The following is a 54,979-nucleotide window of genomic DNA, read 5'->3' on the forward strand; positions in this document are numbered from 1 at the left end:
CGGCGGGGTGGACACGGTCGTCGCGGACGTCGTGGACACGACCGGTGCGGTCGACGAGGTGCTGGGTACCGACGGTGAGGTCGAGGACCTGGTCGGCGGACTGATCGGTGAGGACGGGCTGGTCGACGACATCGTCGGTCCGGACGAGCCGGAGGAGGGCGTCACGGACGGCCTGCTCGACGAGCTCCGCAACGACCTCAACGAGACGGTCACGGACCTGCTGGAGCTCGATCTCGTCGGCGTGGTGGACGACGTCCTCGCCGAGGACGGCATCGTCGACGACGTCCTCGAGAACGGGACGACGGACACGGATCCGGACACGGATCCGGGCACGGATCCGGGCACGGACCCGGGCACGGACCCGGGCACGGATCCGGGGACTGACCCGGGGACCGATCCGGGCACGGATCCGGGGACTGACCCGGGGACCGATCCGGGCACGGACCCCGGTACTGACCCGGGGACCGATCCGGGCACGGACCCCGGTACTGACCCGGGCACCGACCCGGGCACCAACCCGGGTGACGGCACCGGCACGGACTCCGGCTCCTCGCCGGGCACCGGGTCGTTCGGCGGCGTGACCGGCACCGTCTCGGGCGGGGGCCCGGGCACGGTGACGGTCGCCGCCGAGGGGACGACGGGAGCGGAGGCGCTGGCGACGACCGGCGCGAGCTCCGGTCAGCTCGCCGCCCTGGCCGTGCTGCTCATGGTGGCGGGCACCGTGCTCGCCGCTCGACGTCGCCGGCTGCCGGTCGGCTGACACCACGCACCACTGAGCCGGTGCGGTCGTGGGACGTCGCAGGGGGGCGACCCACGACCGCACCGGCTGTGCGCCCAGGTCATGCCGCAGGCCCGGGAGGTGTGCGTCAGGCCAGCTCGCGCAACGTGTCGGCGAGGCGGTCGAACGCCCCGGGCACCGGCGCGTAGTAGGACCACCGGCCGCGCTGCGTGCGGCTGAGGAGCCCGGCATCGACCAGGATCTTCAGGTGGTGGCTGACCGTCGGCTGGCTCAGTCCGACGGGTTCGGTGAGGTCGCAGACGCAGGCCTCGCCCTCGGCGGCCGCGGTGACGGTGGACAGCAGCAGCACACGCGTCGGGTCGCCCAGCGCCTTGAAGACACGAGCGACGCGCTGCGCCTCCTCGGTGTCGACGGCGGCGCGCGGGGGCGTGCAGCAGGTCGGGGACGCGAGGGGCAGCGCGGTGGTCATGCCCCTATGTTGCCACGCATCGAAGTTTGTGGATACGTTGTGGTCGACACATTGAAGTTCTTCGATGAGGGAGCGTGGCATGGAGACGACGACGCAGCACCCGGTCGTGGTGATCGGCGCGGGGCCCGTGGGGCTCGCCGCGGCGGCACACCTGCTGGAGCGTGGGCTCGAACCGCTGGTGCTCGAGGCCGGCGCGGGACCGGGGGCCGCCGTCGGCGACTGGGGCCACGTGCGCCTCTTCTCGCCGTGGCGCTACTGCATCGACGCGGCCGCACGTCGGCTGCTCGAGGCGGGCGGGTCGTGGCGCGAGCCGGACCCGGACTCGCTGCCCACGGGCGCCGACCTGGTGGGCGACTACCTCGCCCCCCTCGCCGCGACCCCCGCCCTGGCCGATCGTGTCCGCTACGGAACCCGCGTCACCGCCGTCGCCCGCCAGGGCGCCGACCGCACGCGCTCGCTCGGACGGGAACGCCGGCCCTGGTTGGTCCGCACGGAGGCCGACGGCGTCACGCAGGACGTGCTGGCTGCCGCCGTCGTCGACGCCTCGGGCACCTACGGGCAGCCGAACCCCCTGGGCGGCAGCGGGCTGCCGGCCGTGGGGGAGCAGGAGGCGGAACCGTTCCTCGCCAGGCCGCTGCCGGACGTGCTGGGCCGCCACCGCGACCGCTTCGCCGGCCGCCGGACCCTCGTGGTCGGGATGGGGCACTCCGCGGCGAACACGCTGCTCGCGCTGACCCGCCTGGCCGAGGAGGTCCCCGGCACCGAGGTCGTCTGGGCCATCCGTGGCGGGTCACCGCGCCGGCTCTTCGGCGGTGGCACCGACGACGAGCTGCCCGCCCGCGGGCTCCTGGGCACCCGGCTGCGCGAGGCCGTCGAGGCCGGCCGGCTCGAGCTGTGGACGCGAACCACGATCGAACGGCTCGCCGCGGCCGACGGACAGGTCGTGGTCTCCGGCGTCGGGCGGGCCCCGGGCGCCCGGGAGGAAGGCGCGTTCGAGTGGCGCGTCGGCGTGATCTCGGCGGCCACGGGGTTCCGCCCCGACCTCGACATGCTCCGCGAGGTCCGTCTCGACCTGGACGACGTCGTCGAGGCCCCGGCGCGGCTGGCACCGCTCATCGACCCGAACCTGCACTCCTGCGGCACCGTGTCACCGCACGGCGAGAGCGTCCTGGCCCACCCCGACGAGGGGTTCTACCTCGTGGGCATGAAGTCGTACGGCCGGGCGCCCACCTTCCTGCTCGCCACGGGCCACGAGCAGGTGCGCTCCGTGGCCGCAGCCCTGGCCGGCGACCGCGCCGCGGCGGACGCCGTGGAGCTGGAGCTGCCCGAGACCGGCGTCTGCTCGTCAGACCTGGCAGCCGACGAGGAGCTCACCGGCGGTGCGTGCTGCGGGACGGCTCCGGCGGAATCGGCGGCCGCCGCCGGGCCCCAGCTCGTCGAGCTCACGGCGGGGCCCCGCTGAGCCACGCCCCGCGGGTGCTCGCGAGTGCGCAGCACCCGTGGGAGTCTGAGGTCATGACCGGCGACCGGGCGCGCAGGCTCCTGCCGACGGCGGCGCTCGCCGTCGTCGTCCTCGTCGCCCTCACGGCGTGCGCGGCCGGGCCCAACCCCACCCTCGACACCGCGTCGACCGTGCTCGGCGAACCGGCCGGCTTCTGGCTCGGCCTCTGGCAGGGGATGATCCTGCCGGTCACGTTCGTGGTCTCGCTGTTCACCGACACGGTCTCGGTGTACGAGGTCCACAACAACGGCAACTGGTACGACGTCGGCTACGTGCTCGGCATCTCGTTCGTCTTCGGCGGCCCGCTCGGCGCGAGCCGAGCGCGTCGCTGACTACATCGCCGGGCGCGCTACTACCTCGGCAGGGGCGGTACTACCTCGGCGGGCGGAGGCGGAGTCGGAGCTCCCGCAGCGCGATCCCGACGGCGAACACCGCGAGGCCGGCCAGCACGGCCGACGGAGGCAGCGTCACCACCAGCACCACGCACGCCACGAGGCCCAGCACCTGCAGCCACCGCGGGTAGAGCCGGTCGCTCCCTGTCTGGGTGAAGGCCGCCGCGTTGGCGACGGCGTAGTACAGCAGCACGCCGACGCTCGAGAACCCGATCGCGCCCCGCAGGTCCACCGTGAGCACGAGCACCACCACGACGGCGGCCAGGGTCACCTCGGCCCGGTGCGGCACCCGGAAGCGCGGGTGCACGGCCGACAGCCACCGTGGCAGGTCGCCCTCCCGCGCCATCGCGAGCGTCGTCCGGCCGATCCCCGCCACCAGGGCCAGCAGCGCACCGAGCGACGCCGCCGCCGCCCCGACGCGCACCACGACCCCCGCCCAGGACGAGTCCTCGACCGCGACCGCCAGCGGCGCCGTCGTGCCGGCGATCCCGTCGAGGCCCAGCGCGGCCAGCAGTGTCAGGGCCACCACGGTGTACACGACGACGGCGCCGCCGAGCGCCAGCAGGATCGCCCGCGGGATGGTCCGGCGCGGGTCGCGCACCTCCTCGCCCATCGTGGCGATCCGCGCGTAGCCGGCGAACGCGAAGAACAGCAGCCCGGCGCCCTGGAGCACCCCGTACGCCACGGCCCAGCCGCCGGCCGTGCCGTCCGCCGCGGCGCCGCCGTCGGGCGGTACCGCGGCGAAGGGCGCGGGAGCCCCGCTCCACACGACGGCCGTCCAGGTGGCCAGCGCCAGCAGCACCAGTGCGACGATCCATCGCGTCAGGCGGGCCGTGCGGGTGACGCCGCGGTAGTTCACCGCGGCCAGCGCGACGACGGCGGCCGCCGCCACGGGACGTTCCCAGCCGGGCGGGGCGGCATAGGCGGCGAAGGTCAGCGCCATCGCGGCGCAGCTCGCCGTCTTGCCCACCACGAACCCCCAGCCGGCGAGGTAGCCCCACCGGTCGCCGAGGCGCTCGCGGCCGTAGACGTACGTGCCGCCGGCCACCGGGTACTGCGCGGCGAGCTGTGCGGACGACGTCGCGTTGGCGTAGGCGACGACGGCGGCGATCGCCAGGGCGCCGAGCAGCGCCCAGCCGGTGCCGGCGGGCAGCACGGCAGCGGCAGCGGGGCCGAACGCGGCGAAGACGCCGGCGCCGATCATCGAGCCGAGGCCGATGGCCACGGCGTCGCGGGTGCCGAGCCGGCGGGCGAGCTGGGTCACGGGTGGAGGGTCCTCTCCAGGACGTGCGCGGGGGCCTTCCCCGTGGTCATCCTGCCGGTGGGTGGGGTGTGCGGGCGAACTGCTGGTAGTTCTTGTTGCCGCCGGACAAGTTGGCCACGTCGGTGAAGCCGAGGTTGCGCAGCACGTTCTGCCCGGCGTTGCCGGTGACGCCCTTGTTGCAGTACGTCACGGTGGGCAGCGTGGGGTCGAGCTCGCCGGCGCGCGCCCGCAGCTCGGCCAGCGGGATGTGCACCGAGCCCTCGACGAACCCCTTGGCGCGGTCCTTGGCGGAGCGGACGTCGACCACCTGGATCTTCTCGCCGGCGGCGCGTCGGCGGTCCAGCTCGGCGGGGGAGAGGAGCGGGGCGGATCCCCGCACGGCGTTGTCGAGCGCCATGCCCGTGTAGTGCACCGGGTCCTTCGTGGTGGCGTACGTCGGGGCGTAGGCGAGGTCGAGGTGGAACAGGTCGTCCACCGTCGCGCCGTACGTGATCGCGGTGGCGAGCACGTCGATGCGCTTGTCGACGCCGGAGGGTCCGATCGCCTGTGCGCCGAGCAGCCGTCCGGTGGCGCGGTCCGCGACGGCCTTGATCAGCATCTCGCGCCCGCCGAGGTACGGCGGACGGTCGGGCTTGATGTTGTGCACGACGACGACGTCGTGCCCGGCGGCGCGGGCCCGGTCCTCGGTGAGCCCGGTCTGGGCGACCGCCTGGTCGAACACCCGCACGATGGACGTGCCGAGGATGCCGCGGTGCGCCAGCGAGCCACCGGTGAGCGCGTCGCCGGCGACGCGGCCCATCTTGTTGGCGGTCGAGCCGAGCGGCACCCAGGTGGGCTCGCCGGTGATCACGTCGAAGCCCTCGGCGACGTCCCCGACGGCCCAGACGCGCGGCACGCCGGTGCGGCCCTGCCGGTCGACGGCGACGGCCCCGGTGGGTCCCACGGTGGCGCCGGCGGCGCGGGGCAGGTCGAGGTTCGGGCGTACTCCGACGGCGACGAGCACCAGGTCGGCAGGGAGGGTGCGCTCGCCGTCGGCGTCCTGCACGACGACGGCGCTCACGTCGCCGGACGGGTCCGCCTCGCCAGCGTCGGCCATGGCGCCCGGTGTCCCGGCGCCCTCGACACGGACCAGGCGCGTGCGGGTGAGCAGCTCCACGCCGTGGGCGCGCAGCTCGGCGTCGACGCGGGCGGACATGTCGCCGTCCATGCGTGGCATGGCGTGCTCCTGGGCCTCGACCACCGTGACGTCGAGGCCGCGGCCGACGAGCTGCTCGGCGGTCTCCAGGCCGATGTACCCGGCCCCCACCACGACGACGCGGGTGACGTCGCGGTCGGTGAGCCAGGCGTGGACGCCGCGCGCGTCACGCGGGTTGCGCAACGTGAACACACCGGGTCGGTCGACGCCGGGGACGGGCGGGACGACGGGGGAGACCCCGGTGGCGAGCACGAGCTCGTCGTAGGTGTCGGTGAAGGTCTCGCCGGTCGCCAGCTCGCGCACGCGGACGGTCCGGGCGTAAGGGTCGACCCCGGTGACCTCGTGGCCCGTGCGGACGTCGGCGCCGTAGCGCTGTGCGAACCAGGCGGCGTCGCGCGGGGTCAGGTCGTCGATGCTCTCCACCTCGCCGCCGAGGTAGTAGGGCAGGCCGCACCCGGAGTACGAGATGTCGGTGTCGCGCTCGTAGATCGTGATCTGCGCGTCCTCGGTGTTGCGGCGGGCCTTGGCCGCGGCGGACGTCCCGGCGGCGACGGAACCCACGACGACGATCTTCATCAGGCGACCGCCTCGACGTCGAGGGACGCGAGCAGGCCGCGGACGCGCCGCTCGATCTCGTCGCGGATGGGGCGCACCGCCTCGATGCCCTGGCCGGCCGGGTCGTCGAGCTGCCAGTCCTCGTACCGCTTGCCGGGGTAGATCGGGCAGGCGTCACCGCAGCCCATGGTGATGACCACGTCGGACGCCTCGACGGCCTCGGTGGTGAGGACCTTGGGCTGCTCGGCGCGGATGTCGATGCCGCGCTCGAGCATCGCCTCGACGGCGACCGGGTTGATGGTGTCCTTCGGCGCGGAGCCGGCCGAACGGACCTCGACGGCACCGCCGCCGAGCTCGCGCAGGAACCCGGCGGCCATCTGCGAGCGCCCGGCGTTGTGGACGCAGACGAACAGGGCGGAGGGTGTGGTGGGCATGGTGTGCTCCTCGGCGGCGGGGCGGGGTCGGTCAGCAGACAGGGGCGGTCAGCGGGGCAGGGTCAGGTCGGGCAGCAGGTCGGTGAGCAGGGCGCGGACGCGCACGTCGAGCTCGTCGCGGATGGCGCGCACCCCGGACGGCGAGGCGAGGGCGGGGTCGCCCACCACCCAGTCCTCGTACCGCTTGCCGGGCAGGACGGGGCAGGTGTCCCCGCACCCCATCGTGACGACGACGTCCGCGGCCCGTAGCGCGTCGTCGGTCAGGGGCTTCGGGTACGCGACCGCGGCGGCGGCGTCGGCAGCGTCGGCGGGGTCGGGCTCGAGCCCGAGCTCGGCGAGGAACGGGGCGACCGCCGCGTGCACCCCGCCCGTGGGGACCGACCCGGCGGACCGGACGACGACGCGGTCACCGGCGTAGTGCCGGAGCAGGGCGGCGGCGAGCTGGGAGCGGCCGGCGTTGGCGACGCAGACGAAGAGCACCTGCGGCGGTCTCGCCGCCGCCGAGGTGCCGCCGTCGGCGCGGTCCGCCGCCCGCGTCGTGGCGGCGTCGACGAGCCGCTGCCGGGCGAAGTGCTCGGTCAGCGGCACGAGGTGGGCGGTCATCCCGCCGCGCCGGGCGAGCGCCGTGTACGACTCGCGCACCACCCGCAGCGCGTCGGCGGGGTCCGTTCCCGGGCCCCGCTCGGCGAGCGACCCGGCGAGCCGGACGAGCTCGGGCTCGACGTCGGACAGGCCGGTCAGCTCCCGCGGGCGATCGGCCCGCTGGTGCTCGAGCGCGGCCGGCGCGAACCGGTCCAGGAGCGTCGTCACGGCGCCCCGGTAGTCGGGTGCGATCCGGTACCAGACCCAGGTGCCGCGCCGCTGGGACGCGAGGACGCCGACGTCGCGCAGCACCTTGAGGTGGTGGCTCACGGTGGGCTGGGAGACGTCGGCGAGCTCGGCGAGGTCGCACACGCACGCCTCGCCGTCGGCCGTGGTGGCGATGGCGGACAGCATGCGCAGCCGCAGCGGGTCGGCGAGCGCCTTGAGCGTCGTGGCGACGACGTCCGCGGCGTCGGCGCCGATGGCGTGGTCGGCCGCGGTGAGCCGGGGTGCACAGACGGCGTCGTCGGTCGCCGGGGTGAGGGTGGTCATGGCTGGGCCTCCACGGATGCTGGCTGCGGTGCGGCGCTCGCCCGTGGGTCGACGCCGAACCAGCGGCGCCCGGCCCACAGGCTGACGTAGACGAGGCCCACGAGCACGGGGACCTCGATGAGCGGCCCGACGACGCCGGCGAGTGCCTCGCCGGAGGTGGCGCCGAAGGTCGCGACGGCGACGGCGATGGCGAGCTCGAAGTTGTTGCCGGCCGCGGTGAAGGCGAGGGTGGTCGTGCGGGCGTACCCCAGGCCGAGCGCCTTGCCGGTGACCATGCCGATGCCCCACATGAGGCCGAAGTAGACGAGCAGCGGCAGCGCGATCCGGGCGACGTCGGCCGGGTGGGAGGAGACCTGCTCGCCCTGCAGGGCGAAGAGCAGGACGATCGTGAACAGCAGGCCGTACAGGGCCCACGGGCCGACGCGCGGCACGAAGCTCGCCTCGTACCAGTCCCGGCCGCGCGTGCGCTCGCCGATCGCGCGCGAGGCGAACCCGGCGGCGAGCGGGATGCCGAGGAAGACGAGCACGTTGAGCGCGATCTGGCCGATCGAGACGTCGAGGCCGGCGGTGTCGAGGCCGAGCCAGCCCGGCAGCACCGTGAGGTAGAAGTAGCCGAGCAGGGAGAACATCACGACCTGGAACACGGAGTTGATCGCCACGAGCACGGCGGCGGCCTCCCGGTCGCCGCAGGCGAGGTCGTTCCAGATGACCACCATGGCGATGCAGCGGGCCAGCCCGACGATGATGAGTCCGGTGCGGTAGGCCGGCAGGTCGGGCAGGAAGATCCACGCCAGGGCGAACATGAGCCCGGGGCCGACGACCCAGTTCAGCACCAGCGAGCTGACCAGCAGCCGCTTGTCGCCCGTGACGGCGGCCATCCGGTCGTAGCGGACCTTGGCCAGCACCGGGTACATCATGACCAGCAGGCCCAGCGCGATGGGCAGCGAGATGCCACCCACCTCGAGCGCGGCGAGCAGGTCGCCGAGGGCCGGGACGAAGCGTCCGAGGAGGAGACCGGCCACCATCGCCAGCCCGATCCAGGCGGGCAACCAGCGGTCGAGGGTGGACAGGCGGGGGCTGACGGGCGCCTCGGCGGTCGTCGTCATCGTGCTCCAGACGTGGTTGTTTCGAAGAGCTTCAATATAGACGGATCTCGATACAGAGGTCCAGCCGCCGGAGGTCTTGTGGACCGACTGAACACCTGTTTAGTCTGTTGAACATGAGTTCAGCCGAGGCCGGTCCGGTGCCGGAGGGGACGTCGCCCACGGGGCGGCCGCCGTCCGACGGCTCGACGCGCGACCGCATCCGCGACGCCGCCGTGCTGCGCTTCGCGCGGTCCGGGTTCGGCACCTCCGTGCGCACCATCGCCGCCGACGCCGGCGTGAGCCCCGCGCTGGTCATCCACCACTTCGGGTCCAAGGACGCGCTGCACCGCGCCTGCGACGACTTCGTGCTGCGCTGGATCGTCGCGGCCAAGCGGCAGAACATGGGCAGGGCCGCGGGCGGTCAGCTCCTGCAGGTCATGGCCGAGGTCGACGAGTTCGCCCCGCTCCTGGGCTACGCCGTCCGGTCGCTGCAGGCAGGCGGCGAGGTCGCCCGGGCGTTCGTGCAGCACATGATCGACGACGCCCAGGTCTACACGCGCGAGGCGGTGGCCGACGGGATCGTCAAGCCGAGCCTCGACGAGGACGCCCGGGTGCGGTACCTCGTGCTGTCGTCCCTCGGCACCCTGCTGCTCTCCCTGACCCTCGACCCGCCGGACGACCCGGAGGACTTCGGGGCGAACGTCCGCGCCTTCATGACCGAGCAGTACCTGCCGATGATCGAGCTGTTCACCCAGGGCTTCCTCACCAGCCGCCGCATGCTCGACGACTACCTGCTCTACGTCGGGGACCCGCCGGCCGGAACCGGGACCGACCCCGAACCCGACCACGAGCACGTCCCCGAGACCACGAGCGAGGAACGATGAACAGCACCACCACGGGCACCACGGCGCCCGCGATCGAGATCCACGACCTGCACAAGTCCTTCGGCGCGGTCCGGGCCCTGGACGGCCTCGACCTCACCGTCACCCACGGCCAGGTCGCCGGCTTCCTCGGCCCGAACGGCGCCGGGAAGTCCACCGCCATCCGCGTCCTGCTGGGGCTGCTGCGCAAGGACTCCGGGCAGGTCCGCCTGCTCGGCGGCGACCCCTGGTCCGACGCCGTCGCGCTGCACCGGCGGCTGGCCTACGTCCCCGGCGACGTCAGCCTGTGGCCGAACCTGTCGGGCGGCGAGTCCATCGACTACCTGGCTCGCCTGCGCGGCAAGGTCGACAAGAAGCGCAAGGACGAGCTGCTGGAGCGGTTCGGCCTCGACCCCACCAAGAAGACCCGCACCTACTCCAAGGGCAACCGGCAGAAGGTCGCCCTCGTGTCGGCCTTCATGTCCGACGTCGACCTGCTCGTCCTCGACGAGCCGACGTCCGGCCTGGACCCGCTGATGGAGGCCGTCTTCATGGAGTACGTCCGCGAGGCCAAGGACCGCGGCACGTCGGTGCTCCTGTCGAGCCACATCCTGTCCGAGGTCGAGAAGGTGTGCGACACCGTGACGATCATCCGCCAGGGCCGGGCCGTCGAGTCCGGCACGCTGGAGGAGCTGCGCCACCTGACGCGTTCGAGCGTCACCACCGTGGTGGCGGGCGACCCGGCGGCGCTGTCCGCCCTGCCCGGGGTGCACGACGTCGCCACGGTGGGCACCGACGAGGGCACGCGCGTCACGTTCGACGTGGACAACGCGCAGATCGGCGGCGTCCTGACCGCGCTGAGCACCCTGGACGTGCGCAGCTTCACCGCTGCCCCGCCGTCGCTCGAGGAGCTGTTCCTGCGGCACTACGGCGAGGACGTCTCCGATGCCGCGGCCGGCTCCGACGCCGGGTCCGACGACGGTACCCACGTCCGCCCGGACGACCGGCCCGGCAAGCACTCCCGGGCCGGCAGCAAGGCGGGTGCGCGATGACCGCGACCCTCGAGCGCACCGCACCCGCGGCGTCGTCCGCCGCCGGCCGGGGCGGGTCCACCCTGACCGGGACCGGCAGCCTGGTCCGCTTCATCCTGCGCCGGGACCGGGTACGGCTGGCCGTGTGGACCGGCTCGCTGGTGCTGTTCTACGCGTACTTCACCGCGGCGCTCGGCATCATGGGCGAGACGGAGGGCGCCCTCCAGGCGCGCGGGGCCCTCATGGAGACGCCGTCGGGCATCGTCATGGGCGGTCCCGGCTACGGCGTCGAGAACTACACCGTCGGCGCGGCCATGGCGAACGAGGGCACGGTCTGGGTCGTCCTCGCGCTCGCGCTGATGAGCATCCTGCACGTGGTGCGGCACACCCGCGCCGAGGAGGAGTCCAGCCGCTCGGAGCTGGTGCGCGCCGCACCGGTCGGCCGGCACGCCCCTGCGGTCGCGGCGGTTGCCACGCTCGTCCTCGTCAACGCCGTCATCGCCGTCGTCTCGGCGCTCGCGATGACCGGTGTCGGCGGCGCGGAGGAGATGCCCCTGGTCGACTCGCTCGGCATGACGGTGGGCTCGGGGCTGAGTGCCATGGTCTTCGGCGCGATCGCCCTCGTGTTCTGCCAGCTCGTCGAGCACGGCCGGGGCGCGACCGGCCGCAGCGTGGCCGTGTTCGGTCTCGCGTTCGCGATCGAGGTCGCCGGCAACCTGCGCGAGGTGCCGGGCGGCAGCACGCTGTCCTGGTTCTCCCCGATCGCGTGGGCGCAGCAGACCCGTGCGTTCGTCGACCTGCGCTGGTGGCCGATGGCGCTGAGCGTCGTCGCAATCGTCGTGCTGCTCGTCGCTGCTTCGATGCTCGCGTCCCGGCGGGACTTCGGCGGCGGCATGATCGCGACGCGGGCCGGTCGGCCCGACGCCCGCGAGTCGTTGCGGGGCCCGCTCGCCCTCGCCTGGATCCAGCAGCGGGGAGCCCTGCGCTGGTCCGCCCTGGGTCTGGGTGCGATGTGGTTGGCATCCGGCACGCTCATCCCCGAGATCGGCACCATGCTCGGCGACCTCGTCGCCGACAACCCGGCGATGCAGGCGTTCTTCGGCGGGGACACGTCGCAGCTCGAGGCGGCGTTCCTCGGCGCGATCATGCTCTACGGTGCCCTGTGCGCCGCCGCGTACGCCATCGTCATGGGGCTGCGCCCCAAGGCGGAGGAGACGACGGCGCGGGCCGAGGTCGTCCTGTCCACCCCGGTCTCCCGCGGGCGCTGGCTCGGCGCGCAGCTCCTCGTCGCGGGTGCCGGCACCGTCGTGCTGCTGGCGGTGGGCGTGTACGCCCTGTGGGCCGGTGCGGCCTCCGTCGGCGTGACCGAGCCCGGGCTGGGCACCTACACGGAGGTGCTGGTCAGCTATGTGCCCGCCGTACTGATCTACCTGGGACTGACGGCCGCGCTGTTCGCCTGGATCCCGAGGGCCACCGCCGCCGGGTGGGCACTGCTGGCGTACACGTTCGTCATCGGCATGTTCGGCGGGCTCATCGAGGACCTGCCCGAGGCTGCCCGCTGGATCTCGCCGTTCCACTGGGTGCCGGAGCCGTTCGTCGCGGACTTCGACGCCGGGTCCTTCGCCGGTCTCACCGCGGTCGCCGCGGGGCTGCTCGTCCTGGCGTTCGTCGGCTTCCGCCGTCGGGACCTGCAGTCCACCTGATCCCGTCGACCGGTCGGAGCGGGGCGCGGGGGAACCGGCGCCCCGCTCCGGCCGGTCAGCGGGCGGTGTGCATCGCACCACTGGGCGGTCTGCTGCGCCGGAACGGGTACTACCGTGGTTCGCCGTGACCACACCTGATCGGGCGACCGGCCCTCACCTGGACGTCCCGGACGAATCGCTCGCGCACGGGCTGCGTCCGCGGCACCTGACGATGATGGGCCTGGGTTCCGCGATCGGCGCCGGGCTGTTCCTCGGCTCGGGCGAGGCGATCGCCACCGCCGGACCGGCCGTGCTCATCAGCTATGCCATCGCCGGAGCCATCGTCGTGGCCGTCATGCGGATGCTGGCCGAGATGGCGTCCGCGCTGCCCGCCTCCGGCTCCTTCTCCGTGTACGCCGAGGTCGCGCTCGGACGCTGGGCCGGGTTCCTGCTCGGCTGGCTGTACTGGTTCACGCTGATCATGGTGCTCGGCGTGGAGGTCACCGGCGTGGCGGAGATCGTCGCCGGCTGGTGGCCGGCCGTGCCGCAGTGGGTGGTCGCCGGCGTCGTCGTCGTGGTGCTCGGCGGCATCAACCTGATCGGCGTGCGGCAGTTCGGCGAGGCCGAGTTCTGGTTCGCGCTGATCAAGGTGGGCGCCATCGTGGCGTTCCTCGCCGTGGGCGCGCTCATCGTGCTCGGGGTCATCCCGGTCACGGGCAGCGTGCTCGGGCAGTGGGCCGAGCACGGCGGGTTCGCCCCGGCGGGCGTCGGCGGCATCGCGGCCGGGCTGCTGGCCGTGGCCTTCGCGTTCGGCGGTATCGAGATCGTGGCCATCGCCGCGGCCGAGGCGCGCGACCCCCGGGACGCCGTCGCGCGCGCCACCCGCACGATCCTGTGGCGCATCATGCTCTTCTACATCGGCTCCGTCGCGATCATCGTGGCGCTCCTGCCGTGGGACGACGCGACCGCGCTCACGTCGCCGTTCGTCGGGGTCCTCGAGCTGGCAGGGTTCGACGGCGCGGCGCGGCTCATGGAGGTCGTCGTCGTGCTGGCGCTGCTCAGCGCGTTCAACGCCCAGGTGTACGGCACGTCGCGGATGCTCTACTCGCTCGGCGAGCGGGGTGACGCTCCCGCGGCGGCCACCCGGGTCTCGCGCCGGGAGGTGCCGTGGGTGGCCGTCCTGGTGTCCGTGTTCTTCGGCGTCGTCGCGGTGCTGCTGAACTGGCTGCTGCCGGAGGCGCTGCTCTCCGTGCTGCTCAACGCCGTCGGCTCCGCGCTCTTCGTCGTCTGGCTGCTCATCACCATCTCGCAGCTTCGTCTCCGGCCGCGCCTGGAGGCCGAGGCGGAACGCTCCGGCGAGCCGATGCGGCTGCGGATGTGGGGCTACCCCTGGCTGACCTGGGTGACCCTCGCGGCCCTCGTGGGGCTCGCCGCGCTGATGCTCACCGACGACGCCGCACGATCGCAGCTGGCCGCCACCGCCGGGCTGGTGGTCGTCATCCTCGGTGCGTACCTCGTGCGCCGTGCTCGCGGCCGGCGCCAGGTCTCGTCGCCGGAGGTGGGAGCATGAGCGCCATGGGAGAGCTCCTCGCCGTCTGCCGCGTCCACCAGCTGCTGCCCGATCCGGGGACCGTCGGGGTCACCGCCATCGACAAGCGGCCCGTCCAGGACCGGGTGCGCGCCGGTCGGTACGGGCTCTACGGTGACGTCCAGGCGGACCGCGCCGACCACGGGGGCCCGGACCAGGCCGTCTACGCCTACGCGGCCGAGGACGCCGCGTTCTGGGAGCCGGAGCTCGAGCGCGAGATCCCGCCGGGCCTGTTCGGCGAGAACCTGCGGACCCGCGCCGTCGACGTCTCCGGGGCGCTGATCGGCGAGCGCTGGCGGATCGGGACGGCGCTGCTCGAGGTGACCCAGCCGCGCACGCCGTGCGCCACGTTCGCGCGCCGCCTCGGTTCGCCCCCGCGATGGGTGCGGCGCTTCACCGAGGCGAACCGCACCGGGGCCTACCTGCGGGTCGTGGAGCCGGGAGAGCTGGGCGCGGGCGACGCGGTCGAGATCGTCTCCCGGCCCACCCACGGCGTCTCCGTGGCGGACTGGTACGGCACCTGGAGCGCCGGTGCTCCGGCGTTCGCGGCGGCGGCCGAGCTGGCCGGGGCGCTGCGGACGTCTGCCGAGGCCGGCGAGGTGCGGCTGAGCGACGAGATGGATGCACGCGTCACCAAGGCTCTGTCGCGCTGAGGCTCTGTCGCGCTGAGGCGGTCGGGCTCCCCGGTCCGCTGCGGCTGTCAGGGCTGTCAGGGCGCGACCGCCTCGTAGTACAGCTCGTTCCCGTCAGCGACGCGGAGGTAGCCGGTGCGCAGCGAGGTCTCGACAGGCATCTGGCGAGGATATCCAGTCGCCGGTGAGGTGACCGGTCACCGGTGGCCGGGCGCTGCTTCCTGTCGTCGCAGGTCAGGCACCCGGTCTCGCCCTGAGACCTCTTGCGCTCCCTGTCGACCTTCGCTAGGGTCGAACACATGTTCGAAGACGACGCTTCCCACCCGGCGCGGCACGCCGTCGGGGCTCGTCGTGCGCGAACCCCAGGTCCCGGTGCGGTCGGTGCCCCGACCGCACCGGGACCGACTCTTCCTGATGCGCGGCCGACCGTCGGGGACGCAGCGTTCGTGGACGACGGCGGCACGGGTCTCGAACGTGAGCTGGCCGACCTGCTGGCGGTCCGCATCGGAGCGGCGCACCCCTACACCGCGCTCGAGCTGTCGCCCGCCCTCGGCCCCGGCGCCGACGGTGGGGTGCGCGTCCACGGTCATGCTGCCGCCAACCGGGCGCTCACCCACGACCGCGGCCTGACGGCCGGGGGCTCGGCGATCGATGCCTTGCTCGGGGACGCTCCGGGGCCGTCCCTGGCGGCGAAGCTGGCGGGTGCGGAGCCCGCGGACCTCGACGACACGTCCCTCGTCGAACTGTTGGCCGCCTGGGAGCGGCTGGCGGCCTGGGCGCAGGCAGGTTCCGCCGCGGCGCTCGGCGAGCTGCTGCACCGGACGCGAGGCTCCTCCCGGCACGAGTTCGTCGTCGACGAGGTCTCGGCCAGCCTGGGGCTGAGCCGGCACGCCGCGGCGCAGCACGTCGCGGTGGCCCACGGGGCGCACGCGATACCCGAGGTCGCGGACGCGATGTCGGCGGGAGCGGTCGACCGGCGCAAGGCCGAGGCGCTGGTCTCGACCGGCCGGCTCGACGACGCCCGCCGGCGCGAGGTCGTCCGCGAGCTCCGGCCCGACCTCGAGCACCTCACGGTCCGGCAGATCCGCGACCGGCTGCGGCGGGCCGAGATCGCTGCGGACCCGGCCGGTGCCGCTGAGCGTCACACGGAGGCGCGGCGCACCCGCTCGGTGGTGCTGGAGCCGGTCGACGACGCGATGGCCTACCTGACCGCCTACCTCCCCGCCGACGACGCCGCGCGGGCCTTCGCGGCGATCGACGGGACGGGGGTCGCGATGCACAGGACCCCGGGAGAGGTGCGACGGCTCGACGAGTGCCGGGCCGATGCGCTGGTCGCCCTCGTCACGGGAGCCGTCGAACCTGCCGCCGCGGGCGTCTCGTCCGGCACCCGGCCGTCCGGCACCCAGCCCTCCGGCACCCACCCCTCCAGCACCCAGGCGTCCGGCGTGCAGGTCACCATCGCGGCCTCGACGCTGCTCGGCACCGACGATCTCCCGGCGATCCTGGCGGGCTACGGCCCCATCCCGGCCCCGATGGCGCGGACGATCGCCACCGACCCCGACGCGACGTGGCAGCGGATCCTCACCGACCCGGTCTCCGGGGTGCTGACCGACCGCTCACCGCGCTCGTACCGACCGAGCCCTGCGCTGCGCGCCGCCGTGGTGGCCCGCGACGCCACGTGCACGTTCCCCGGCTGCTTCGTGCCGGCGTCGCGCGGCGACCTGGACCACATCGAGCCGTTCGAGCGGGGGCACGACGGTCCGCAGACCCACGGCGACAACCTCCACCCGCTGTGCCGCGCGCACCACCGGGCCAAGACGACCGGCGGCTGGTCGGTGGCGCGGGACCCCGTCACGGGGGCGAGTACCTGGACGTCACCCACGCAGCACCGGTATGTGCGCGCGCCGTACCGGGCGGACCCGGCGCGCTCCCGGCCGCGTCCGCGGACCGGCGATGCCCCGCCGCCCTTCTGAGCGTGCCAGGATGGACCGATGGAGTCGCACACGCCCGTCACGGCCGACCACGTCGTGACCTGCGACGACGCCGGTCGCAGGATCGGTACCGTCGCTCGCGCCGAGGTACACACCACCGACACACCGCTGCATCTCGCCTTCTCCTGCTACCTGCTCGACGCCGAGGACCGGCTGCTCGTCACCCGACGTGCCCTGGTGAAGCGCACGTGGCCGGGGGTGTGGACCAACTCGTTCTGCGGGCACCTGCGGTGGACGGAGAGCACCGAGCAGTCCGTGGTCCGGCACGCGGCGCACGAGCTCGGTGCCGAGGTGGCGGGCATTGAACCGGTCCTCCCGGGCTTCCGCTACCGCGCCGTGGACGCCTCGGGGATCGTCGAGAACGAGATCTGCCCCGTCTACGTCGCGCGGGTGGTCGGGGGAGTGACGCCCAACCCTGACGAGGTGTCGGAGCATGTGTGGGCTCCCGCGGACCAGGTGCGTGCCGCCGTCGAGGCGACGCCGTGGGCGTTCAGCCCGTGGATGGTGCGCCAGCTCGCCGACGCGGCCGCCCTCCCCGCGGCAGACCGGTCCGCCGGCGCGCAGGAGCTCGCCCACGTCCTCGGCCTCGCCTGACGGCTGGCTAGCGGACCCGGCGGCGCGGCTCGCGCGGCGGCCACTCGCCGTCGTCGGAACCGTCGTCGGCCGCGAAGAGCAGCTCCTGCAGCCGGCGGTGCACGTCCTCGACGTCGGGGACGTCGTGCAGCACCATGCCCTGCTTCTCGGTGGCGTCGGAGACCACGAGGGTCCCGCACCCGAACATGCGGTCGACGATCCCCTTCTCCATGGAGACGTCGTTGATCCGGTAGAGCGGGATGTCGCGTCCCACGCGAGTCACCAGCCCGGAGCGCATGGCGATCCGCTGGTTCGTCACCGAGAAGGACGTGGTGCGCCACTTCAGCCACGGCAGGAACACCCAGACCACCGCGACGAGGGCGAGCACCCCCAGCCCGACCCATCGGCCGACGCCCTCGGGCGCCAGCGTCACGACGGCGACGGCGCCGACCAGCACCCCGACCAGCAGCGCCGCAGGCCATACCAGAGCCTTCGGGTGCTCCCGCAGCTCCATGACGACGTGCTCGCCGTCGATGAGGTTCTTCTCGCTCAGCGCCATGGCGTCATCCTGCCACCAGGTTCCACGCCTCGATCGACTCCAGGCCGTGCGAGGTGCCGAGCGCGCAGATCGCCGCGGTGCCGAGCTCGAGCCGGGCCCCGAACGCCGGGTCGACGTCCAGCCACGCCGTGGCGAGGACGCGCAGCAGGTGGCCGTGCGCGACGACGAGCACCGTGCCGCCGTCGTCGAGCGTGGGACGCGCCCGGGCGACGAACCGGTCGGCGCGCGCGCGGACCTCGGCGAGCTCTTCGCCGCCCGGCGTGCCGCCGTCGGGCGCGCTGCCGGCCGGGCCGGCCGGCAGGACGCCCACCCCCTCGCGGAAGATGTCGAACTCGCGGCCGATGACCTCCGAGATCTCGGCGCTGGTGCGGCCCTCGACGGGTCCGTAGTCCCACTCGGCGAGGTCCGGGTCGACGACGGCGTCGGCGAACCCCGCGAGCTCGGCCGTGCGGCGGGCGCGCAGGAGCGGCGAGGTGTACACCACCGCGGGGTCGAGGTCTCTCAGACGGTGCCGGGCGCCCCGGGCCTCCCGCTCCCCGGCGGCCGTGAGCGGCAGGTCGGTGCGGCCGGTGTGCTTCCCGGCGGCCGACCAGGTGGTCTCGCCGTGCCGGAGCAGGACGAGGCGGGCGGTGTCGGAGGGTGGCAGGTCCATCGTCCGATCGTCGCGCACTTCCGACCGGATCGCGGAGGGGGTCGCGCCGGAACGTCCGGATCTGGCATTCTTCACACGCTCGACACATTCTCGAACCTCGACGCTCGGAGTCCTGCGTGCTCGTCTTCGTCCTCATCGGTGCCGCCGGACTCGTGCTGCTCCTGCTCTCCCTGGTCGTCGGGGAGCTCCTCGACCTCGGCGACGGCGCGCTGTCCGGCACCTCGCTCGGCGTCGGGGCCGTGGTGTTCGGCGCCGTGGGAGCGATCGTCACCGTCAACGAGCTGTCCGTGTGGGTGGCCTACGCCGCGTCCGCCGTCGTCGGCCTGCTCGCCGCCGGCGTCGCGCAGCTCATGATCCGCCGGCTCAGCGCCACCGAGGACAACGCGAACGTCTCGCTCGTCGGGGTGCAGGGGACGGCCGTCACGGACATCACCCAGGCAGCGGGCGAGGTCTCCCTCGACGCCGTGAGCGAGCTCGAGCGCCGCCTCGCGTGGTCGCTGGAGCCGATCGCGGAGGGCACGCGCATCGTGGTGCTCGAGCACCAGCCCAACAGCGTGCGCGTCGGGCCCTACCGGCCCGAGGCGTAGTCCCCGCACCCCCCTCCCGGAAGGAGCCGCGCTCAGGCGCGCACCATGACCGACTCGTCCAGCTTCGTGACCACCCTCGCGGTGGTCGCCATCGTCATCGCGTTCCTCGCGGTGGGGATCTTCGTCGCCCAGCGCATCCGCCGGGTGCCGCCCAACCAGGCGCTCGTCATCGTCGGCCGGGGAGCCGGGCGCAAGGAGGTCAGCGGGCAGAAGGTCGTCATCGGCGGCCGGACCTTCGTGTGGCCCATCCTGCAGCAGGGCTTCGCGATCTCCCTGGAGCAGCGCCAGATCGGCATGACCGTCGAGGGTGTCGACGCGAACCGCATCAAGATCGCCATCAAGGCGTCGATCAACTTCAAGGTGCGCGGTGACGAGGAGGGTGTGCGCCGGGCGGCGCAGCGCTTCCTGTCCCAGCAGGAGCTCCTGACCGAGATCATCGCGGAGTCCCTCGAGGGCTCGCTGCGCTCCATCGTCGGCGACATGTCGATCGAGGAGATCATCTCCGACCGCAAGGGCCTGTCCGACCGCGTGGTCGAGTCGACGAAGAAGGACCTCGCCGAGCAGGGCCTGCAGGTCGACATCCTCAACATCTCCGACATCTCCACGCCGGGGTCCGACTACCTGGCCAACCTGGGCCGCGCCGAGTCGGCACGCGCCCGTCAGGTCGCCGAGGTGTCCGAGGCCGAGGCGCAGCGTGCCTCGGAGTTCGCCGTCATCGAGGCCGCCGAGCAGATCGCCGAGCGTCAGAAGGCGCTCGACCTCAAGAAGGCCGCGATCAAGGCGGAGACGGACCGTGCGCAGGCCGAGGCGGACGCCTCCGGCCAGCTCGCGCGCGCCGAGCAGGACCGGCTCGTGGCGCAGCAGGAGCGCGAGGCGCTGTCGGAGAAGGCCCGCGTGGAGCAGGAGCGCCTCGACATCGAGGTCCGCAAGCCGTCCGAGGCCAAGGCGTACGCCGAGGTCCAGGAGGCCAACGCGCGGCGCGACTCGGAGAACGCCGCCACGGAGGCGGAAGCCTTCAAGCGCAAGACGATCGCCGAGGCCAACAAGACGGCGGCCATCCAGGACGCCGAGGCCGCCGCCGAGACGGTCCGCCGGTCCGGCGAGGCGGAGCGTGACCGCCAGGTGGCGCTCGCCGCCGGTATCCGGGCCGAGGGCGAGGCCCGTGCCGCCGCCATCGAGGCCGAGGGGCGCGCCGAGGCGGCTGCCACGGACGCCAAGGCCATCGCGCTGGAGAAGTACGGCGAGGCGGCGCTCGTCCAGGAGCTCATCGAGCGCCTGCCGGAGATCGTGCGCGCCGCGGCCGAGCCGATCGGCAGCATCCAGGGCATGACCGTCATCTCGACCGACGGTGCGTCCGCGATCACCAAGAACGTCAGCAGCGTCCTCGGTGAGGGCCAGGCCGTCGTCAAGGAGCTCACGGGCGTGGACATCAACCAGCTGATCGCCGGCATCGCGAGCAAGAACGGCGCGGCACAGGCCGTGGCGACCAACGGCACGGCGAACTGACCGCTGCCGCGTACGAGGCCCGCACGACCCGACCGGGTCGTGCGGGCCTTCCGCGTCCGTCAGTCGAAGAGCGTGTCCAGCTCCCAGCCGGGGCCGGAGGTCGGAGAGGTACGGGAGCGGTCGCCGTCCCCGGAACGCGCGCCGACGGGCTCGGGATCCCGCGCCGACTGCTCGGCGGCGGTGCGTCCCGACGGCTCGTCCCGCCCCGCGCCGGCGTCCGCCGCGTCCAGCAGGAGGCCGTCGACCGCCCCGCGCCCGGCGGCCCAGTCCTCGGCGGCGAGCCGCGCGAGCTGCTGGGCCCGTTCCGTGAACGGGCTGTCGACGTGGCCCCGCACCCAGCGGAACCGGACGGGGCCCGAGCGGTCGGTGATCGCCTGGTCGAGGGCCTGCACCAGCTCGAGGTGCTGCACCGGGCCGCCGGACGCCGTCCGCCAGCCGTGGGCCTTCCACCCCTCGAGCCACTCCGACGCGCAACGGATCGCGTACTGCGAGGCGGACTCCACGAACAGCGGTTCCTCGCCCGGGTGGGCCTCGACGGCGCGTCGCAGCGCGGTGAGGTCGGCGACCTGGGGAGTGCCGTCGACGGCGCCGCCGGAGTCGAAGCGGCCTGAGCCGTGAGCGACCCACGCCCAGCCGATCGCCCCGCCCGTGTCGGTCAGGCTGGAGCCGTCGGTGCTGACAATGATCACGCCGTTGTCCCTCGGTGTTCCTCGGTTTCCCACGGAGTATGCCGCCTCGTCGGGCGACGGGGAACATTCTGCCCTGCCCCGGTGACATCCGGGTGAATCCCCAGCATACGGATCACCGAAACCGCGCGTCCGAGCCCCCGGAAGGCCGCTGGTCGGGCCCCGGAACCGCGGGCCGCCGTCGGCGGGGATCATGGTGACCCATGGACGACGTCACGCCTGCCCCCGACCGCACCCCGGCCGACGTCCGGCGGTGGCGCCGGTACCTGGCCGCCGAGCGGGCCGAGGCCGCCGTCTACCGCGACCTCGCCTCCCGCCGTCGCGGCGAGGAGCGCGAGATCCTGCTCGCGCTGGCCGCCGCCGAGAAGCGGCACGAGCAGCACTGGATCGACCTGCTCGGCGACGACGTCGGCATGCCGCTCCAGGGCGACCTGCGCACCCGGTTCCTCGCCTTTCTCGCGCGGAGGTTCGGCGGCGTCTTCGTGCTGGCGCTCGCCCAGCGGGCCGAGGCCCGGTCGACGTACGAGCTCGACGAGCACGCCACCGCGCAGATGGCCGCCGACGAGCAGATCCACGAGGAGGTGGTGCGCAGCCTCGCCACGCGCGGCCGCAACCGTCTCTCCGGCACGTTCCGCGCCGCCGTCTTCGGCGCGAACGACGGGCTCGTGTCCAACCTCGCGCTGGTGCTCGGCATCGGGGCGTCCGGCGTCGCCACGGGGACCATCCTCGTCACGGGCGTCGCCGGCCTGCTCGCCGGCGCGCTGTCGATGGGTGCGGGGGAGTACGTCTCGGTGCGCTCGCAGCGCGAGCTGCTCGAGGCGTCGACGCCCGACCCGGAGGCGACCAGGGCGCTGCCGCACCTCGACGTCGACGCCAACGAGCTCGCTCTCGTCTACCGGGCCCGCGGGCTGGAGGCCGAGGCGGCGCAGACCCGTGCGGACGCCGTGCTCGCCCGGCTCGCCGCGACCGGTGCCGTGGAGGGCCTCGGGGACGACGGCGGGGAACCGGCCGACGGCGACGACGTGCACGAGACGCACGGCACGGCCTGGGGTGCCGCGATCTCCAGCTTCTGCTTCTTCGCCTCCGGGGCGGTCGTCCCGGTGCTGCCGTACCTCGTCGGGATGGAGGGGCTCGGGGCCGTCGTCGCGGCGTGCGTCCTGGTCGGCGTGTGCCTGGCCGTCACGGGTGCCGTGACGGGACTGCTGTCGGGCACCTCCCCGGTGACCCGGGCGCTGCGTCAGCTCGCCATCGGGTTCGGCGCGGCGGGCGTCACGTACGTGCTGGGACTCGCCTTCGGGACCACGGTGGCCTGAGCGCGCTGCGCCGACGCTCGCCGACGCTCGCCGACGCTCGCCGACGCTCGCTGGCGCTCGCTGGCGCGCGCCGGACGGCACGGCCAGGATGGACGGATGAACGACACGCGACCCACGGTGAACGTCCGCTCCGATCCCGCCCGCAACGCCTACCTCGCCCTGCTCGACGACGGCACGGAGGCCGGTGGCGCCTACTTCCGCCGGCACGACGGCATCGTCACGTTCACCCACACCGAGGTCTCGCCGGAGCTCGAGGGGCAGGGCGTGGGCTCGGCGCTCGCGCGCGGCGCCCTGGACGACGTCCGCTCGCTCGGCGAGAAGATCGTCCCCCGGTGCCCGTTCATCAAGGCGTACGTGGACGAGCACCCGGAGTACCAGGACCTGCTCGCCTGACGCCGGACCGCCCGGTCCGGCGTCAGGCGTACCTCAGGAGAGGGCGTCGCCCACGACCTGCTTCGCCTCGGCCTGGACCTCGGCGAGGTGCTCGGCGGAGACGAACGACTCGGCGTAGATCTTGTAGACGTCCTCCGTGCCGGAGGGGCGGGCCGCGAACCAGGCGTCCGCCGTGGTGACCTTGAGCCCGCCGATCTTCGCGCCGTTGCCCGGCGCCTCCGTGAGCTTCGCGGTGATCTCGGAGCCCGCGAGCGTCGTCGACGCCACCTGGTCCGGGGACAGGGCCGCCAGCCGGGCCTTCTCGTCACGGGACGCCGGGGCGTCGACCCGGGCGTACCAGGACTCGCCGTGCTCGGCCACGAGCTCGGCGTGGTGCTGCGACGGGGACTTCCCGGTCGTGGCGATGATCTCCGCGCCGAGCAGCGCGAGGAGCAGACCGTCCTTGTCGGTGGACCAGACGCGACCGTCGCGGCGCAGGAACGACGCCCCGGCCGACTCCTCGCCGCCGAACCCGATCTCGCCGGTCAGCAGGCCGGGCACGAACCACTTGAAGCCGACCGGCACCTCCGTCAGCCGGCGGCCCAGCCCCGCGGCCACGCGGTCGATGAGCGCGGAGGAGACCAGGGTCTTGCCGATCGCGGCGTCGGCCGGCCAGTCGGGCCGGGCGCCGCCGTACAGGTACTGGATCGCCACGGCCAGGTAGTGGTTCGGGTTCATCAGGCCGGCGTCCGGCGTGACGATCCCGTGGCGGTCGGCGTCCGCGTCGTTGCCGGTCGCGATGTCGTACGGCGCCGCACCTCCGCCGTCGGGCGTCATGGTCGCCACGAGCGACGCCATGGCGTGCGGGGACGAGCAGTCCATGCGGATCTTGCCGTCCCAGTCCAGGGTCATGAAGGCCCAGCGCGGGTCGACGCGCGGGTTCACGACGGTGAGGTCGAGCCCGTAGCGTTCGCCGATCGCCCCCCAGTACTCGACCGACGCCCCGCCGAGCGGGTCGGCGCCGATGCGCACGCCCGAGGAGCGGATCGCGTCCAGGTCGAGCATGTTCGCGAGGTCGTCGACGTACGTCGACAGGTAGTCGTGCCGGTGCGTCGTGGCCGCGGCCAGCGCGGTCTCCAGCGAGACCCGGTGGATCCGCGACAGTCCGCCGGCGCGCAGCAGCTCGTTGGCGCGGTCCGCGATCCAGCCCGTCGCGTCGGAGTCCGCGGGGCCGCCGTGCGGCGGGTTGTACTTGAAGCCGCCGTCCCGCGGCGGGTTGTGCGACGGGGTCACGACGATCCCGTCCGCGGCGCCCGGCCCGGAGGTCCGCAGGCCCTCGTCGGACGCCGCCCCGTTGTGGATGAGGATCGACTGCGAGACCGCAGGCGTCGGGGTGAACGAGTCGCGGGCGTCGATCATGACGGTCACGCCCGCGCCGGCGAGCACCTCGAGGGCGGTCTGCCAGGCGGGCAGCGACAGCGCGTGGGTGTCGCGGCCGAGGAACAGCGGGCCGTCCGTGCCCTGGGAGGCCCGGTACTCCACGATCGCCTGCGTGATCGCGGCGATGTGCGCCTCGTTGAAGGCGGTGTCCAGGCTGGAGCCGCGGTGGCCCGAGGTGCCGAACGCGACCTGCTGCGCCGGGTCCTCCACGTCGGGCCTGCGGTCGTAGTACGCGCCGACCACCTGGTCGACGTCGATGAGGTCCTGGTCCTGGGCCGGCTGCCCTGCGCGCTCGTGCATGCCTCGATACTGCCAGCCGCGAGGGGGTGTGTCTCCCCCTCGTGTGCCGGTACGGTCGAACGGTGAACCTCGCCGCGCGCCTCCTGCACACCCGCGCGCTGGTCCGCGCGCCGATCTGGCTGTATCGCGCCGGGCTCGGCTTCCTCCTGGGGGACCGGCTCCTGCTGATGCAGCACCGGGGGCGGGTCAGCGGGCAGGCGCGGTCGGTGGTGCTCGAGGTCGCGGACCGCCCCGCGCCGGACCGGCTCGTCGTCGTCTCCGGGATGGGACCGACGGCCCAGTGGTACCGCAACGTCCTGGCCGAGCCGCGAGTGCTCGTCTCCGTCGGGACGCGCCGCGACGTCCGGGCGCTGGCGCACGCCCTGTCCCCGGCCGAGGCTGCCGCCACCCTCGAGGCGTACGCGCGGGACCGGCCCCGGCCGTGGGCCGCGCTGCGGCCCGTCCTGACCGAGTGGGCCTTGCCGCTGGCCGCGGCGACGGGCGAGGACCGCTGGGAGCGCGTCGTGCCCGTGATCGAGCTACGGCTGCTCGACTGAGGTGGCGCGCTCGGCGCCCTGGTCGGCCTCCTCGACCGGTCGGCGCAGCACCCGGGCGACGACCACCACGACCACCAGCGCGACCACCGCGACGAGCAGCCCGACGGCGGTGCCCGCCCCGAGCGCGACCGCCACGTAGCCGACGAGCGCGGCGAGACCCGCCGCACCGGCGTAGGGCAGCTGGGTCAGCACGTGCGTGATGACGTCGGACCCGGCGCCGGTGGACGACAGGATCGTGGTGTCCGAGATCGGTGACGCGTGGTCGCCGAGGACCGCGCCCGCCAGGACGGCGCCGAGGGCGGGCAGGAGCAGATCGGTCTCCCCGATGGTGTTCATGATGCCGCCGACCAGGGGCAGCAGGAGCGCGAACGACCCCCACGACGTGCCGGTGGAGAACGCCATCGCGGCCGCGAGGACGAAGATCACGGGCACGAGCCAGGAGGCCGAGAGGTCGGCGTCCTCGACGAGTCCGCCGAGGTAGGCGCCGGTGCCGAGCTGATCGATCAGGCCCGTGAGCATCCACGCCAGCACGAGGATGCTCACGGCCGGCCACATCGCCTTGACGCCCTCGACCCATCCGCGGCCGAAGTGCTTGCCGGAGAAGCGCGGGTTGGGCGCCGTGTAGCGGAGGTAGTAGTAGACCGCCGCGACGAGCCCCAGGGTCCCGCCCACCACGAGCGCCGCGCTGGTGTCGGTCTCGGCGAGGATGTCGACCACCGCCCAGGAGCCGGCCGCCGCGTAGCCCGTCCAGACGATGCCGGCGAACACGCCCAGCACCAGCAGCACGAACGGGACGAAGAGCGCCCGCCGGGCGCCGGGCTCGTGGACCGGCAGGTCTTCCGAGAGCTGGCCGGGCACCGTGGCGTCGTCGGCGAAGGTGCGGCCGTCGGCGACGGCCCGCCTTTCCTCCTGGCGCATCGGGCCGACGTCGAGCCGCAGGGCGACCGTGAGCCACACGAGGAGGACGGCGACGATCCCGTAGTAGTTCGCCGCCGCGGCGCCGAGGAACGCCTGCACGCTGGACATGGACAGGGCCGACGCCGCGATGATCGGAGCGAGCAGCCCCATGATGTAGGCGCCCCAGCTCGAGAACGGCGCAAGGACGGCGACCGGTGCGGACGTCGAGTCGATGATGTAGGCGAGCTTCGCGCGGGACACGCGGTGCCGGTCCGTGACCGGCCTCGCGACCTGCCCGACGGCCAGGGCGTTGAAGTAGTCGTCGATGAAGACGACGATCCCCATCACGGCGGGCAGGACCTGCGCCCCGCGGCGGGTCCGGATCCGTTCCACGGCCCAGTCGGCGAACGCCTTGGTCCCGCCCGACATCATGATGAACGCCGCGATGACGCCCAGCATCAGCGTGAAGACGAGGATGTAGACGTACCAGGTGTTCACGGCGCCGTCGGCCCAGAAGATCGCCGCGAACGACTCCCAGACCAGCCGCAGGGTCTCCAGGGGGTCCAGGTCGGCGACGAGGAGCGCCGCCGCCAGGATCCCCGCACCCAGGCTGACGAGCACCCGCTTGGTGATCACCACCAGCACGATGGCGATCACCGGGGGCAGCAGCGTCAGGATCGGGTAGCTCTCGAGCATGGGTGACCGTCAGCCGGCGTCGAACCGGCGCTCTCCCGCTTGCTCGCTCGTCTCGTAGCGTGCGTCCTCCGCCGGGGGCGCGTCGGCGAACCTCGGGTCGGTCACCGTCGGGTCGCGCCGGACCAGCTCGAGGGCGAACGCGCTCGCCGGGACGCGCGGGTCCCGCTCGGGTGCCTGGGTCGTCATCGTGTCTCCTCTCGTCGGTGCCACCGTGATGACACCGTAGGCGCGCCGCCGCAGGCCCGCAGCGTCGACGCGCGCGACGGCGTGACTCGCCGTACGGTGATGTGCGCGAGCAACAGTTCTCGCCACGACCGGCACGGAGGCCTGCCATGACTCAGACCCGACGCAGGGCCGCCACGATGTTCCTGGCCGCCGTGACCACCCTGGGCCTCGCGCTGACCGGAGCGGTCGCCGCGGCCCCCGCCCAGGCCGCGGCCCCCGTCGCCGCGCCGCTGAAGGACAAGACGTACGCCCTCTCCTCCTACTACGGGCCCCGTTGCATGCCCGTGCGCGGATCCTCGACGTACCACCTCGGGCAGGACTTCGGGGCGTCGTCGGGCAGCGACGTGCGCGCCGTCGCCGACGGCACCGTGTCGCGTGCCGGGACCGTCAGCGGGTTCGGCCAGTGGGTCGTCGTCGACCACGTGGTCGACGGCGTGCGGTTCTCCTCGCTGTACGCCCACGTGATCGACGGCGACCAGCGCGTCAGGAAGGGCCAGAAGGTCCGCAAGGGGCAGCACATCGCCGACGTCGGGTCCACCGGGACGTCGACGTCACCCCACCTGCACCTCGAGATCTGGCGTGGCGGCTACCCGAACGGCAAGGCCGTCGACCCGCTGCGGTTCCTGAAGAAGCGGGGGATCGACCTCACCCAGCGCTCGACGCGCAACTACGCACGGACCGTGGCGACGTCGTGCCGGTACTTCACGGCGGCGAAGGTCCGCCTGCGCAGCGGCCCGGGGACCGGCTACGGCGTCCTGCGCACCCTGCAGCCGAACGTGGTGCTCACGGCCAAGCCGGGCGACGGCTCCGGCGAGTGGCGCAAGGTCACCCGGTCCGGGAGGACGGGCTGGGTGCACCGGGACTACGTGTCGCCGAGCTACACCTCGCAGGGCACCCGCTACACGCTGACGTCCCTCAACATGCGGGCCAGGCCGAACACGTCGTCCACGGTGCGCCGCACGATCCCGGCGGACACGAGCCTCACCATGCTCCGCGACGTGAAGGGCGACTGGCAGCGCGTGCGCTACGGCAGCACGAACGGGTGGGTCTCCGCGCAGTACCTCTCGGACACCCGGGACGGTGCCCGCGTGGTGCCGAAGAAGTCCGGCAACACGCACTCCTGGGTGGACGTGAAGAAGCTCTACCTACGCAAAGGGCCTTCCACCTCGACGTCCAAGGTCATGACGCTGCGTCGGGACCAGCGCGTCCGGCACCTCGGCAAGATGCGCAACGGCTGGCTCGAGGTCAAGCACGGCGGCAAGCGGGGATACGTCGCCTCGCGGTACCTGACCTCGAACAAGCCGTAGCCGCGGCCGCGGTCAGCCGGCGGTCGCCGGGACGTCCAGGCCGTTGAGCTGTGCGATCGTCTCGGCGTACCGGCCGTCGACCTCGGCCCGCCGCAGGGGCTGCACGGCGTCGACGAGGATCTCGTGCGCGTCCGGATCGGCCGCGAGCAGCGCCATGACCTCGTCGGCGAACGCGTCGAGCGGCATCGCACCCGGGTGCTCCTCGAGGATGGGTGTCAGGCTCGTGGACACGGCCGGCGGGACGATCTCGACCAGCTGGACCCCCACCGGCTCCAGCTGGAGCCGCAGCCCCTCCGACAGGCTGTGGATCGCGGCTTTCGTCGCGTTGTAGACGGGCGTCGCGGCGAGCGGCACGTGCGCCAGGCCGGACGACACGGTGACGAACGCGGCGCCGTCGCGGCCCTGCAGGTGCTCGGTGAAGGCCGCGAGCAGCCGCAGCGGGCCGAGGAGGTTCGTGGTGACGACCTGCTCGGCCGTGGCGAGCACGGCTGCCGAGCGCCAGTCCTCCAGCGGCATGATGCCCGCCATCGCGACGACGACGTCCAGGTCCGGGTGCTTCGCGAGGACCTCGCGGGACGCGACCTCGACGCTCGCCGGGTCGGCGGTGTCGATCTCCACGGTGTCGATGCCGGGATGGTCCGCCGCGATCGTCGCGAGCCGCTCGGTGCGGCGCCCACCCACGATCACGGTGCTGCCGGCCGCGTGCAGGCGCTGCGCGAGAGCGAGGCCGATACCGCTCGTGGCGCCGGGGATGAAGACGGTGCTGTGCGTGATGTCCATGGACCCACCGTGCGCGCGGCGGTCCGGCGGCGGGAGAGGACCCCTCATCGGGGGACCGGCGATCCCTGGTGGGGCACTGGCGCACGGGGGCGCCGCCGTCGGACCATGGGGGACATGGACCGCGCCGCGCTCGCCGCCTTCCTCCGCCGCCGCCGCGATGCCGTGCAGCCCGCGGACGTCGGGCTCGCGCCCGGTGCCCGACGACGGACCGCCGGCCTGCGCCGCGAGGAGGTCGCCGCGCTCGCCGCCATGTCCGTCGACTACTACACGCGCCTGGAGCAGCAGCGCGGCCCCCAGCCGAGCGAGCAGATGCTCGCGGCGATCGCCCGGGCGCTGCGCCTGACCGACGACGAGACGGACTACCTGTTCCGCACGGCCGGGCGCGGCACGCCCGACCGCATCGTCTGCCACCCCCACGTGGCGCCCGCCCTGCAGCGGGTGTTCGACCGGCTCCAGGACACGCCGGCGGTGATCATGTCCTGCGTCGGCGAGGCGCTGGTCGCCAACGACCTCGCCGTCGCCCTGTTCGGCGACCACTCGCAGGCCCGCGGCTGGGAGCGCAGCGAGTTCTACCGGTGGTTCACCGACCCCACGAGCCGGGAGATCTACCCGGTCGCGGACCGGGACCGCCACGGCCGGGCCGTCGTCGCGAACCTGCGGGCCGCCGTCGGGCTGGTCGGCGCGGACTCGCCCGCCGGGGAGCTCGTCCGCACCCTGCAGGCGGCCAGCCCCGAGTTCGTCGAGCTCTGGGAGCGGCACGAGGTCGCGCGGCGGTACGAGGACCACAAGGTGCTCGTGCACCCCGAGGTCGGACCGATCGAGCTGGACTGCCAGGTGCTGTTCACGCAGGACCAGACCCAGTCGCTGCTGGTCCTCACCGCTGCGCCGCGGTCGGCCGACGCCGAGAAGCTCGCGCTGCTCTCCGTCGTCGGGCAGCAGGAGATGACGCGGTCGCGCTGACCGCGGCCGCCCCGCGTCAGGCCAGGTGGTCCTCGACCAGCCGCGCCGCGATGCCGGTGTACGTGGCCGGGGTGAGCTCGGCGAGGCGGGACGCGACGTCGTCGGGCAGCCCGAGGGTGCCGACGAACTCACGCATGCGGGCGGCGTCGACGCGCTGTCCGCGGGTGAGCTCCTTGAGCCGCTCGTAGGGGTTCTCCATGCCCTCGACCCCCGCGACGGACGCGGCGCGCATCGCGGACTGGACCGGCTCGCCGAGCACCTCCCAGTTGTGGTCGAGGTCGTCGGCCATGAGGTCGGCGTTCACGGCGAGGGCCTTCAGGCCGCGGCGCACGTTGTCGATCGCGAGCAGCGAGTGGCCGAACGCCGGGCCGATGTTGCGCTGCGTGGTGGAGTCCGTGAGGTCGCGCTGCAGGCGGCTCGTGACCAGCGTGGCCGAGAGCGTGTCCAGCAGGGAGCAGGAGATCTCGAGGTTGGCCTCGGCGTTCTCGAACCGGATCGGGTTGACCTTGTGCGGCATCGTCGAGGAACCGGTGGCGCCCGCGACGGGGATCTGCGTGAAGAACCCGAGCGAGATGTACGTCCACACGTCGGTCGCGAGGTTGTGCAGGATCCGGTTGAACCGCGCCATGTCGGCGTAGACCTCGGCCTGCCAGTCGTGCGACTCGATCTGGGTGGTCAACGGGTTCCAGGTCAGGCCCAGGTGCTCGACGAACGCCTGCGAGACGGCCGGCCAGTCGGCGCCCGGCACCGCGACGGTGTGGGCGCCGTAGGTCCCCGTGGCGCCGTTGAGCTTGCCGAGGAACTCGGCACCGGCGATGCGACGGAGCTGGCGGCGGAGGCGGTGGGCGAGCACCGCGATCTCCTTGCCCATCGTCGTCGGGGTCGCGGGCTGGCCGTGGGTGCGGCTCAGCATCGGCACGTCCGCGTGCTCGCGGGCCATGTCGGCGAGCTGGTCGGCCAGGGCCTCCGCCGCGGGGAGCCACACGTCGACGACGGCGCCGCGCACCATCAGCGCGTAGCTGAGGTTGTTGATGTCCTCGGACGTGCAGGCGAAGTGCACGAGCTCGCTCGCCGCCGGCAGGCTCGTCGCGCCGAGCTCGTCGGGGGCGGCGGCGATCCGGCGCTTGATGAAGTACTCGACCGCCTTGACGTCGTGCACGGTCTCGCGCTCGATCGCGCCGAGCTCCGCGATCTCCTCCGCGCCGAACGTCGCCTGGATGCGGCGCAGGTAGGCGGTCTCGGCGTCGGTGAGCGCGGGCGCGCCGGGGACCACGGCTCCGGGGGCGCCGGCGGTCCCGTTGCACAGCGTGATCAGCCACTCGACCTCGACGTGGATGCGTGCGCGGTTCAGCGCGGCCTCGCTCAGGTGGTCCACCAGCGGCGCCACCGCACCGCGGTAGCGGCCGTCGAGCGGTCCCAGCGCGATCGGCGGGGTGACGTCGGCGAGGTCGACACGGGCGGGCTGGTCAGGCTGCGGCGCGGTGGAGGTCACGCCCGGCATTCTCCCACGGGCCGGTCACCCACGGTCGCGCCGAGGGGGTCGAGGCCACCCGGGGAGGTCGTTCTCCACAGGTCGACGGGGCTGCCCGACGGCGGCACCGGCGGCCTGCCTAGCGTCCCGGCCATGCTGATGCCGACCTCCGACGTCGCCGTGGCGGCCGCCCGGCTGCGGGACGCCCGCGCCGCGCTCGACGACTCCGCCGACCTGCTGCGCCGCGCCGCCGACCTCGACTGGGACTCGGCGGCCGGTGCCGGCTGCCGCACCGCCGTCGGCGACCTGCTCGCGACGATCGCGGCCGACGCCGGCACGGTCGACCTGGCCGTACGGGTCACCGCCGGCGTCGGGTCGCCGTGAGCCGGGACCCCCGCGACACGCTCGTCGTCGGCGGCGGGCGACCCGTCGCGCACGTCGACGCCGCGGGGATCCGTGCCGCGGCGCTGCGCCTCGCGGACGCCGCGGAGGACCTGCGCGTCGCCACCGCCGCGTGCGCGGCCGCACGGACCGCGCTGGACCGGGACCTGTGGAGCCCGCCACCCCTCGGCGAGGCCGACCCGACGCGGACCGGCCGGGTCCGCTGGGCGCGAGCGCTCGCCGACGACGCCGCGGTCGCGCTCGCCGCCAGGGCGGAGACCTGCGCGGAGCTGCAGCACCGGTTGCTGCTCGCCGCGGGGCTCTACGAGCACGCCGAGTCCACGGCGGAGCGGGCCCTCGGTGCCGTGGTGACGGTGGGTTCCGGTGCCGCCGGAGCCGTCATCACCGGGTGGGTGAACGACCCCCTGACAGGGCTCCCGCTGCGCTGGAGCGGCGTGCTCGGTCTGGGCCTGCTCGCTGCGCTGTCCGACGACCCCGACGCCCCGCGCGAACCGCCGGTCGCCGTCGCGCCCGACGCCGAGCCCTCCGGCGACGGAGGGCTCGGCGGGTCGGTCCTGCGGGGCACGGCCCCGTTCGTCGACGAGGCCCTCCGGGGCGCTGGCTTCGGGGTCGCGCTCGCCGCGCCGGTCGCCGCGCACGGAGACCTCTCCGTGACCGGCGGTGCACGCGTGCTGTCCACCGCCGTGCGCAGCGCGCTGCCCGACGTCGAGGTGAGGGTGGAGCCGCTGGACGCGGGGCGCTTCACCGGGGGAGTGCCGGCGTGGCAGGGGACGGCTGCCGGCAGCGTCGCCGAGGCGCTGGCCCGCACCGCCGACCTCTACCCCCGCGGCAGCAGCATCCCCGGGCGTCCGGCGCCCGGCCCGCCACCCGGCACGATCGGGGTGGAGCGCGTGGTCCACGACGACGGCACCGTGAGCTGGACGGTCCTGGTCCCGGGGACCCAGGAGCTGTTGTCGGCCGAGAACCCGTTCGACGGCGCCACCGATCTCGACCTCATGGCGGGCCGTGCGGCCGACGTCATGGTGGCCGTCGAGGCGGCGCTCGGGCACGCCGGGGCCGCCCGGGACGAGCCCGTGGTGCTGGTGGGGCACTCGCTCGGCGGGATCGCCGCGACCTCGCTGGCGGCGTCGCCGTCGTTCCGTGCGCAGCACCGCGTCGGCGGCGTCGTGACCGCCGGGGCGCCCACCGCGACGTTCCGCACGCCCCCGGGCGTCCCCGCGCTGCACCTGGAGAACACCCAGGAGCTCGTCTCGCCCCTCGACGGGCGCTCCACCGCGGAGAACCCGGCGACGCCCGACCGGGTCACGGTGGGCCGGGACCTGGCCGCCTCCGACGACCCCCGGGACCGGGCGGCGTCGGGCAGCGTCGCGCAGGCGCACAGCGTGCCCACGCACCTGCGCACGCTGGAGCACGCACAGGCCGTGGGCAACGTGCAGGTGGCCGGGGTGGTGGGGCCGATCGAGGAGCTGCTGGCGGGGACCGGCGCGGGGACGACCTTCTACACCGTCCGGCGTGCGTCCCCGGGCCGGTGACCCGCTCAGTCCCGCTTGTCGCCGGGGACGACCCAGCCGATGACCGTCTGCAGGACAGCGAGGATCAGGGCGATCCACAGGTACCACCAGAAGCCGCCCGTGACCTCCAGCCCCCAGTCGCCGATCTGGTCGGTGAGCCAGGAGGTGATCCACAGCATCAGCGCGTTGATCAGCAGGTAGAACAACCCGAGCGTGAGGATCAGCAGGGGCAGCGAGATGAGGGACACGATCGGCTTCACGATCATGCTGACCAGCGAGAAGATCGTCGCCACACCCACGATGACGAGAATGCGCCCGAGGGCGTCGTCCCCGCCGTAGATCTCGAGGTTGTCGAAGATCAGGTCGCAGATCCACAGCGCCAACGAGGTGACGACGATCCGTGCGATGAGGTTCATGGCGGCATCGTGGCACGATGGCGCCCGTGGACACACCCCCCGACACACCGGTCACCGTCCCGCTGCGCGCCGCCGTCGCGGCCCTGCCCGCCTACGTCCCGGGCGCACGGCCGAGCGGCCGGGCGTACAAGCTCTCGTCGAACGAGAACCCGTACCCGCCGCTGCCGTCGGTGCTCGCCGCGATCCAGACGGCGGCCGCCGAGGTCAACCGCTACCCCGACATGTACGCCACCGAGCTCGTCGAGACGATCGCCGGGTACGTGGGCGTCGGTGCGGACCAGGTGGTGGTGGGCAACGGGTCCGTCGCGGTGCTGCAGCACGTGCTCGAGGCCGTCGTCGAGCCGGGGGACGAGGTCGTCTTCCCGTGGCGCTCCTTCGAGGCCTACCCGATCATCACCGCCGTGGCCGGGGGCACCGCCGTGACGGTCCCCGTGACCTCGGCGGGGCGCCTCGACCTGCCCGCCATGGCGGCCGCCGTCACCGAGCGAACCCGCGCCGTGCTGGTCTGCACGCCCAACAACCCGACCGGGCCCGTGGTGCACGCCGACGAGCTGGAGACGTTCCTCGCGACCGTCCGCCGCGACGTGCTCGTCGTCGTCGACGAGGCGTACCTCGAGTTCGTGCGCGATCCCGGGTCGCCGGACGGTCTCGACGTGCTGCGGCGCCACCCGAACGTCGTCGTCCTCCGCACCCTGTCCAAGGCGTACGGGCTCGCCGGCCTCCGGGTGGGCTACGCCTTGGCCGCGCCGCGGCTGGCCGCCGGGATCCGGGCCACGTCCACGCCGTTCGGGGTGAACCACCTCGCCCAGCGGGCCGGCATCGCCGCGCTGCAGCCACCCGCCCAGGTGGAGATGATCGAGCACGTCGAGGCGATCGTCGCCGAGCGCACCCGCGTGGCGGACGCGCTGCGCGAGCAGGGCTGGGACGTGCCCGAGACGCACGCGAACTTCGTCTGGCTCGGCCTGGGGGAGCGGACGGCGGAGCTGGCGGCGCAGGCCGCGGCGGCGGGCGTGCTCGTGCGGCCGTTCGCCGGGGACGGCATGCGGGTCAGCATCGGCGAGGTCGCGGCGAACGACGCGTTCCTGGCGCTGGCCGCCGGCTGGCGCTGAGGCGTCAGCGCGGCAGGTTGCGCAGGTTCGAGCGGGCCATCGACATGACCTCGCCCATCCCGCCGCCGAGGATCTCCTTGGTCATGGCGGTGGCGAACCCGCGGATCTGCCCGGACGTGATCGACGGCGGGATCGACAGCGCGTTCGGGTCGGTCATGACCTCCACGAGCGCCGGTCCAGGGGCGTCCATGTGCTCGGCGAGCACCTTGCGCAGGTCCTTCGGCTTCTCGACGCGCTGCGACGGGATCCCGACGGCGGCGGCGATCGCCGCGTAGTCCACCTCCGGGGAGTCGGTGCCGTGCGAGGGCAGCCCCTCCACGAGCATCTCCAGCTTCACCATGCCGAGGGACGAGTTGTTGAAGACGACGATCTTGACCGGCAGGTCGTAGGCGCGGACCGTGATCAGCTCGCCGAGCAGCATGGAGAGCCCGCCGTCCCCGGCCAGCGCCACCACCTGGCGGTCGGGCTGGGCGAAGGACGCCCCGATCGCGTGTGGCAGGGCGTTGGCCATCGAGCCGTGGATGAACGAGCCGATGACGCGCCGTCGTCCGTTCGGCGTGAGGTACCGCGCCGCCCAGACGTTGTTCATGCCGGTGTCCACGGTGAACACGGCGTCGTCCGCCGCCGTCTCGTCGAGCTGGACGGCCGCGTACTCGGGATGGATCGGCGTGTGCTTCTCCACCTTGCGGGTGTACGCGCCCACCACCTTGGTCATGGTCTCGGCGTGCTTGTCCACCATGCGGCGCAGGAACTTGCGGTTCGACTTGCGCTGCACGAGCGGGTTGAGCAGCCGGAGCGTCTCGGCGACGTCGCCGTGCACCGGCAGGTCCAGGCGGGTGCGCCGGCCGAGGTGGGAGGCGTCGATGTCGATCTGGGCCGTGGGGACGTCCGCGGGCAGGAACGACTGGTAGGGGAAGTCGGTGCCCACCAGGACCAGCAGGTCCGCCCCGAACACCGCCTGGTGGCACGAGCCGTACCCGAGGAGGCCGGACATGCCGACGTCGTGCGGGTTGTCGTACTGGATGATCTCCTTGCCGCGCAGCGAGTGACCGACCGGCGCGGCGGCGAGGTCGGCGAGCTCGAGCACCTCGTCGCGGGCGTCCCGGGCACCCGCGCCCACGAACAGCGTGACCTTCTCGGCGTCGTTGATCGCCCGCGCCAGCGCGGCCACGTCCGCCTCGTTCGGCAGCACGCGGGCCGGGCACGCGCCGGGGATGAGGATCGGCGCGTCGTCGTCGGCCACCTGCTGGTCCGCGACGTCGCCGGGCAGGGTGAGGACGGCGACGCCCGGCTCGGCCAGCGCGTGCTGGATCGCCGAGCGGGTGACGCGGGGCAGCTGGGCGGCCGTGGAGATCATCTCGGAGAACACGGACGCCTCGTTGAACAAGCGGTCGGGATGCGTCTCCTGGAAGAACTGCGTGCCGATCTCGGCGCTCGGGATGTGCGACGCGATGGCCAGCACCGGCAGCTTCGAACGGTTCGCGTCGTACAGGCCGTTGATGAGGTGCAGGTTGCCGGGGCCGCACGACCCGGCGCACACGGCGAGCTTCCCCGTCACCTCGGCCTCGGCGGCCGCGGCAAACGCGGCCGCCTCCTCGTGGCGCACGTGCACCCACTCGATGCCGTCCGTGCGGCGCACGGCGTCGACGACAGGGTTCAGCGAGTCCCCGACGATGCCGAAGATGCGCTCGACGCCGGCGGCGACGAGCTGGTCGACGAGGTGTTCGGCGACGGAGCGGGCCATGGCGGAGACCTCCAGGGAGCGGGTGCCGGTCCCTTGCGATGCTGCCTCAGGTGGGCCCTCGCTGCGCGGGGAAGAGCGGTGGCGCTCGGCACAGCACGGTGCCGCCCGGAGGCGGGCGTCGATCGGGATGTGTCAGGAGCGCGGGAACGGTGACACCACAGCGCGCTCGGCTCACGCCTGGCGTGAGAATCACGCAATGCGTGATCCACGCGTGCGCAGCATTCCCGGATCCTGCGATGCGGGCGACCCGCGAAAGGGCCTCGTGCGCCCCGGGGCTGAGGTCGTGAGATAGGCGGACACGATCCCCACCACGCCGGTGTGCTGCTGCCCGACGCACTGCGCTGGCTCTGGCGTGCACGGCAGCCCGCTCCTACCGTCGGACCATGAGCGAAGCGATGATCGACGAGCTCCTGGCGATCGACGACCGGCTCGCCCTCGGCGCGGGCGCCGACTACGCCGAGGTGCTGCACGAGGACGCCGTCGTCGTGGTCCCCGGCGCGGTGCTGGACAAGGCCGGCTGCGTGGCGGCGATGGACGCCTCGCCCGGCTGGGACGAGGTCGACCTGGGCGACGCCCGCCTGGTGCGCGGCGGGGACACCGCCACCGTCGTGTACCGGTTCACCGGGCGGCGCGGCGACGACACCTACGCCGCGACCTTGGCCAGCACCTACGTCCGGTCGGACGGCCGCTGGCAGCTGCTGCTGCACCAGCACACGCCGGACTGACGGTGCCCCGTCCCGGCGTCCTCAGCCGCGCAGCGCGTCGACGACGGGCGTCTCGCCGCTGCGGAACCGGACGAACCGGCCGACGGTCGTCGGCTCGCGCAAGGATTCCGCCACCACCTGGGCGACGTCCGCCCGGGGGACGGCCGAGTCCTCGCCGCGGGCGAGGCTCACGCCCTCCGCCACGCGCTCGATGCGACCGGTGGGGTCGTCGTCGGTGAGGCTGCCCGGTCCGAGGATCGTCCAGTCGAGGGCGGTACCTCGCAGGTGGTCGTCGGCGGCGAGCTTGGCGTCCGCGTAGGCGTAGAAGCTCGAGTCGGCGGGGATGTCGTGGTCCGGGACCGAGCCGATCCAGGACACCATCACGTAGCGGGGCACGCCGGCGTTCGCGGCCGCGTCCATGGAGCGGATCGCGGCGTCGCGGTCGACGGCGTAGGTGCGGTCCGGGTTGCCGCCCCCGGCACCGGCGGACCAGACGACGGCGTCGGCGCCATCGAGCGCCGACGCGATCTCCTCGGTGCTCGCCTGCTCGATGTCGAGGAGCAGCGCCTCGGCGCCCAGGTCGGTCACCTCGTCGAGCTGGGCGGGCTTGCGGACCACGCCGACGACGTCGTCCCCGCGACCGGCGAGCAGCGGGAGCAGGTGGCGCGCGACCTTGCCGAGCGCACCGATGACGACGACCTTCATGAGGACCTCCGGGGTTCTGAGGACTGTGGACGGACGCTCCCACCGTGACCTACGTCGGCGTCGGACGCCAGCGAGGAGTCACGACTGCTCGTGCCGGGCCCGGACCGCCCGGGCCTGCACCGCCCAGGCGTCGGCCACGGGGCCCAGGTGCGCGAGCTTGTCGGGGTTCATCACCCCGCGGACCGTCTGGATGTGCCCGTCGAGCACGTCGAGCGCCATGACGGCGAGGAGCTCGCGCTCCGCGGTCGAGACGACCAGGCCCGGCTGGTGGTTGACCTCGTGCTGCTCGACCACGAGGTCGCCCGCCGACAACAGGTCGGCGAAGGCCGCGAACGCCCGGACCACCTTCTCCCTGCCCGAGACCGGCCGGGGGAAGGCCGGCGCCTTGCCGCCGCCGTCCCCGGTCACCAGGACGTCGGCCGCCAACAGCTCGGTGAGGCCGTCGACGTCGCCCTCGCGGAAGGCCTCGACGAACCGGGCCGCGAGCTCCTCGCGCTCGCGGCGGTCGGCGTCGAACCGGGGCCGGCCGGCAGCCATGTGCCGGCGGGCCCGGACCGCGAGCTGCCGGCAGGCCGACTCCGAGCGGTCCACCGCCCCGGCGATCTCGGCGAAGTCGAACGCGAAGACCTCGCGCAGCACGAACACCGCCCGCTCCAGCGGGCTGAGCCGCTCGAGCAGGAGCAGCGCCGCCATGGACACCGAGTCGGCGAGCTCGGCGGAGCGCTCCGGGTCCTCGTACGGGTCGTCCAGCAGCGGTTCGGGGAACCAAGCGCCGGTGTACTCCTCGCGGCGCACCCGCGCCGAGCGGAGCACGTCGATCGAGATCCGGGTGACGACGGCGGACAGGAACGACTTGACCGACGCCGGCTCCGCCGTCGTGCCCTCGTAGCGCAGCCAGGTCTCCTGCACGGCGTCCTCGGCCTCGCTCACGCTGCCCAGGATCCGGTAGGCGATGGCGAACAGCAGCGGCCGCAGCGCCGTGAACTCCTCGGTGCGGGACATCTGCTCAGCCTGCCACCGGCGCCGCGACCGCGGCGGCCGCGCGGTCGGAACCGGGCCAGCGGATCGCGCCCGGCACGCGGCGGGCGACGCCGATCGCGGCCACCACGCCGCGCACCTGGAAGCGCTTCGCCACGACGGCGGCGCGTCCGGTCAGCGCGCGGTCGGTCGCGACGTCGTCGCGGTCGGTGACCTGCAGCACGGCGGCGCGGCCGCCGATGCTGACGCAGCGCCCCTGGAACCCGAGGTCGAGCGGTGCCGGACCGCCGTCGGGGACCGTGCCGAGGGCCTCGGCGGCCAGCACGTCGGCGGCGTGCGCGCCCGAGGGGAACGCGAACTGGCACGACATGCTGTACCGGCCGCCGTGGGGCGCGACCGTGTGCCCGGCGTCGCCGACGGCTAGGACCTGCGGGTGGGACACCGACTGCAGGGCGCCGTCGGTCAGGACCGCCCCGGCCGGGTCCACGGCGAGGCCCGCCTCGCGGGCCAGGGGCGGCGCGGCGAAGCCGCCGCACCAGACGGTCAGGTCGGACGGGACCTCGGCGCCGTCGTCCTGCAGGAGGCGGTCGGGCTCGACGGACCGGACGCGGCTGCCCTCGACGGACTCGATGCCGAGCCCGTCCAGGCTGGCGCTGACGTGCGCTGCGGCCCGGGGCCCGAACCAACCGGTGGCCGCGCCGGAGGTCACCAGCCGGACCCTGAGGTCGGGCCGGCTCCCGGCCAGCTCGCCGACGGTCTCGAGCCCGGTGAACCCGCCGCCGACGACGGCGACGTCCGCCCCGGCGGGCAGGTCGGCGAACGCGGAGCGCAGGCGCTGGGCCGCCGTCAGGTCGGCGACGCCGTGCGCGTGCTCGCCGCCGGGGACCGGCACCGGCTCGGTGGTGCTGCCGGTGGCGAGGACGACGCGGTCGAACCCGAGGGTCCGCACGCCGTCCGGTCCGGAGATCGTGGCCCGGCCGGCGTCCGGGTCGAGGGCTGTGACCCAGCCCTCGACGAACGCGACGTCGGTCCCGAGCATCCGGCCGATGTCGGGTGCCGGGACGTGCTGACCGGTGGCGACCTGGTGCAGGCGCAGCCGGTTGACGAACGTCGGGCGCGGGTTGACGACGGTGACGCGCACCCGGCCGCGGGAGCGTCCCGCGAGCCGGACCGCTGCCATGCCGCCGGCGAACCCGGCGCCGACGACGAGGACGTGGGTGCTGGGCGTGGTGCGTGTGGTGTGTGTGCTCATACCCACGGGACGAGACAGCGTCCGTGGGTGTGACACCGGGTCAGGCGGTGGACCTGCCGGCCGCGCGCGCGGCGTCCAGCGGGCTGTCGCCCTCCAGGTACCGCGCGCCCGGACCGAGCGCGGCGGCGCGGTCGGCGGGGTTCTGCAGCACGCAGCGCTCCAGCGAGAGGCAGCCGCAGCCGATGCACGAGTCGAGGTCGTCGCGGAGTCGCTCGATGGCTGCGATGCGCGCGTCCAGCAGGGGGCGCCAAGAGCGCGAGAGTCGCGTCCAGTCCTCGGCGGTGGGGGTCCGGGCCTCGGGCAGGGTCGCGAGGGCCTCGCCGATCTCGTCCAGCGTGAGCCCCACGCGCGACGCTGTCCGGATGAACGCCACCCGCCGCAACGTGGTGCGCTCGTAGCGGCGCTGGTTGCCCGGGGTGCGCTCGGAGGAGATCAGCCCGAGCGACTCGTAGTAGCGCAGGCCCGACGGCGCCACGCCGCTGCGCTGCGCGACCTCGCCGATGGTCAGGTATCGCTCGATCGGCACGCTGCCTCCCGTCCTCTTGACCTCAAGCGAGGTTGAACTTACACGATCGCGGTATGACATCCTCCGGCACCGTCCCGCGGCCCGTCGTGGACCTCGTCGCCCGCGTCACCGGCGACGAGAAGCACGACCCCAGCGCCCACTCCACGCTCGATGTCGTCTGGGTCCTGTACGACCAGGTGCTGCGCGTGTTCCCGGACGACCCTGAGCATCCGGACAGGGACCGGTTCCTCCTCTCCAAGGGGCACGGCCCGGCCTCCACGTACGCCGTGCTGGCCGCCCGGGGCTTCTTCCCGGCGGAGTGGCTCGACGACGTCGCCTCCTGGGACTCGCCGCTGGGCCACCACCCCGACCGGACGCTCGTGCCCGGCATCGAGATCGGCAGCGGCTCGCTCGGGCACGGTCTGCCGATCGCCGTCGGCATGGCGTTGGGGCTGCGAGACCGGTCGCGGGCACGCGTCGTCGTCCTCGTGGGCGACGCCGAGCTGGACGAGGGCAGCAACGCCGAGGCGATCGCCGTCGCCGGCCGGTTCGGCCTCGACAACCTGAGCTGCGTCGTCGTGGACAACCACAGCGACAACCTCGGCTGGCCCGGCGGCATCGGCGCGCGCTTCGCGCTCGAGGGCTGGGCGGCGGCCGACGTCGGCACGCGCGACCACGCGGCGCTCTCGGCCGCGCTGCGGGCCACCGCGCCCGACCGGCCCACCGCCGTCGTCGTCGACGTGCCGGCAGGTCCGGAGGTGGCGGCATGAACGCGGCCGGCGGTGTCCCCGACGCGCGCTCCCGGTTCTATGCCGAGCTGGACCCGGTGCTCGCCGCGAACCCGGACGCCGTCCTCGTGCTGGCGGTCATCGGGGCCGGCTACGTCGGCGACACCATCGCCCGGCGGCCCGGCCAGGTGGTCGACGTGGGGATCCGTGAGCAGGCCATGATCGGCGTGGCCGGCGGTCTCGCGCTGGCCGGGCGGCGGCCGATCGTGCACACCTTCGCGCCGTTCCTCGTGGAACGCGCCTACGAGCAGGTGAAGCTCGACCTGGGCCACCAGGACGTCGGCGCGCTGCTGGTCAGCGCCGGGGCGTCGTACGACGTCAGCTCCGGCGGGCGCACGCACCAGGCGCCCGGCGACGTCGCGCTGATCTCGGCGCTGCCCGGCTGGACCGTGCACGTGCCCGGCCACGGCGACGAGGTCGCGGAGATCCTGCACCGGGAGGCCGCGCGGAGCGGGCGGGTCTACGTGCGGCTCTCGGGGCAGCGCAACGCGAAGCCGCAGCCGGTGGACGGGTGGGTCCACCTGGTGCGTGACGTCGCGCTCGGGGGGCAGGCCGGCGAGTCGAGCGCGCCGCTGGTGCTCGCCGTCGGGCCGATGCTCGACGTCGTTCTCGAGGCCACGCGCGACCTGCCGGTCCGCGTGGCGTACGCCGGCACGCCGCACCCGCTCGACGCGGCCGGGCTGCGCGACCTGGCCGGGCCGACGCCGGTGCTCGCGGTCGTGGAGCCGTACCTGGCGGGGACGAGCGCTGCGCCCGTGGCGGCGGCGCTGGCCGACCGGCCGTCGCGCGTGCTGCACGTCGGGGTGCCCCAGGACGCCGAGCTGCGCCGGTACGGCACCCCGCGGGACCACGCCGCCGCGCACGGTCTGGATGCCGCGGGCGTGCGGCGGCAGGTGAAGGCGCTGCTGGGCTGAGCCGCGTGGCCTGCAAGACTCGGGGCATGACGCGCCTCGAGGTGTCCGCGGCCTGTGCCGGACGTGCGGCGGAGTACATCGACCGGCTGGGATCCGTCGAGGCGATGCCCGAACTGGCTCGCGCCCGCATCGCGACCTGGGCGACCGGTCTCACGGGGCCGGTCCTCGACGCGGGCTGCGGCTCCGGCCACTGGACGGACTTCCTGGCGAGGCAGGGCTGCGACGTCGAGGGCGTCGACCTCCGCGTCCTTCGTCGAGCACGCCGTCACGACCGCCTGGTTCTGGCCGGTCCCGGAGATGAGTGCGTTGCTCGAGCGGGCGGGGTTCGAGGTCCAGGAGGTCGAGCGCCGCGCCGACGACGGAAACCGCCCCCACGCAGCGATCGTCGCCCGCCGCTGCTGAACCCGCCAGCTACTGCCGCAGCAGCATCCGGGCGTACTCGTCGAGGACGGTGAGCACCCCCGGGTGCTGCCACACGCGGTTGCGACGCTGGCCCGTACGTTCGACCAGGACTCCGGCGTCGGCCAGCTGTGCCAAGGCGTTGTGCGCGCTCTGGTTCCCCATCCCCAGATGACTGGTGAGGAACCGTGCGTTGATGATCGGGTGCGAGACAAGATGAGGGAGCACGGTCCACGCCGCTGCCTGCGACCGGAGCCCGTGGAGCTGCGCCCGGGACGTCTCGACCTGCTCAGCGAGGTCGTCCACGAGCCGTGACCCCGACGTGGCCGCGAACCGGGCGGCGTCGGAGAATCTCTCGACGATGGGGCGTGCGTCGCCGTCCCGGTAGGCCGTCAGGGCGTCGAAGTACTGTTCGGTCTGCGTCAGGAGGCCGGCAGACACGGGGGCGATCGTCGTCGTCGTGATGCCCTTAGCCCGGAGGATCGAGTGCACGATCGCGCGTCCGGTCCGTCCGTTGCCGTCGGTGAACGGGTGGATGGTCTCGAACTGGGCGTGCGCGACGGCCGCCTGGACGAGGACCGGCAGGTCTTCCCGTGCGACGAGGTGCACGAGGTCCTCCATGGCGGGCGCGACGAGCGGGGCCTGCGGGGCCACGTGAGAGGCGCCCCGTGGGCTGAGCGCGCTCGTGCCGATCCACACCAGCTGTTCGCGCCATCGGCCTGCGTGGTCCTCCCAGCCTCGTTGTCCGGACAGCAACGCCCGGTGCATCGCGAGGATCGCGCTCGTGTCGAACCGCTCGGCGAGGTCGAGCGCAGCCTCCATCGCTCGCACGTTGGCCACGACGGTCCGTGCGTTCTCGGAGGACGACTGGTCGAGCTCGGCGAGTGCGAGCTGCCGGGCGCCGACGGTGAGATTCTCGATCTGGGAGGACGAGGTCGACTCGGTGCGTAGCAAGATCGCGCTCATCGGGCCGAGCGTGGGGCTCACGGCACCGAGGGTTGCCGCCGCGTACGAGTCGAACCGGCTCAGTGCTGCGGTCGCTTCCTCGGTGTTGGCGGTGAGGTCGGCCGGGATCGACGGGGCCCACGTGGCGATCGAGGGCGGCACCGACGACCGGTAGGGCCCGGAGGCAGCGGCCATCGCCGACCGGCTCGCCATCCCGTCGGACTCGGCAACCCAGTACTCGTCGATGTATTCCTGCGCAGGAACGTGGAGCACCCAGCCATCTTAATCCATGTTTCGCCGAAACGTGGATCAAGGCTTCCGATCTGATCCAGCTTCTGCGCGGATCGTGCGCAGCGCGCCGCGCAGCACGGTGGCCGACGGCGGCGCATAGCCGAGCACGATGCCGTTCAGCTCTAGACCAGACCCCGGCACCACGTAGTCCTGCAGGTCGGCGACCCGCACGCCGCGGTCCGCGAGCCGTGCGACCAGGTCCGCCGCCGGGATGCGGTCGAGCTCGAGGACTGCGTGCAGCCCGCCGTCCAGCGCTCGGACCTGCACACCGTCCGCACCGTCGAAGGCCTCGGACACGATCCGGCGCTTGGTCCGGTAGTCGCGGCGGCAGCGGGCGACGTGACGACGCAGCGCACCGGTGGACATGAGGTGGGCCAGCGCGTGCTGGGTCACGCTCGCCACGGTGGCGCCCCGACCCGAGCGCGCCGCGAGGATGCCCGCCCCGGCCGGGGTGCCGTCGTCGGGCAGGGTGTTGCACGACGGGCTGCCCGCCGGGAGCACCAGGTAGCCGCACCGCAGCCGCGGGTCGAGCACCTTGGAGAAGGACCCGACGTGCACGACGACGCCGCGGTCGTCGAGCGCGGCCATTGCCGGCAGCGGGGAACCGCGGTGGCGGAACTCGGAGTCGTAGTCGTCCTCGACCACCAGGACGCCCTCGGCGGCGGCCCAGGCCACCAGCTCGTGCCGCCGTGCCACGGGCATGGCCCCGCCCAGCGGGTACTGGTGGCTCGGCGTGACCAGCACGGCGTCGAGGCGCTCGCGGGCGTGGGCGGCGCGCAGGGCGGCCAGGTCCATGCCGCCGTCGCCGACGGGCACGGGGACGACGGCGCCGCCCGCGGACTCGATGGCGCGGCGGCCTGCGCGGTAGCCGGGATTCTCGACGGCGACCCGGGCACGGCGGCCGCCCGGCCCGACTCGTCGGGCGAGCGTCTCGGTGACCAGGGAGATGGCCTCCGCCGTGCCGCTGGTGACCACGACGCGTCCGGCGTCCGGCGCGAAGCCGCGGCTCAGGGCGAGCTGGTTCGCGATCTGGGTGCGCAGGGCCGGTTCTCCCGCCGGGTCGGGGTAGCGGGCCTCCAGCGGGACGGCGGCCGCGTGCCGCCATGCGGCGCGCCAGTCCCGCTCGGAGACGGCGGCGACGGACGGGACGCCCGGCTCGAGGTCGACGACGGCGGTGGGGCGCGCCGTCGGGCCGGCGGGAGCGGGTGGTGCCGAACGCGGGCGCGCGGCCCGCTCGGCGGGAGCCTCGGTGCGGGCCGGTGCGAGCGTCGCCGCGACCCGTGGCACGGTGCCGTGGCGCAGCACCACGTATCCCTCGCCGTCGAGCTGCTCGTAGGCGGCGGTGACGGTGCCGCGGGCCACGCCCAGCTCGGTGGCGAGCGAGCGGGTGGAGGGCAGCGGGTCCCCCTCGGCCAGGCGGCCGTCGTGGACCATGCCGCGCACGAGGCCGGCCACACGGGCGACCTTGGTCCGGGGCGTGCCGCCGGGGGAGGCATCGTCGGGCATCGAAGTGGACCATCCGTTCTGGCGGGGAGTGGACTACAGGGTAGTCCAGATCTGTCCGTAGGTTCGGAGCCGTGACCACAGAGACCACCGCCTGCCCCAGCACGACCGTCCGCCGCAAGCCGGACCGCCAGACCCACGACCCCGCCGTCCTCGACGGGATCCTCGCCGACGGGTTCCTCGCCCACGTCGCGATGGTCCGCGACGGGTACCCGGTGGTGCTGCCCTACCTGTACGGCGTCGGCGACCTGGACGACGGGCTCGGCCGCCGCCTCCTGCTGCACGGCTCCACCGGCGGCGGGCTCTTCCTCGACGCCGGGACGGACGGCCTGCCCGTCTCCGTGGCGATCTCGCACCTGGACGGGCTGGTCTACGCCAGGTCGTTGAACGACAGCTCGGCCAACTACCGCTCCGCGATGATCGCCGGGCGCGCCACCGTGGTCCCCCGCGAGCAGCGGGTCGAGGCGCTGTGGCAGATCGGCGACCACCTCATGCCGGGGCGCCGCGCCGAGGTGCGCGAGATGACCGCCAAGGAGGTCGCCGCCACGCAGGTGCTCCAGGTGCCGCTCGACCGGGTGAGCGTGAAGACCCGCTCGGGCGGCGTCGGCGAGCGGCTGGACGACGGTGAGGACCACGGCGTCTGGGCCGGCGTGCTCCCGCTCGCGGTCCGTGCCGGCACCCCGGTGCCCGGTGATCTTGCTGCCGGGACCCCCGTCGCGCCGTCGGTCGAGGCGCTGGTGGCACGCCTGGGCCAGGGGTAAGGGCCACGCGTGTCGGATTGGCTGTTCGCGCGAGGGGGACGGACCGGCGAGGATGGCCCGGTGCGCACCATCCGACAGAGCAAGAAGCTCCGCGGCGTCCGATACGACGTCCGTGGCCCCATCCTGACCGAGGCTCAGCGTCTCGAGGCCGAGGGTCATCGCATCCTCAAGCTGAACATCGGCAACACGGCGCCGTTCGGCTTCGAGGCACCCGAGGCGATCCTCGCCGATGTGGTCCACCACCTGCCCGAGGCGCAGGGGTACAGCGACTCGCGGGGCATCTACGAGGCCCGCACCGCCGTCGCGCAGTACTACCAGTCCCGCGGTCTGCGGGACACCATGGTGGACGACGTGTTCATCGGCAACGGCGTCTCCGAGCTCATCTCGATGGTGCTGCAGGCGTTCGTCGACGACGGCAACGAGATCCTCGTGCCCGCACCGGACTACCCCCTGTGGACGGGCGCCGTGACGCTGACCGGCGGCACGCCCGTGCACTACGCGTGCGACGAGGCGAACGGATGGATGCCCGACCTGGCGGACATCGAGTCGAAGATCACCGAGAACACCCACGCCCTGGTGATCATCAACCCGAACAACCCCACCGGTGCGGTGTACAGCAAGGAGATGGTCGAGGCGCTCGTCGACATCGCACGGCGCCACGACCTCGTCGTCATGGCCGACGAGATCTACGAGAAGATCCTGTACGACGACGCCGTCCACCACCACGCCGCCACCGCCGCCGGGGACGACGTGCTGTGCCTGACGTTCAGCGGGCTGTCGAAGGCCTACCGGGTGTGCGGCTACCGGGCCGGCTGGGTCATGATCTCCGGCCCGAAGGAGACCGCGACCGAGTTTCTCGAGGGCCTCACGCTGCTCGCCAACATGCGCATGTGCGCCAACGTGCCGGCCCAGCACGCCATCCAGACGGCGCTCGGCGGCTACCAGTCCATCGACGAGCTCATCGTGCCCGGCGGGCGGTTCTACGAGCAGACGATGCTCGCGGACCGGCTGCTGAACGAGATCCCCGGGGTGTCCTCCGTGCGACCCCGCGGTGCGCTGTACTGCTTCCCGCGCCTCGACCCGGAGGTGTACGCGATCGACGACGACCAGGACTTCGTCATCGAGCTGCTGCGCGCCAAGAAGATCCTGGTCACGCACGGCACCGGGTTCAACTGGACGGCGCCCGACCACTTCCGGCTCGTCACCCTGCCCGACGTCGAGGTGCTCGAGGAGGCCATCGGCCGGATCGGGGAGTTCCTGGCGACGCGGCGGTAGACGGGTCGACCTGCGGCGGGACCAGTGCCGGACGTCACCCTTGACCCCGACGCGACGTCATAGTTCTCACTGGTCCCATGAGACTCGTCCCGATCGCCTACCTCTCCTCCTACACGCTGTCCCTGCTGGGCAACTCCGTCGCCGGGATCGCGTTGCCGCTGATCGTGCTCCAGATGACCGGGAGCGTGCTGGGGATGGGGGCGCTCGCCGCGGCGACCGCCGTCCCCGCGGTCCTCGCCGGCCTCTTCATGGGCGTGGTGATCGACCGGATCAACCGGCGCACGTCCTCGGTGCTCACCGACCTCGTCTCCGCAGCCGCCATCGCGGCCCTGCCGATCGTCGACCTGGTCAGCGGGCTGAACCTCGGCTGGTTCATCCTGTTCGGGATCATCGGGTCCGTCGGCGACGTGCCGGGCCTGACCGCGCGGGACGCCCTCCTGCCCGCGATCGTCCGGCACGGCAACATCTCCGCCGAACGGCTGATGGGCCTCCGGGAGAGCCTGGGGGCGGTGGCGATGCTGCTCGGCCCCGCGGCAGCAGGCACCCTCATGGTGGTGTTCGACGGGTCGACCGTCCTGTGGATCACCGCGGGGACGTCCCTGCTCGCCGCCCTCGTCACGCTCCTCGTCCCGCACCGGGTCGGTGACATCGCCCGCGACCTCCCCCAGGCCGACACGGACGCCGTGGCGGCGAGCGGCTGGGCCCAGCTGCGGGAGGGGTGGCGCGTGCTGTTCCGCAGCCGGTTCCTCAGGGCGACCACGATGCTCAGCATCGTCTCGGTGGTGGTGCTCGCCGCGCTGCAGGGCCTGGTCCTGCCGGTCTACTTCACGCTCGCCGACCAGCCGGGCATGCTCGGGTACGTCCTGACGGCGCTGGCGGCGGGGATGCTCCTCGGCGGCGGCGCCTATGCGCTGCTCGGGGCGCGGGGACGGCGCCGGTGGTGGTTCGTCGCCGGGATCGTCGGGACCACCGTGGGCTTCGCCGTCGTCGCGACGCTCGCCTCGGTGTGGGTGGTGTTCGCCGGTGCGTTCGTCGTCGGGCTGTCCGGCGGGTTGTTCAGCAGCCTCGTCGGGGTGCTGATGATCGAACGGATTCCCGAGCAGATGCGCGGCCGCGTCATGGGGACGCAGAACTCGATGATGACCGCCGGTCCACCGCTCGGGATCGTCGTGGCTGCCGTCGTCACCGAGCTCGCCAGCCTGGAGGCGGCAGCGATCACGCTCGCGGGCGTGTGGTCGGTCGCCGCGGTGGTCGGGCTGTCCGTGCGGTCGCTGCGTAGCCTGGAACCCACGGAGGAGACGGAGGCGACGGTGGTGAGGACCGGTGCGTAGCAGCGAGCTGGCCCGGCTCGCCGGGGTCTCGGTGCGGACGTTGCGCCACTATCACCGGGTCGGCGTCCTCGACGAACCCGCGCGTGGCGGCAACGGCTATCGCCGCTATGACGTGCACGACCTGGTCCGCGTCCTGCGGATCCGGCGCCTGGCGGCCCTCGGGATCCCGCTCGCACAGGTGCCGGCCCTGCTCGAGAGGACGGAGACCGACGGTCCGGCGGCCGACTCCGACCAGCTCCTGGAGGAGCTGGACCGAGAGCTGGCCGGCCAGATGGCCCGGCTCGCGCGTCAGCGGGAGGTGATCGCACAGCTCCGCGACCACCACGCGGCGCCCGACCTGCCACCGGAGCTGGCCCCCTTCTTCCGTGCCTCCCCGTCGGTGGGCGTCCTGGCGCGGATCGACCGTGACCAGACGGTCCTGCTGGCCCACCTGGCCGGCGAGGAGGGGATGCCCCACCTCGCCAGGCTCTACGAACGGCTCAGCGACGCCCTCCTCGCCGCGCGAGGGAGCGACCTGTCGGAGCGGTTCGACCTGCTCGGTCCCAGCAGCTCGGACGCGGAGGTCACGGCCCTGGTCGACGCCTTCCTGGAGGTCTACGGTCCGGTCGTGGACGAGCTCGCTTCCGCCCGGGTCCCGCTCGACCTGGGCGGCACGGAGGACTACTTCACCGAGTTCACCGACACCCTGCTCAACGAGCAGCAGCTGCGGGCCTTCAAGCTCCTGGAGGCCCGGCTCGTGGAGCGAAGCACGGGGGACGAGGTCGCCGTCGAGCCCCCGCCTCAGACCAGGTCGCGCGGGATGCGCCGCTCCCAGTTCTGGGAGTAGACGCGCGGGTCGCCCTGCTGCTCGTCCAGCTCGTAGGCATCGAGCTGTGCGTTGACGAGGAACTCCTCGGCGGTGCAGGTCAGCAGCGTGCGGGTCTCGCCCCGCACGGACGTCACGCGTTCCGGTGGAAGCCGTACCACTCGCGGCGGCTGTCCCGCGAGCGACGCAACCACGGGCCCCGAGTGCCCGCAACAGCCGTGACGGCGGCCGGAAAACCGTTGCGCCGGCGCCTCGTCGGTGGCATCCTCGTCGTCGTCCCCGCGGGCAGGCCGCGTGTGAGAGGGGGCGGGCGGAAGGATTCTCGGTGACGGACACGGACGGCGGTCCCTCGACCTCGCGCTGACCTCTGCTCGCCCGCACCCGGACCGGTGCACCTCCTGGCGGGTGGACGACGTCGGCGCACGCCGCAGCGTCCCCCGGAGCTCCTGTGCCCTCTACTCCCGCCGTCGTCCTGCACGACCTCACCTTCTCCTGGCCCGACGGGGCCACCCCGATCGCCGGCGTGTCCGGCGCCTTCGCCACGGGCCGTACCGGGCTGGTCGGCCTCAACGGCACCGGCAAGTCGACCCTGCTGCACCTGATCGCCGGCCGGCTGACCCCCACCTCCGGCTCGGTCACCGTCGCCGGCACCGTCGACCACCTGCCCCAGCGGATCACGTTGGACACGGACGCGACCGTCGCCGACCTGCTCGGGGTGCGGCACGTGGTCGACGCCGTGCGCGCCATCGCCGACGGCGACGTCCGCCCCGAGCTGTTCGACGTCGTCGGCTCCGACGGGTGGGACCTGGAGGAGCGGGCGGTCGCCGCGCTCGACGCGGCCGACGTCCTCGCGGGGTCCTCTGCCGCGGTATCGGCCGGCTCGTCCCCGGGTGGGGTGCTCGACCGCCGCGTCGGCACGCTGTCCGGCGGCGAGGCCGTGCTGACCGCCGTCACGGGCGTCCGGCTCCGGGCGGCCGACGTGGTGCTGCTGGACGAGCCGTCGAACAACCTCGACGGCCGTGCCCGCGAACGCCTGCACGAGCTGGTGCGGACCTGGCGTGGCGCCCTCGTCGTGGTGTCGCACGACCGCGAGCTGCTCGAGCTCGTGGACGCGACGGCGGAGCTGCGCACCGGTGGCCTGACGACGTTCGGCGGTACCTATGCGCAGTACGAGGAGTGGCTGGCGGTGCAGCAGGAGGCTGCGCGCTCGACGTTGCGGGACGCCGAGCAGCGGCTCCGGCGCGAGAAGCGGCAGCGCATCGAGGTCCAGGAGCGCATCGCCCACTCCGAGCGGCAGGGACGCAAGGACGTGGCCAACCGGAAGTACGTCAAGGCCGTGGTGGACGACCGGCGCAACGCCGCCGAGAAGTCGCAGGGGGCCCGTCGCGGCGCCGCCGCCGAGGCCGAGTCGCGGGCCCGCGAGGCCGTGGCCACCGCGGAGCGCGCCGTGCGCGACGACGACCGCATCGTCGTCGACCTCCCCGATCCTGACGTGCCCGCCGGTCGCCGCCTCGCCGTCCTGCGCGGTGCCGACGGCCGCGAGATCGTCCTCGCCGGACCCGAGCGCTTCGCGCTGACCGGCCCGAACGGCGTCGGCAAGACGACGTTGCTCGAGCAGCTGGTCGGCACCGGCGCGTCCGGCACGGGCGCCGGCGGGCCGGACGGGGCCGGGCCCGACGGCGCCCCGCGGGCCACGGCGCAGCGGCTCACCGAGCGCGTGGGCTACCTGCCCCAGCGGCTGGACGGGCTGGACGACGCGGCGACGGTGCTGGACGAGGTCCGGCGCCGGGCGCCGCACGTCGTGCCGGGCGAGCTGCGCAACCGTCTGGCGCGGTTCCTGGTGCGCGGCGACCAGGTCGACCGGCCGGTGCGGACCCTCTCGGGCGGCGAGCGGTTCCGGGTGGCCCTGGCGGGGCTCCTGCTGGCCGACCCGCCGGCCCAGCTGCTGGTGCTGGACGAACCGACGAACAACCTGGACCTGGCCAGCGTCGACCAGCTCGTGCAGGCGCTGGCCGCGTACCGCGGCGGACTGCTGGTCGTGAGCCACGACCGGTCGTTCCTGGAGCGGGTCGGGCTGACGGCGGAGCTGGCGCTGGGGCGGGACGGGGCGCTGGCCGAGGTCAGGCGGTAGGCGGCACGCCCGGCCCGGGGATCTCGCCGGAGCCGCGGACGACGAGCCGGGTCGGCACGACGAGCTGGCGCGGTGGGCTCGTGTCGCCGTCGAGGCGGGCGAACATGCGCTCGGCGGCGAGGCGGCCGATGCGGTCCGGATCTTGGGCGATCGTCGTCACTCGTGGTTCGACGAGGTCGGCAGCCTCGACGTCGTCGAACCCGACCAGGGCGACGTCGCGGGACCGACCGGCCTGCTGCAACGCTCGGATAGCGCCGATCGTCAAGAGGTTCTGTCCCGAGAGGATCGCCGTCGGCGGGTCTGCCTGGGCGATCAGCCGCGCGACGACGGCGGTGGCGCTGGCGTCGTCGTGCAGCCCCATCACCACCAGGTCCGGGTCGACCTCGAGGTCGGCGTCGGCCATCCCGTGGAAGTACCCCTCGCGTCGCAGGCGCGCGGTCTGGATGCGTTCGAGGTCGCCGAGGAACGCGATCCGCCGGTGACCGTGATCGACGAGGTGCCGGACGCCACCGCGGGCGCCGTCGTGGTTGGACGTGACGACGCTGTCGGTCTCGACGCCCGTCGGTTCCCGGTCGACGCTGACGACGGGTGACCCTCGATCGGCGTGGACCTGCAGGTAGGACTGGTCGTCGCGGACCGGGGTGACGATGAACCCGTCGACCCGACGGCGAGCGAGTGCGCTCACGGCGCGCAGCTCGGCGGCAGGGTCGTCCTCCAGGCTCGCCGCGAGGACGGCGTACCCGTGCGCGGTGGCCACGCGTTCGATGGCGCGGTGCACCTGGCCGGCGAACGGGTTCGCGACGCTGGAGACGAGCAACCCGAGCGTCTGGGTCCGGCCACCGCTGCGGCGCAGGTTGCCTGCGTGCAGGTCGGGCTCGTAGCTGAGCTGCGCGGCGGCGGCCCGCACCTTCTCGGTCGTCGTGGGGGAGACGTTGGGTTCCCCGTTGACGACGCGCGAGACGGTCTTGATGCCGACGCCGGCGAGCCGGGCGACGTCGCGCATGGTCGGACGCCGTCCGCTCGCCCGAGACGCTGGTCTGTCTGACACCGATGTCACGATCTGGTCACTCCCTGGTCCGGCTGGGTTGACCATACCGCGCGCCTCGACTACAAAGGCACCTGACAACGTTGTCGGGTCGAGAGGCCCTCAATCCAAGGAGTTCGACGGTGAACGCGACGCTCACACCCCGGAAGTTCCCGAAGAAGACGCTCTTGACCTGCGCATTCGCTGCGACAGCCCTGGCACTTTCTGCCTGTGGCAGTGGCGCGGACGAGGAGGCTGGCGCTGACAACGGTGTCGAGGGCGACGATGTGGGTGTCTCCCTCATCGTGAAGACCACCACCAACCCGTTCTTCGTGGCCATGCAGGACGGCGCCGAGGCCGCCGCCGAGGAGCACGGCGTCGCGCTCACGCTCGCCGCCGGGCGCGAGGACGGCGACGAGGACGCGCAGATCCAGGCGATCGAGAACTCCGTGGCCCGTGGCGACGCCGGCATCCTCATCACGCCCAACGGGCCGTCCGTCGTCGACGCTCTGGACCGGGCGCGCGAGGCCGGTCTCTACGTCATCGCCCTGGACACCCCGCCCGACCCGGCCGATGCCGTCGACATCACCTTCGCCACCGACAACCGGCTCGCCGGCCAGAAGATCGGCGAGTGGACCGCCGGAGCGCTCGAGGGGGAGAAGGCCACGATCGCGCTCCTCGACCTGTTCGACGACAAGGTGGTCTCCGTCGACGTCGACCGGGACCAGGGCTTCCTGGAGGGCATGGGCATCGACGTCGCCGACCCGCAGGCCAACGGCGACGAGGCGGCGACCGGGACCTACAGCGGCGGTGACTACGAGATCGTCGGCAACGAGGCGTCCCAGGGCGCCGAGGACGGCGGTCGCACCGCCATGGAGAACCTCCTGGCCAAGAACCCGGACGTCAACGTCGTCTACACCATCAACGAGCCCGCAGCGTACGGCGCCTACCAGGCCCTCGAGGCGGCCGGCAAGGCCGGCGACGACGTCCTCGTGGTGTCGGTCGACGGTGGCTGCGCCGGCGTGGACAACGTCGAGCAGGGCATCATCGACGCCACCAGCCAGCAGTACCCGGTGAAGATGGCGGAGCTCGGCGTCGAGGCCATCGCCCAGCTCGCCACCACCGGTACGGCGCCCGAGACCACCGAGGGACTCGACTTCTTCAACACCGGCGTCGAGCTGGTCACGAACGAGCCCGTCGACGGCGTCGACTCGATCGACGCCGCCGCGGCGACCGACATCTGCTGGGGCTGATAGCCATGACCGCTGCTACCACCACGGCGCCCGACCCGGCCGCCGCGTTCCTCGACCACCGCAGCCCTCTCGAACGGGCCCGCGGCGTCCTCCACCGCTACCCCGCGCTCAGCCCGGCGATCGTGCTGGTGCTGTCGGTCATCGTGTTCGGGATCCTCAACGACCGTTTCCTCGCACCGTCCAACCTGTCGCTGATCACCCAGCAGGTGGCGGTCGTGGGGACCCTGGCCGTGGCCCAGACGCTCATCATCCTCACCGCCGGCATCGACCTGTCCGTCGGCTCGGTGATGGTGCTGGCCTCCATGGTGATGGCGCAGGTGGCGAGCGGATCGGGCGCCCCGGCCGTCGTGGCCCTGCTCGTCGGACTCCTCGCAGGGATCGCCTGCGGCGGGCTAAACGGGTTCCTCGTGACCCGCTTCAAGCTGCCGCCGTTCATCGCCACCCTCGGGACGTTCAACGTGTTCACCGCGTTGGCGCTCCTGTACTCGCACGGCGCCACGGTGCGCGGGGGTGACCTCCCGGCCGCGCTCACCTGGACCGGCACGACGTTCGACGTGCTCGGCGTGCGCGTCTCCACCGGGGTGCTGCTCATGCTCGCGGCCTACGTGGTCGTCGCGGTCGCCCTGTCCCGCACGGCGTGGGGCAAGCACGTGTACGCCGTCGGGGACGACAAGGACGCCGCCCGGCTGTCCGGGATCAGCGTCAACCGGGTGCTCCTGAGCGTCTACCTCGCGGCCGGCGCGATCCTGGCGCTGGCCGCCTGGATCCAGATCGGTCGCGCCAACGCCGCGAGCCCCAACGTGGGCGTGGACATGAACCTC

The 54,979-nt window shown here is 73.6% G+C and carries 53 protein-coding genes and 2 pseudogenes (1 of these 55 cut by a window edge); 31 read left to right on the plus strand and 24 right to left on the minus strand.

Annotated elements, in window-relative coordinates; translation table 11 throughout:
- Positions 1-760: pseudogene (locus MWU57_RS11030) on the plus strand (hypothetical protein); the annotation flags it as partial.
- Between the two features lie 106 nt (positions 761-866).
- Here MWU57_RS11030 and MWU57_RS11035 read toward each other — a convergent pair.
- Positions 867-1,208 (minus strand): helix-turn-helix transcriptional regulator, encoded by a 342-nt coding sequence (locus MWU57_RS11035; protein ID WP_246909228.1) that lies wholly within the window; start codon positions 1,206-1,208, stop codon positions 867-869.
- A gap of 79 nt (positions 1,209-1,287) precedes the next feature.
- Between MWU57_RS11035 and MWU57_RS11040 the strand changes: the two genes are divergently transcribed.
- Together MWU57_RS11040 and MWU57_RS11045 are read left to right on the plus strand one after the other, a co-directional pair.
- Complete coding sequence (locus MWU57_RS11040) at positions 1,288-2,670, plus strand: FAD-dependent oxidoreductase (RefSeq protein WP_246909229.1); 1,383 nt, start codon at positions 1,288-1,290, stop codon at positions 2,668-2,670.
- Positions 2,671-2,723: 53 nt separating this feature from the next.
- Positions 2,724-3,041, plus strand: a complete 318-nt coding sequence (locus MWU57_RS11045; RefSeq protein ID WP_106264329.1) for a hypothetical protein — start codon at positions 2,724-2,726, stop codon at positions 3,039-3,041.
- Between the two features lie 40 nt (positions 3,042-3,081).
- Here the strand turns inward: MWU57_RS11045 and MWU57_RS11050 are convergent, their stop codons facing one another.
- Genes MWU57_RS11050 through arsB form a run of 5 tightly spaced genes read right to left on the minus strand, consistent with a single transcriptional unit; the run spans position 3,082 to position 8,789 of the window.
- Positions 3,082-4,365: an APC family permease gene (locus tag MWU57_RS11050; RefSeq protein ID WP_308221173.1), complete on the minus strand. Its 1,284-nt coding sequence runs from the start codon at positions 4,363-4,365 to the stop codon at positions 3,082-3,084.
- 46 nt (positions 4,366-4,411) lie between these two features.
- Positions 4,412-6,136 carry an FAD-dependent oxidoreductase gene (locus tag MWU57_RS11055; RefSeq protein ID WP_246909230.1) on the minus strand — a complete coding sequence of 575 codons (1,725 nt, stop codon included), beginning with the start codon at positions 6,134-6,136 and terminating at the stop codon, positions 4,412-4,414.
- Positions 6,136-6,549 (minus strand): arsenate reductase ArsC, encoded by a 414-nt coding sequence (locus MWU57_RS11060; RefSeq protein ID WP_106264333.1) that lies wholly within the window; start codon positions 6,547-6,549, stop codon positions 6,136-6,138. Before MWU57_RS11060 ends, MWU57_RS11055 begins: the two co-directional genes overlap by 1 nt.
- 48 nt (positions 6,550-6,597) lie before the next feature.
- Entirely contained in the window at positions 6,598-7,683 is a 1,086-nt protein-coding gene (locus tag MWU57_RS11065) for a metalloregulator ArsR/SmtB family transcription factor (protein WP_246909231.1), read from the minus strand.
- Complete coding sequence (arsB, locus tag MWU57_RS11070) at positions 7,680-8,789, minus strand: ACR3 family arsenite efflux transporter (protein ID WP_246909232.1); 1,110 nt, start codon at positions 8,787-8,789, stop codon at positions 7,680-7,682. The genes MWU57_RS11065 and arsB overlap by 4 nt, the downstream gene beginning before the upstream one ends.
- A gap of 113 nt (positions 8,790-8,902) precedes the next feature.
- On the opposite strand from arsB, the gene MWU57_RS11075 reads away from it, so the two are divergent.
- From MWU57_RS11075 to idi, 7 genes are all read left to right on the plus strand, one after another.
- A complete protein-coding gene (locus MWU57_RS11075; protein ID WP_246909233.1) occupies positions 8,903-9,652 on the plus strand; it encodes a TetR/AcrR family transcriptional regulator in 750 nt (249 codons plus the stop codon).
- Positions 9,649-10,680, plus strand: a complete 1,032-nt coding sequence (locus tag MWU57_RS11080; RefSeq protein ID WP_246909235.1) for an ABC transporter ATP-binding protein — start codon at positions 9,649-9,651, stop codon at positions 10,678-10,680. The genes MWU57_RS11075 and MWU57_RS11080 overlap by 4 nt, the downstream gene beginning before the upstream one ends.
- On the plus strand, positions 10,677-12,362 hold the full coding sequence (locus MWU57_RS11085) for an ABC transporter permease (protein WP_246909236.1): 1,686 nt from the start codon (positions 10,677-10,679) through the stop codon (positions 12,360-12,362). Before MWU57_RS11080 ends, MWU57_RS11085 begins: the two co-directional genes overlap by 4 nt.
- 124 nt (positions 12,363-12,486) lie before the next feature.
- Positions 12,487-13,911: an amino acid permease gene (locus MWU57_RS11090; RefSeq protein ID WP_308221174.1), complete on the plus strand. Its 1,425-nt coding sequence runs from the start codon at positions 12,487-12,489 to the stop codon at positions 13,909-13,911.
- The gene (locus MWU57_RS11095) at positions 13,908-14,582 is read left to right on the plus strand and encodes an MOSC domain-containing protein (RefSeq protein ID WP_308221175.1); all 675 of its coding nucleotides are present in this window, start codon (positions 13,908-13,910) and stop codon (positions 14,580-14,582) included. The genes MWU57_RS11090 and MWU57_RS11095 overlap by 4 nt, the downstream gene beginning before the upstream one ends.
- A gap of 425 nt (positions 14,583-15,007) precedes the next feature.
- On the plus strand, positions 15,008-16,534 hold the full coding sequence (locus MWU57_RS11100; RefSeq protein ID WP_246909237.1) for an HNH endonuclease signature motif containing protein: 1,527 nt from the start codon (positions 15,008-15,010) through the stop codon (positions 16,532-16,534).
- Positions 16,535-16,552: 18 nt separating this feature from the next.
- Positions 16,553-17,146, plus strand: a complete 594-nt coding sequence (gene idi, locus MWU57_RS11105) for an isopentenyl-diphosphate Delta-isomerase (protein ID WP_246909238.1) — start codon at positions 16,553-16,555, stop codon at positions 17,144-17,146.
- 7 nt (positions 17,147-17,153) lie between these two features.
- On the opposite strand, the gene MWU57_RS11110 is transcribed toward idi, so the two are convergent.
- Positions 17,154-17,684 carry a PH domain-containing protein gene (locus MWU57_RS11110; protein ID WP_106264348.1) on the minus strand — a complete coding sequence of 177 codons (531 nt, stop codon included), beginning with the start codon at positions 17,682-17,684 and terminating at the stop codon, positions 17,154-17,156.
- Positions 17,685-17,688: 4 nt separating this feature from the next.
- Entirely contained in the window at positions 17,689-18,336 is a 648-nt protein-coding gene (locus tag MWU57_RS11115) for a histidine phosphatase family protein (protein ID WP_246909239.1), read from the minus strand.
- 116 nt (positions 18,337-18,452) lie between these two features.
- Between MWU57_RS11115 and MWU57_RS11120 the strand changes: the two genes are divergently transcribed.
- Together MWU57_RS11120 and MWU57_RS11125 are read left to right on the plus strand one after the other, a co-directional pair.
- Positions 18,453-18,923, plus strand: coding sequence for a hypothetical protein (locus MWU57_RS11120; RefSeq protein ID WP_246909240.1), 471 nt, complete (start codon positions 18,453-18,455; stop codon positions 18,921-18,923).
- 45 nt (positions 18,924-18,968) lie between these two features.
- Positions 18,969-20,429, plus strand: a complete 1,461-nt coding sequence (locus MWU57_RS11125) for a flotillin family protein (RefSeq protein ID WP_106264353.1) — start codon at positions 18,969-18,971, stop codon at positions 20,427-20,429.
- A 59-nt stretch (positions 20,430-20,488) separates the two neighbouring features.
- On the opposite strand, the gene MWU57_RS11130 is transcribed toward MWU57_RS11125, so the two are convergent.
- On the minus strand, positions 20,489-21,118 hold the full coding sequence (locus MWU57_RS11130; protein ID WP_246909242.1) for a ribonuclease H: 630 nt from the start codon (positions 21,116-21,118) through the stop codon (positions 20,489-20,491).
- 200 nt (positions 21,119-21,318) lie between these two features.
- Here MWU57_RS11130 and MWU57_RS11135 point away from each other — a divergent pair, with 200 nt between their 5' ends.
- Both MWU57_RS11135 and MWU57_RS11140 read left to right on the plus strand, forming a co-directional pair.
- Complete coding sequence (locus MWU57_RS11135) at positions 21,319-22,428, plus strand: VIT1/CCC1 transporter family protein (protein ID WP_246909244.1); 1,110 nt, start codon at positions 21,319-21,321, stop codon at positions 22,426-22,428.
- A gap of 96 nt (positions 22,429-22,524) precedes the next feature.
- The gene (locus MWU57_RS11140) at positions 22,525-22,821 is read left to right on the plus strand and encodes a GNAT family N-acetyltransferase (protein ID WP_246909245.1); all 297 of its coding nucleotides are present in this window, start codon (positions 22,525-22,527) and stop codon (positions 22,819-22,821) included.
- 33 nt (positions 22,822-22,854) lie between these two features.
- Here MWU57_RS11140 and pgm read toward each other — a convergent pair whose 3' ends face one another.
- Positions 22,855-24,540: a phosphoglucomutase (alpha-D-glucose-1,6-bisphosphate-dependent) gene (gene pgm / locus MWU57_RS11145; RefSeq protein ID WP_246909246.1), complete on the minus strand. Its 1,686-nt coding sequence runs from the start codon at positions 24,538-24,540 to the stop codon at positions 22,855-22,857.
- A 62-nt stretch (positions 24,541-24,602) separates the two neighbouring features.
- On the opposite strand from pgm, the gene MWU57_RS11150 reads away from it, so the two are divergent.
- Entirely contained in the window at positions 24,603-25,076 is a 474-nt protein-coding gene (locus MWU57_RS11150; protein WP_243401089.1) for a nitroreductase family deazaflavin-dependent oxidoreductase, read from the plus strand.
- Here MWU57_RS11150 and MWU57_RS11155 read toward each other — a convergent pair.
- Entirely contained in the window at positions 25,059-26,669 is a 1,611-nt protein-coding gene (locus MWU57_RS11155) for a Na+/H+ antiporter NhaC family protein (protein ID WP_246909247.1), read from the minus strand. The genes MWU57_RS11150 and MWU57_RS11155 overlap by 18 nt on opposite strands.
- A 9-nt stretch (positions 26,670-26,678) precedes the next feature.
- Positions 26,679-26,855 carry a hypothetical protein gene (locus MWU57_RS11160; protein WP_165800039.1) on the minus strand — a complete coding sequence of 59 codons (177 nt, stop codon included), beginning with the start codon at positions 26,853-26,855 and terminating at the stop codon, positions 26,679-26,681.
- 146 nt (positions 26,856-27,001) lie between these two features.
- On the opposite strand from MWU57_RS11160, the gene MWU57_RS11165 reads away from it, so the two are divergent.
- Complete coding sequence (locus MWU57_RS11165) at positions 27,002-28,201, plus strand: SH3 domain-containing protein (protein ID WP_246909248.1); 1,200 nt, start codon at positions 27,002-27,004, stop codon at positions 28,199-28,201.
- A 12-nt stretch (positions 28,202-28,213) separates the two neighbouring features.
- On the opposite strand, the gene MWU57_RS11170 is transcribed toward MWU57_RS11165, so the two are convergent.
- Entirely contained in the window at positions 28,214-28,981 is a 768-nt protein-coding gene (locus MWU57_RS11170; RefSeq protein WP_246909249.1) for an SDR family oxidoreductase, read from the minus strand.
- A gap of 114 nt (positions 28,982-29,095) precedes the next feature.
- On the opposite strand from MWU57_RS11170, the gene MWU57_RS11175 reads away from it, so the two are divergent.
- A complete protein-coding gene (locus tag MWU57_RS11175; protein WP_246909250.1) occupies positions 29,096-29,941 on the plus strand; it encodes a helix-turn-helix transcriptional regulator in 846 nt (281 codons plus the stop codon).
- A 16-nt stretch (positions 29,942-29,957) separates the two neighbouring features.
- Here the strand turns inward: MWU57_RS11175 and purB are convergent, their stop codons facing one another.
- A complete protein-coding gene (gene purB, locus MWU57_RS11180) occupies positions 29,958-31,433 on the minus strand; it encodes an adenylosuccinate lyase (protein WP_246909251.1) in 1,476 nt (491 codons plus the stop codon).
- A gap of 132 nt (positions 31,434-31,565) precedes the next feature.
- Here purB and MWU57_RS11185 point away from each other — a divergent pair, with 132 nt between their 5' ends.
- Together MWU57_RS11185 and MWU57_RS11190 are read left to right on the plus strand one after the other, a co-directional pair.
- On the plus strand, positions 31,566-31,796 hold the full coding sequence (locus tag MWU57_RS11185) for a hypothetical protein (RefSeq protein WP_246909252.1): 231 nt from the start codon (positions 31,566-31,568) through the stop codon (positions 31,794-31,796).
- The gene (locus MWU57_RS11190; RefSeq protein WP_246909253.1) at positions 31,793-33,346 is read left to right on the plus strand and encodes an alpha/beta hydrolase; all 1,554 of its coding nucleotides are present in this window, start codon (positions 31,793-31,795) and stop codon (positions 33,344-33,346) included. Before MWU57_RS11185 ends, MWU57_RS11190 begins: the two co-directional genes overlap by 4 nt.
- Before the next feature lie 5 nt (positions 33,347-33,351).
- On the opposite strand, the gene MWU57_RS11195 is transcribed toward MWU57_RS11190, so the two are convergent.
- Positions 33,352-33,741 (minus strand): phage holin family protein, encoded by a 390-nt coding sequence (locus tag MWU57_RS11195; protein ID WP_106264375.1) that lies wholly within the window; start codon positions 33,739-33,741, stop codon positions 33,352-33,354.
- A 17-nt stretch (positions 33,742-33,758) separates the two neighbouring features.
- Between MWU57_RS11195 and hisC the strand changes: the two genes are divergently transcribed.
- Positions 33,759-34,850 (plus strand): histidinol-phosphate transaminase, encoded by a 1,092-nt coding sequence (gene hisC / locus MWU57_RS11200; RefSeq protein ID WP_246909254.1) that lies wholly within the window; start codon positions 33,759-33,761, stop codon positions 34,848-34,850.
- Between the two features lie 4 nt (positions 34,851-34,854).
- On the opposite strand, the gene MWU57_RS11205 is transcribed toward hisC, so the two are convergent.
- A complete protein-coding gene (locus tag MWU57_RS11205; protein ID WP_246909255.1) occupies positions 34,855-36,594 on the minus strand; it encodes a pyruvate dehydrogenase in 1,740 nt (579 codons plus the stop codon).
- A gap of 383 nt (positions 36,595-36,977) precedes the next feature.
- Between MWU57_RS11205 and MWU57_RS11210 the strand changes: the two genes are divergently transcribed.
- Positions 36,978-37,319, plus strand: a complete 342-nt coding sequence (locus MWU57_RS11210) for a nuclear transport factor 2 family protein (protein WP_246909257.1) — start codon at positions 36,978-36,980, stop codon at positions 37,317-37,319.
- Between the two features lie 21 nt (positions 37,320-37,340).
- Here the strand turns inward: MWU57_RS11210 and MWU57_RS11215 are convergent, their stop codons facing one another.
- The 4 genes from MWU57_RS11215 to soxR form a co-directional block, all read right to left on the minus strand.
- Positions 37,341-38,003 carry an SDR family oxidoreductase gene (locus MWU57_RS11215; RefSeq protein WP_246909258.1) on the minus strand — a complete coding sequence of 221 codons (663 nt, stop codon included), beginning with the start codon at positions 38,001-38,003 and terminating at the stop codon, positions 37,341-37,343.
- 78 nt (positions 38,004-38,081) lie between these two features.
- On the minus strand, positions 38,082-39,005 hold the full coding sequence (locus tag MWU57_RS11220; protein ID WP_246909259.1) for an RNA polymerase sigma-70 factor: 924 nt from the start codon (positions 39,003-39,005) through the stop codon (positions 38,082-38,084).
- Between the two features lie 4 nt (positions 39,006-39,009).
- Positions 39,010-40,233 carry an NAD(P)/FAD-dependent oxidoreductase gene (locus tag MWU57_RS11225; RefSeq protein WP_246909260.1) on the minus strand — a complete coding sequence of 408 codons (1,224 nt, stop codon included), beginning with the start codon at positions 40,231-40,233 and terminating at the stop codon, positions 39,010-39,012.
- 40 nt (positions 40,234-40,273) lie between these two features.
- Positions 40,274-40,759: a redox-sensitive transcriptional activator SoxR gene (soxR, locus tag MWU57_RS11230; protein ID WP_308221176.1), complete on the minus strand. Its 486-nt coding sequence runs from the start codon at positions 40,757-40,759 to the stop codon at positions 40,274-40,276.
- A 53-nt stretch (positions 40,760-40,812) separates the two neighbouring features.
- On the opposite strand from soxR, the gene MWU57_RS11235 reads away from it, so the two are divergent.
- The 3 genes and pseudogenes from MWU57_RS11235 to MWU57_RS18425 all read left to right on the plus strand — a co-directional run.
- On the plus strand, positions 40,813-41,508 hold the full coding sequence (locus MWU57_RS11235) for a thiamine pyrophosphate-dependent enzyme (protein ID WP_246909261.1): 696 nt from the start codon (positions 40,813-40,815) through the stop codon (positions 41,506-41,508).
- On the plus strand, positions 41,505-42,440 hold the full coding sequence (locus MWU57_RS11240; protein WP_246909262.1) for a transketolase family protein: 936 nt from the start codon (positions 41,505-41,507) through the stop codon (positions 42,438-42,440). Before MWU57_RS11235 ends, MWU57_RS11240 begins: the two co-directional genes overlap by 4 nt.
- Before the next feature lie 104 nt (positions 42,441-42,544).
- Positions 42,545-42,634: pseudogene (locus MWU57_RS18425) on the plus strand (SAM-dependent methyltransferase); the annotation flags it as partial.
- Between the two features lie 217 nt (positions 42,635-42,851).
- On the opposite strand, the gene MWU57_RS11250 reads toward MWU57_RS18425, so the two are convergent.
- Both MWU57_RS11250 and MWU57_RS11255 read right to left on the minus strand, forming a co-directional pair.
- Positions 42,852-44,057, minus strand: a complete 1,206-nt coding sequence (locus MWU57_RS11250) for a Fic family protein (RefSeq protein ID WP_246909263.1) — start codon at positions 44,055-44,057, stop codon at positions 42,852-42,854.
- Between the two features lie 36 nt (positions 44,058-44,093).
- A complete protein-coding gene (locus tag MWU57_RS11255) occupies positions 44,094-45,581 on the minus strand; it encodes a PLP-dependent aminotransferase family protein (protein ID WP_246909264.1) in 1,488 nt (495 codons plus the stop codon).
- Between the two features lie 71 nt (positions 45,582-45,652).
- Here MWU57_RS11255 and MWU57_RS11260 point away from each other — a divergent pair, with 71 nt between their 5' ends.
- From MWU57_RS11260 to MWU57_RS11275, 4 genes are all read left to right on the plus strand, one after another.
- Entirely contained in the window at positions 45,653-46,339 is a 687-nt protein-coding gene (locus MWU57_RS11260) for a pyridoxamine 5'-phosphate oxidase family protein (protein WP_246909265.1), read from the plus strand.
- Positions 46,340-46,399: 60 nt separating this feature from the next.
- Positions 46,400-47,614: a pyridoxal phosphate-dependent aminotransferase gene (locus MWU57_RS11265; protein WP_106264400.1), complete on the plus strand. Its 1,215-nt coding sequence runs from the start codon at positions 46,400-46,402 to the stop codon at positions 47,612-47,614.
- A 77-nt stretch (positions 47,615-47,691) separates the two neighbouring features.
- Positions 47,692-48,945 carry an MFS transporter gene (locus MWU57_RS11270; RefSeq protein ID WP_246909266.1) on the plus strand — a complete coding sequence of 418 codons (1,254 nt, stop codon included), beginning with the start codon at positions 47,692-47,694 and terminating at the stop codon, positions 48,943-48,945.
- Complete coding sequence (locus MWU57_RS11275; protein ID WP_246909267.1) at positions 48,938-49,771, plus strand: MerR family transcriptional regulator; 834 nt, start codon at positions 48,938-48,940, stop codon at positions 49,769-49,771. Before MWU57_RS11270 ends, MWU57_RS11275 begins: the two co-directional genes overlap by 8 nt.
- On the opposite strand, the gene MWU57_RS11280 is transcribed toward MWU57_RS11275, so the two are convergent.
- Positions 49,726-49,887 carry a hypothetical protein gene (locus tag MWU57_RS11280; protein ID WP_246909268.1) on the minus strand — a complete coding sequence of 54 codons (162 nt, stop codon included), beginning with the start codon at positions 49,885-49,887 and terminating at the stop codon, positions 49,726-49,728. The genes MWU57_RS11275 and MWU57_RS11280 overlap by 46 nt on opposite strands.
- A 311-nt stretch (positions 49,888-50,198) precedes the next feature.
- Here MWU57_RS11280 and MWU57_RS11285 point away from each other — a divergent pair, with 311 nt between their 5' ends.
- A complete protein-coding gene (locus tag MWU57_RS11285) occupies positions 50,199-51,881 on the plus strand; it encodes an ATP-binding cassette domain-containing protein (RefSeq protein ID WP_246909269.1) in 1,683 nt (560 codons plus the stop codon).
- Here MWU57_RS11285 and MWU57_RS11290 read toward each other — a convergent pair.
- Positions 51,871-52,884, minus strand: a complete 1,014-nt coding sequence (locus MWU57_RS11290) for a LacI family DNA-binding transcriptional regulator (RefSeq protein ID WP_246909271.1) — start codon at positions 52,882-52,884, stop codon at positions 51,871-51,873. The genes MWU57_RS11285 and MWU57_RS11290 overlap by 11 nt on opposite strands.
- A 164-nt stretch (positions 52,885-53,048) precedes the next feature.
- Here MWU57_RS11290 and MWU57_RS11295 point away from each other — a divergent pair, with 164 nt between their 5' ends.
- Complete coding sequence (locus tag MWU57_RS11295; RefSeq protein ID WP_374108547.1) at positions 53,049-54,158, plus strand: substrate-binding domain-containing protein; 1,110 nt, start codon at positions 53,049-53,051, stop codon at positions 54,156-54,158.
- 5 nt (positions 54,159-54,163) lie between these two features.
- A protein-coding gene (locus tag MWU57_RS11300) for an ABC transporter permease (RefSeq protein ID WP_246909273.1) crosses the window boundary here: on the plus strand, positions 54,164-54,979 show its 5' portion. The gene runs 213 nt beyond the window's last position; the window shows 816 of its 1,029 coding nt (coding positions 1-816); it begins with the start codon at positions 54,164-54,166; its stop codon lies beyond the right edge, outside the window.

Origin of the sequence: Isoptericola sp. S6320L, assembly GCF_023015685.1 — a bacterium.
GTDB lineage: Bacteria > Actinomycetota > Actinomycetes > Actinomycetales > Cellulomonadaceae > Isoptericola > Isoptericola halotolerans_A.

What these genes read in the sequence shown, in the direction of transcription:
- MWU57_RS11155 (WP_246909247.1), bottom strand. Translation starts at nt 26,669, where the DNA reads ATGCTCGAGAGCTACCCGATCCTGACGCTGCTGCCCCCGGTGATCGCC.
- MWU57_RS11225 (WP_246909260.1), bottom strand. Translation starts at nt 40,233, where the DNA reads ATGAGCACACACACCACACGCACCACGCCCAGCACCCACGTCCTCGTC.
- arsB (WP_246909232.1), bottom strand. Translation starts at nt 8,789, where the DNA reads ATGACGACGACCGCCGAGGCGCCCGTCAGCCCCCGCCTGTCCACCCTC.
- MWU57_RS11075 (WP_246909233.1), top strand. Translation starts at nt 8,903, where the DNA reads ATGAGTTCAGCCGAGGCCGGTCCGGTGCCGGAGGGGACGTCGCCCACG.
- MWU57_RS11035 (WP_246909228.1), bottom strand. Translation starts at nt 1,208, where the DNA reads ATGACCACCGCGCTGCCCCTCGCGTCCCCGACCTGCTGCACGCCCCCG.
- MWU57_RS11205 (WP_246909255.1), bottom strand. Translation starts at nt 36,594, where the DNA reads ATGGCCCGCTCCGTCGCCGAACACCTCGTCGACCAGCTCGTCGCCGCC.
- MWU57_RS11060 (WP_106264333.1), bottom strand. Translation starts at nt 6,549, where the DNA reads ATGCCCACCACACCCTCCGCCCTGTTCGTCTGCGTCCACAACGCCGGG.
- idi (WP_246909238.1), top strand. Translation starts at nt 16,553, where the DNA reads ATGGAGTCGCACACGCCCGTCACGGCCGACCACGTCGTGACCTGCGAC.
- MWU57_RS11140 (WP_246909245.1), top strand. Translation starts at nt 22,525, where the DNA reads ATGAACGACACGCGACCCACGGTGAACGTCCGCTCCGATCCCGCCCGC.
- MWU57_RS11270 (WP_246909266.1), top strand. Translation starts at nt 47,692, where the DNA reads ATGAGACTCGTCCCGATCGCCTACCTCTCCTCCTACACGCTGTCCCTG.
- MWU57_RS11055 (WP_246909230.1), bottom strand. Translation starts at nt 6,136, where the DNA reads ATGAAGATCGTCGTCGTGGGTTCCGTCGCCGCCGGGACGTCCGCCGCG.
- MWU57_RS11045 (WP_106264329.1), top strand. Translation starts at nt 2,724, where the DNA reads ATGACCGGCGACCGGGCGCGCAGGCTCCTGCCGACGGCGGCGCTCGCC.
- MWU57_RS11255 (WP_246909264.1), bottom strand. Translation starts at nt 45,581, where the DNA reads ATGCCCGACGATGCCTCCCCCGGCGGCACGCCCCGGACCAAGGTCGCC.
- MWU57_RS11065 (WP_246909231.1), bottom strand. Translation starts at nt 7,683, where the DNA reads ATGACCACCCTCACCCCGGCGACCGACGACGCCGTCTGTGCACCCCGG.
- MWU57_RS11115 (WP_246909239.1), bottom strand. Translation starts at nt 18,336, where the DNA reads ATGGACCTGCCACCCTCCGACACCGCCCGCCTCGTCCTGCTCCGGCAC.
- MWU57_RS11080 (WP_246909235.1), top strand. Translation starts at nt 9,649, where the DNA reads ATGAACAGCACCACCACGGGCACCACGGCGCCCGCGATCGAGATCCAC.
- MWU57_RS11195 (WP_106264375.1), bottom strand. Translation starts at nt 33,741, where the DNA reads ATGAACCTCATCGCACGGATCGTCGTCACCTCGTTGGCGCTGTGGATC.
- MWU57_RS11235 (WP_246909261.1), top strand. Translation starts at nt 40,813, where the DNA reads ATGACATCCTCCGGCACCGTCCCGCGGCCCGTCGTGGACCTCGTCGCC.
- MWU57_RS11175 (WP_246909250.1), top strand. Translation starts at nt 29,096, where the DNA reads ATGGACCGCGCCGCGCTCGCCGCCTTCCTCCGCCGCCGCCGCGATGCC.
- MWU57_RS11125 (WP_106264353.1), top strand. Translation starts at nt 18,969, where the DNA reads ATGACCGACTCGTCCAGCTTCGTGACCACCCTCGCGGTGGTCGCCATC.
- MWU57_RS11240 (WP_246909262.1), top strand. Translation starts at nt 41,505, where the DNA reads ATGAACGCGGCCGGCGGTGTCCCCGACGCGCGCTCCCGGTTCTATGCC.
- MWU57_RS11110 (WP_106264348.1), bottom strand. Translation starts at nt 17,684, where the DNA reads ATGGCGCTGAGCGAGAAGAACCTCATCGACGGCGAGCACGTCGTCATG.
- MWU57_RS11160 (WP_165800039.1), bottom strand. Translation starts at nt 26,855, where the DNA reads ATGACGACCCAGGCACCCGAGCGGGACCCGCGCGTCCCGGCGAGCGCG.
- MWU57_RS11040 (WP_246909229.1), top strand. Translation starts at nt 1,288, where the DNA reads ATGGAGACGACGACGCAGCACCCGGTCGTGGTGATCGGCGCGGGGCCC.
- MWU57_RS11170 (WP_246909249.1), bottom strand. Translation starts at nt 28,981, where the DNA reads ATGGACATCACGCACAGCACCGTCTTCATCCCCGGCGCCACGAGCGGT.
- MWU57_RS11210 (WP_246909257.1), top strand. Translation starts at nt 36,978, where the DNA reads ATGAGCGAAGCGATGATCGACGAGCTCCTGGCGATCGACGACCGGCTC.
- MWU57_RS11220 (WP_246909259.1), bottom strand. Translation starts at nt 39,005, where the DNA reads ATGTCCCGCACCGAGGAGTTCACGGCGCTGCGGCCGCTGCTGTTCGCC.
- MWU57_RS11290 (WP_246909271.1), bottom strand. Translation starts at nt 52,884, where the DNA reads ATGCGCGACGTCGCCCGGCTCGCCGGCGTCGGCATCAAGACCGTCTCG.
- MWU57_RS11085 (WP_246909236.1), top strand. Translation starts at nt 10,677, where the DNA reads ATGACCGCGACCCTCGAGCGCACCGCACCCGCGGCGTCGTCCGCCGCC.
- hisC (WP_246909254.1), top strand. Translation starts at nt 33,759, where the DNA reads ATGGCGCCCGTGGACACACCCCCCGACACACCGGTCACCGTCCCGCTG.
- MWU57_RS11215 (WP_246909258.1), bottom strand. Translation starts at nt 38,003, where the DNA reads ATGAAGGTCGTCGTCATCGGTGCGCTCGGCAAGGTCGCGCGCCACCTG.
- MWU57_RS11185 (WP_246909252.1), top strand. Translation starts at nt 31,566, where the DNA reads ATGCTGATGCCGACCTCCGACGTCGCCGTGGCGGCCGCCCGGCTGCGG.
- MWU57_RS11135 (WP_246909244.1), top strand. Translation starts at nt 21,319, where the DNA reads ATGGACGACGTCACGCCTGCCCCCGACCGCACCCCGGCCGACGTCCGG.
- MWU57_RS11165 (WP_246909248.1), top strand. Translation starts at nt 27,002, where the DNA reads ATGACTCAGACCCGACGCAGGGCCGCCACGATGTTCCTGGCCGCCGTG.
- pgm (WP_246909246.1), bottom strand. Translation starts at nt 24,540, where the DNA reads ATGCACGAGCGCGCAGGGCAGCCGGCCCAGGACCAGGACCTCATCGAC.
- MWU57_RS11095 (WP_308221175.1), top strand. Translation starts at nt 13,908, where the DNA reads ATGAGCGCCATGGGAGAGCTCCTCGCCGTCTGCCGCGTCCACCAGCTG.